The 56902-nt window shown below is 73.9% G+C and carries 50 protein-coding genes (1 of these 50 cut by a window edge); 34 read left to right on the plus strand and 16 right to left on the minus strand.

Annotated features, from left to right (window positions below):
• Positions 1-93: 93 nt before the first annotated feature.
• The 4 genes from pafA to AL2_RS26115 all read left to right on the plus strand — a co-directional run bounded on the left by pafA (position 94) and on the right by AL2_RS26115 (position 3747).
• Positions 94-1452 carry a Pup--protein ligase gene (gene pafA / locus AL2_RS26100; RefSeq protein WP_067638019.1) on the plus strand — a complete coding sequence of 453 codons (1359 nt, stop codon included), beginning with the start codon at positions 94-96 and terminating at the stop codon, positions 1450-1452.
• 139 nt (positions 1453-1591) lie between these two features.
• Entirely contained in the window at positions 1592-2500 is a 909-nt protein-coding gene (locus AL2_RS26105; protein WP_168444878.1) for an FKBP-type peptidyl-prolyl cis-trans isomerase, read from the plus strand.
• A gap of 44 nt (positions 2501-2544) precedes the next feature.
• Complete coding sequence (locus tag AL2_RS26110) at positions 2545-3192, plus strand: helix-turn-helix transcriptional regulator (RefSeq protein ID WP_067638023.1); 648 nt, start codon at positions 2545-2547, stop codon at positions 3190-3192.
• A 33-nt stretch (positions 3193-3225) separates the two neighbouring features.
• Positions 3226-3747 carry a DUF3291 domain-containing protein gene (locus AL2_RS26115; RefSeq protein WP_067638025.1) on the plus strand — a complete coding sequence of 174 codons (522 nt, stop codon included), beginning with the start codon at positions 3226-3228 and terminating at the stop codon, positions 3745-3747.
• Here AL2_RS26115 and AL2_RS26120 read toward each other — a convergent pair.
• Complete coding sequence (locus AL2_RS26120) at positions 3744-4826, minus strand: DUF3866 family protein (RefSeq protein ID WP_245666940.1); 1083 nt, start codon at positions 4824-4826, stop codon at positions 3744-3746. The genes AL2_RS26115 and AL2_RS26120 overlap by 4 nt on opposite strands.
• 106 nt (positions 4827-4932) lie before the next feature.
• Here AL2_RS26120 and AL2_RS26125 point away from each other — a divergent pair, with 106 nt between their 5' ends.
• From AL2_RS26125 to AL2_RS26150, 6 genes are all read left to right on the plus strand, one after another.
• Entirely contained in the window at positions 4933-5961 is a 1029-nt protein-coding gene (locus AL2_RS26125) for a helix-turn-helix transcriptional regulator (protein WP_067638027.1), read from the plus strand.
• Positions 5958-6950, plus strand: coding sequence for a helix-turn-helix transcriptional regulator (locus tag AL2_RS26130; RefSeq protein ID WP_067638028.1), 993 nt, complete (start codon positions 5958-5960; stop codon positions 6948-6950). The genes AL2_RS26125 and AL2_RS26130 overlap by 4 nt, the downstream gene beginning before the upstream one ends.
• 13 nt (positions 6951-6963) lie before the next feature.
• The gene (locus AL2_RS26135) at positions 6964-7194 is read left to right on the plus strand and encodes a hypothetical protein (protein WP_245666942.1); all 231 of its coding nucleotides are present in this window, start codon (positions 6964-6966) and stop codon (positions 7192-7194) included.
• Positions 7195-7220: 26 nt separating this feature from the next.
• A complete protein-coding gene (tatA, locus tag AL2_RS26140) occupies positions 7221-7586 on the plus strand; it encodes a Sec-independent protein translocase subunit TatA (RefSeq protein WP_067638030.1) in 366 nt (121 codons plus the stop codon).
• 56 nt (positions 7587-7642) lie between these two features.
• Positions 7643-8509, plus strand: coding sequence for a twin-arginine translocase subunit TatC (gene tatC / locus AL2_RS26145; RefSeq protein WP_083946929.1), 867 nt, complete (start codon positions 7643-7645; stop codon positions 8507-8509).
• A 97-nt stretch (positions 8510-8606) separates the two neighbouring features.
• The gene (locus AL2_RS26150) at positions 8607-11375 is read left to right on the plus strand and encodes a DEAD/DEAH box helicase (protein ID WP_067638034.1); all 2769 of its coding nucleotides are present in this window, start codon (positions 8607-8609) and stop codon (positions 11373-11375) included.
• Here the strand turns inward: AL2_RS26150 and AL2_RS26155 are convergent.
• Entirely contained in the window at positions 11372-12226 is an 855-nt protein-coding gene (locus AL2_RS26155; RefSeq protein WP_083946930.1) for an oxygenase MpaB family protein, read from the minus strand. The two genes, AL2_RS26150 and AL2_RS26155, sit on opposite strands and share 4 nt — an antisense overlap.
• A gap of 215 nt (positions 12227-12441) precedes the next feature.
• Between AL2_RS26155 and AL2_RS26160 the strand changes: the two genes are divergently transcribed.
• From AL2_RS26160 to AL2_RS26185, 6 genes are all read left to right on the plus strand, one after another.
• Entirely contained in the window at positions 12442-12804 is a 363-nt protein-coding gene (locus AL2_RS26160; protein ID WP_067638036.1) for a hypothetical protein, read from the plus strand.
• Positions 12805-13010: 206 nt separating this feature from the next.
• Positions 13011-13997 carry an ABC transporter ATP-binding protein gene (locus AL2_RS26165; protein WP_067638038.1) on the plus strand — a complete coding sequence of 329 codons (987 nt, stop codon included), beginning with the start codon at positions 13011-13013 and terminating at the stop codon, positions 13995-13997.
• Complete coding sequence (locus AL2_RS26170) at positions 13994-14827, plus strand: ABC transporter permease (RefSeq protein WP_067638040.1); 834 nt, start codon at positions 13994-13996, stop codon at positions 14825-14827. The genes AL2_RS26165 and AL2_RS26170 overlap by 4 nt, the downstream gene beginning before the upstream one ends.
• 335 nt (positions 14828-15162) lie before the next feature.
• Positions 15163-15849, plus strand: coding sequence for a TetR/AcrR family transcriptional regulator (locus AL2_RS26175; protein ID WP_067638041.1), 687 nt, complete (start codon positions 15163-15165; stop codon positions 15847-15849).
• Entirely contained in the window at positions 15830-16597 is a 768-nt protein-coding gene (locus AL2_RS26180) for an ABC transporter ATP-binding protein (protein WP_083946919.1), read from the plus strand. Before AL2_RS26175 ends, AL2_RS26180 begins: the two co-directional genes overlap by 20 nt.
• Before the next feature lie 20 nt (positions 16598-16617).
• Positions 16618-18999 carry an ABC transporter permease gene (locus AL2_RS26185; RefSeq protein WP_067638043.1) on the plus strand — a complete coding sequence of 794 codons (2382 nt, stop codon included), beginning with the start codon at positions 16618-16620 and terminating at the stop codon, positions 18997-18999.
• A gap of 54 nt (positions 19000-19053) precedes the next feature.
• On the opposite strand, the gene AL2_RS26190 is transcribed toward AL2_RS26185, so the two are convergent.
• A complete protein-coding gene (locus AL2_RS26190) occupies positions 19054-19791 on the minus strand; it encodes an SRPBCC family protein (protein ID WP_067638045.1) in 738 nt (245 codons plus the stop codon).
• 17 nt (positions 19792-19808) lie between these two features.
• Complete coding sequence (locus tag AL2_RS26195) at positions 19809-20444, minus strand: ArsR/SmtB family transcription factor (protein WP_067638047.1); 636 nt, start codon at positions 20442-20444, stop codon at positions 19809-19811.
• A 100-nt stretch (positions 20445-20544) separates the two neighbouring features.
• Here AL2_RS26195 and AL2_RS26200 point away from each other — a divergent pair, with 100 nt between their 5' ends.
• From AL2_RS26200 to AL2_RS26215, 4 genes are all read left to right on the plus strand, one after another.
• Complete coding sequence (locus AL2_RS26200; protein WP_067638049.1) at positions 20545-22347, plus strand: glycoside hydrolase family 15 protein; 1803 nt, start codon at positions 20545-20547, stop codon at positions 22345-22347.
• A gap of 43 nt (positions 22348-22390) precedes the next feature.
• Positions 22391-25447: an FAD-binding and (Fe-S)-binding domain-containing protein gene (locus AL2_RS26205; RefSeq protein WP_083946931.1), complete on the plus strand. Its 3057-nt coding sequence runs from the start codon at positions 22391-22393 to the stop codon at positions 25445-25447.
• A gap of 64 nt (positions 25448-25511) precedes the next feature.
• Entirely contained in the window at positions 25512-25991 is a 480-nt protein-coding gene (locus tag AL2_RS26210) for a MarR family winged helix-turn-helix transcriptional regulator (protein ID WP_067638051.1), read from the plus strand.
• 91 nt (positions 25992-26082) lie between these two features.
• Positions 26083-26796, plus strand: coding sequence for a DUF4142 domain-containing protein (locus AL2_RS26215; protein ID WP_067638053.1), 714 nt, complete (start codon positions 26083-26085; stop codon positions 26794-26796).
• 6 nt (positions 26797-26802) lie between these two features.
• Here AL2_RS26215 and AL2_RS26220 read toward each other — a convergent pair whose 3' ends face one another.
• Positions 26803-27666, minus strand: a complete 864-nt coding sequence (locus AL2_RS26220; protein WP_245666944.1) for an NAD-dependent protein deacetylase — start codon at positions 27664-27666, stop codon at positions 26803-26805.
• A gap of 191 nt (positions 27667-27857) precedes the next feature.
• Between AL2_RS26220 and AL2_RS26225 the strand changes: the two genes are divergently transcribed.
• On the plus strand, positions 27858-29189 hold the full coding sequence (locus tag AL2_RS26225; protein WP_083946920.1) for a beta-ketoacyl-[acyl-carrier-protein] synthase family protein: 1332 nt from the start codon (positions 27858-27860) through the stop codon (positions 29187-29189).
• Here the strand turns inward: AL2_RS26225 and pgfA are convergent.
• Positions 29176-30198: a cell envelope lipid trafficking protein PgfA gene (pgfA, locus tag AL2_RS26230; RefSeq protein ID WP_067638058.1), complete on the minus strand. Its 1023-nt coding sequence runs from the start codon at positions 30196-30198 to the stop codon at positions 29176-29178. The two genes, AL2_RS26225 and pgfA, sit on opposite strands and share 14 nt — an antisense overlap.
• 235 nt (positions 30199-30433) lie before the next feature.
• On the opposite strand from pgfA, the gene nirB reads away from it, so the two are divergent.
• The 5 genes from nirB (at position 30434) to AL2_RS26255 (ending at position 36086) form a co-directional block, all read left to right on the plus strand.
• Positions 30434-32947, plus strand: coding sequence for a nitrite reductase large subunit NirB (nirB, locus tag AL2_RS26235; protein ID WP_067638060.1), 2514 nt, complete (start codon positions 30434-30436; stop codon positions 32945-32947).
• The gene (locus tag AL2_RS26240; RefSeq protein ID WP_067638062.1) at positions 32944-34416 is read left to right on the plus strand and encodes an FAD-dependent oxidoreductase; all 1473 of its coding nucleotides are present in this window, start codon (positions 32944-32946) and stop codon (positions 34414-34416) included. The genes nirB and AL2_RS26240 overlap by 4 nt, the downstream gene beginning before the upstream one ends.
• A gap of 86 nt (positions 34417-34502) precedes the next feature.
• Positions 34503-35360 (plus strand): amidohydrolase family protein, encoded by an 858-nt coding sequence (locus AL2_RS26245; protein WP_067638064.1) that lies wholly within the window; start codon positions 34503-34505, stop codon positions 35358-35360.
• 42 nt (positions 35361-35402) lie between these two features.
• Positions 35403-35696, plus strand: a complete 294-nt coding sequence (locus tag AL2_RS26250) for a DUF2470 domain-containing protein (protein ID WP_067638066.1) — start codon at positions 35403-35405, stop codon at positions 35694-35696.
• A 204-nt stretch (positions 35697-35900) separates the two neighbouring features.
• Positions 35901-36086: a hypothetical protein gene (locus AL2_RS26255; protein ID WP_067638068.1), complete on the plus strand. Its 186-nt coding sequence runs from the start codon at positions 35901-35903 to the stop codon at positions 36084-36086.
• Between the two features lie 4 nt (positions 36087-36090).
• Here the strand turns inward: AL2_RS26255 and AL2_RS26260 are convergent, their stop codons facing one another.
• From AL2_RS26260 to AL2_RS26270, 3 genes are all read right to left on the minus strand, one after another.
• Positions 36091-37524 (minus strand): RNB domain-containing ribonuclease, encoded by a 1434-nt coding sequence (locus AL2_RS26260; protein ID WP_067638070.1) that lies wholly within the window; start codon positions 37522-37524, stop codon positions 36091-36093.
• 80 nt (positions 37525-37604) lie between these two features.
• Positions 37605-38330 carry a Crp/Fnr family transcriptional regulator gene (locus tag AL2_RS26265; RefSeq protein WP_067638072.1) on the minus strand — a complete coding sequence of 242 codons (726 nt, stop codon included), beginning with the start codon at positions 38328-38330 and terminating at the stop codon, positions 37605-37607.
• Between the two features lie 216 nt (positions 38331-38546).
• The gene (locus tag AL2_RS26270; protein ID WP_067638074.1) at positions 38547-39467 is read right to left on the minus strand and encodes a 5'-3' exonuclease; all 921 of its coding nucleotides are present in this window, start codon (positions 39465-39467) and stop codon (positions 38547-38549) included.
• A gap of 99 nt (positions 39468-39566) precedes the next feature.
• Here AL2_RS26270 and AL2_RS26275 point away from each other — a divergent pair, with 99 nt between their 5' ends.
• From AL2_RS26275 to AL2_RS26295, 5 genes are all read left to right on the plus strand, one after another.
• On the plus strand, positions 39567-40676 hold the full coding sequence (locus AL2_RS26275) for a M24 family metallopeptidase (RefSeq protein ID WP_245666946.1): 1110 nt from the start codon (positions 39567-39569) through the stop codon (positions 40674-40676).
• A gap of 285 nt (positions 40677-40961) precedes the next feature.
• Complete coding sequence (locus tag AL2_RS26280; protein ID WP_067638079.1) at positions 40962-42191, plus strand: ABC transporter ATP-binding protein; 1230 nt, start codon at positions 40962-40964, stop codon at positions 42189-42191.
• A complete protein-coding gene (locus AL2_RS26285; protein WP_067638081.1) occupies positions 42188-43510 on the plus strand; it encodes an ABC transporter substrate-binding protein in 1323 nt (440 codons plus the stop codon). Before AL2_RS26280 ends, AL2_RS26285 begins: the two co-directional genes overlap by 4 nt.
• A gap of 30 nt (positions 43511-43540) precedes the next feature.
• Positions 43541-44926 (plus strand): ABC transporter permease, encoded by a 1386-nt coding sequence (locus tag AL2_RS26290; protein ID WP_067638083.1) that lies wholly within the window; start codon positions 43541-43543, stop codon positions 44924-44926.
• Positions 44923-45861, plus strand: coding sequence for a carbohydrate ABC transporter permease (locus AL2_RS26295; protein ID WP_067638085.1), 939 nt, complete (start codon positions 44923-44925; stop codon positions 45859-45861). Before AL2_RS26290 ends, AL2_RS26295 begins: the two co-directional genes overlap by 4 nt.
• Positions 45862-45945: 84 nt before the next feature.
• On the opposite strand, the gene AL2_RS26300 is transcribed toward AL2_RS26295, so the two are convergent.
• Positions 45946-47184: an ABC transporter ATP-binding protein gene (locus AL2_RS26300; RefSeq protein ID WP_067638087.1), complete on the minus strand. Its 1239-nt coding sequence runs from the start codon at positions 47182-47184 to the stop codon at positions 45946-45948.
• Between the two features lie 144 nt (positions 47185-47328).
• Here AL2_RS26300 and AL2_RS26305 point away from each other — a divergent pair, with 144 nt between their 5' ends.
• Positions 47329-48348 (plus strand): LacI family DNA-binding transcriptional regulator, encoded by a 1020-nt coding sequence (locus tag AL2_RS26305; protein WP_067638089.1) that lies wholly within the window; start codon positions 47329-47331, stop codon positions 48346-48348.
• An 83-nt stretch (positions 48349-48431) separates the two neighbouring features.
• Positions 48432-48872 carry an Lrp/AsnC family transcriptional regulator gene (locus AL2_RS26310; RefSeq protein WP_083946922.1) on the plus strand — a complete coding sequence of 147 codons (441 nt, stop codon included), beginning with the start codon at positions 48432-48434 and terminating at the stop codon, positions 48870-48872.
• On the opposite strand, the gene AL2_RS26315 is transcribed toward AL2_RS26310, so the two are convergent.
• The 6 genes from AL2_RS26315 to AL2_RS26340 all read right to left on the minus strand — a co-directional run bounded on the left by AL2_RS26315 (position 48869) and on the right by AL2_RS26340 (position 55734).
• Positions 48869-49771 (minus strand): TIGR03619 family F420-dependent LLM class oxidoreductase, encoded by a 903-nt coding sequence (locus AL2_RS26315; protein ID WP_067638167.1) that lies wholly within the window; start codon positions 49769-49771, stop codon positions 48869-48871. The two genes, AL2_RS26310 and AL2_RS26315, sit on opposite strands and share 4 nt — an antisense overlap.
• Before the next feature lie 199 nt (positions 49772-49970).
• Positions 49971-50510, minus strand: coding sequence for an FHA domain-containing protein (locus AL2_RS26320; RefSeq protein ID WP_067638091.1), 540 nt, complete (start codon positions 50508-50510; stop codon positions 49971-49973).
• A 151-nt stretch (positions 50511-50661) separates the two neighbouring features.
• Positions 50662-51867 carry an acyl-CoA dehydrogenase family protein gene (locus AL2_RS26325; protein ID WP_067638093.1) on the minus strand — a complete coding sequence of 402 codons (1206 nt, stop codon included), beginning with the start codon at positions 51865-51867 and terminating at the stop codon, positions 50662-50664.
• Between the two features lie 97 nt (positions 51868-51964).
• Positions 51965-53032, minus strand: a complete 1068-nt coding sequence (locus tag AL2_RS26330; protein WP_067638095.1) for a DUF3616 domain-containing protein — start codon at positions 53030-53032, stop codon at positions 51965-51967.
• Positions 53033-53093: 61 nt separating this feature from the next.
• Complete coding sequence (locus AL2_RS26335; protein WP_067638097.1) at positions 53094-54248, minus strand: cytochrome P450; 1155 nt, start codon at positions 54246-54248, stop codon at positions 53094-53096.
• Positions 54249-54309: 61 nt separating this feature from the next.
• A complete protein-coding gene (locus AL2_RS26340) occupies positions 54310-55734 on the minus strand; it encodes a KamA family radical SAM protein (protein ID WP_083946923.1) in 1425 nt (474 codons plus the stop codon).
• Positions 55735-55876: 142 nt separating this feature from the next.
• On the opposite strand from AL2_RS26340, the gene kdd reads away from it, so the two are divergent.
• On the plus strand, positions 55877-56902 hold the 5' portion of the coding sequence (kdd, locus tag AL2_RS26345; RefSeq protein ID WP_067638099.1) for an L-erythro-3,5-diaminohexanoate dehydrogenase. 48 nt of this gene lie beyond the right edge of the window; only the first 1026 of its 1074 coding nucleotides appear in the window; the start codon lies at positions 55877-55879; its stop codon lies beyond the right edge, outside the window.

Below are 56902 nucleotides of genomic sequence, written 5' to 3' on the forward strand. Positions count from 1 at the left end.
CGGGCCCGCCGTGTCGCGGGCGGTGCGGGGTTCGCGGGAAACGGTGGGGTCGAGAGACTGCCAAGTGGGGGTCGCGCCGCATAGGGTCTTGGTGTGGACAGGCGCATCTTCGGGCTTGAGAACGAGTACGGCGTCACGTGTACGTTCCGCGGGCAGCGGCGGTTGTCACCGGACGAGGTGGCGCGCTATCTGTTCCGGAGGGTGGTGTCGTGGGGTCGTAGCAGCAACGTGTTCCTGCGGAACGGGGCGCGGCTCTATCTGGACGTGGGGAGTCACCCGGAGTACGCGACGCCGGAGTGCGACAGCGTCGTGGATCTGGTGACGCATGACAAGGCGGGGGAGCGGATCCTGGAGGGTCTGCTGGTGGACGCCGAGCGGCGGCTCCGTGAGGAGGGCATCGCCGGTGACATCTACCTGTTCAAGAACAACACGGACTCGGCGGGGAACTCGTACGGCTGTCACGAGAACTATCTGGTGGGGCGGCACGGGGAGTTCGGGCGGCTGGCCGACGTCCTGATCCCGTACCTCGTCACGCGGCAGATCATCTGCGGGGCGGGGAAGGTGCTGCAGACGCCGCGGGGTGCGGTGTACTGCGTGTCGCAGCGGGCGGAGCACATCTGGGAGGGCGTGTCGTCGGCGACGACGAGGTCGCGTCCGATCATCAATACGCGGGACGAGCCGCACGCGGACGCGGAGCGGTTCCGGCGGCTGCATGTGATCGTCGGTGACTCGAACATGAGTGAGACGACGATGCTGCTGAAGGTCGGGGCGACCGATCTGGTGCTGCGGATGATCGAGGCCGGGGTGGTGATGCGGGATCTGACGCTGGAGAACCCGATCCGGGCGATCCGCGAGGTGAGCCATGACATGACGGGCCGGCGGAAGGTGCGGCTGGCGAACGGCCGGGAGGCGAGTTCGCTGGAGATCCAGAAGGAGTATTTCGGGAAGGCGCGCGATTTCGTGGACGCGCGGGGCGGGGACGCGACGGCGAAGCGGGTGCTGGAGCTGTGGGAGCGGACGCTGCGCGCGGTGGAGACCGGTGATCTGGATCTGGTGTCGCGTGAGATCGACTGGGTGACGAAGTACAAGCTGATCGAGCGGTACCGGCGGAAGTACGATCTGCCGCTGTCGTCGCCGCGTGTGGCGCAGCTCGATCTGACGTACCACGATGTGCATCGCGACCGCGGCCTGTACTACCTGCTGGAGAAGCGGGGGTCGGTGGATCGGGTGGCCCGTGACCTCGACATTTTCGAGGCGAAGTCGGTTCCGCCGCAGACGACGCGGGCGCGGCTGCGGGGCGAGTTCATCCGGAAGGCGCAGGAGAAGCGGCGTGATTTCACGGTGGACTGGGTGCATCTGAAGCTGAACGATCAGGCGCAGCGGACGGTGCTGTGCAAGGATCCGTTCCGGTCGGTGGACGAGCGGGTCGACAAGCTGATCGCGGGGATGTAGCGGGCTGTGCGGCGGCCTCCGGCGCGACACGCGCGCCGGAGGCTACCGGCAGGTCACCTGGGCGGTAGGGTGAGCGCGCAGTAGCGGTCGTCACCCCTCGGAGGGCCCCCGTATGCGCCGTCGTTTCCGGTCGTTGTCCGTGGCCGTCGTGCTCGCCGCGCCGTTGGCGCTAGTGGCGGGGTGTTGGGGCGGCGATGGGGTGGATGTCACGGTGCGTGGCGATTTCGGGAAGTTGCCGGAGGTGAAGTTCCCGAAGGGCGCGCCGGGCGACTCTCTGGCGGTGGAGACGCTGAAGGAGGGGAAGGGGACGGCGGCCCGCAAGGGTGATCTGGTGGTGGCCGACTATGTGGGTTACCGGTGGAGCAAGAACGGGCGGAAGCTGCTGGCGAGCAGTTACTCGAAGGGGCAGCCGGGGGCGTTTCCGACGGGTCAGCTGGTGCCGGGGCTGGTGAAGGCGTTCGAGGGGGCGCGGGCGGGGTCGCGGGTGGTGGCGCGGATTCCGCCGGGGGACGGTTTCGGTGCGGAGGGTGATCCGAAGCATCAGGTGGGGGCGGGCGACACGCTGGTGTACGTGCTGGACGTGCGGGCGGTGTATTCGAAGACGGCGGGCCCGCACGGGAAGAAAGCGGCGCCGTTGACCGAGCCGGGGTTGCCGAGGGTGGCGGAGGCGCCGGCGGGGCGGGCGCCGGTGGTGACGATGCCGCGGTCGGCGCCGCCGAAGAAGCTGCAGGTGCGGGCGCTGGTGCAGGGGGACGGTCCGGCGGTGCGCAAGGAGCAGCTGGTGGTGCTGCAGTATGCGGGGTATTTCTGGCGGAACGGGCAGGTGTTCGATGCGTCGTGGTCGAAGGCGGGCCCGCGTGCGGTGCCGATCGGGACCGGCCAGGTGATGAAGGGCTGGGATCAGGGTCTCGTCGGGCAGCGGGTGGGGAGCCGGATGCTGCTGGTGGTGCCGCCGTCGCTGGGGTACGGGAAGAAGGGGCTGGCGCAGGCGGGGATCAAGGGGGACGACACGCTCGTCTTCGTGGTGGATCTGCTGGGTGCGAGCTGACCGGCGGCTCTAATCCGCATCCTCGTTGTTCTTAGAATGGCGGGGTGGAGGACATCGACGCGATCGCGCTGCTGCAGGATCCGGTGCGGCGGCGGCTGTACGAGTACGTGGCCGCGCAGGGGCGCGAGGTGGGGCGCAATGAGGCGGCGGAGGCGGCGGGTGTCGCGCGGACGCTGGCGGCGTTCCATCTGGACAAGCTCGCGGACGCGGGGTTGCTGGAGGCGGGGAGCCGGCGGCTGACGGGCCGGTCGGGGCCGGGTGCGGGGCGTCCGGCGAAGGTGTACCGGCGGTCGGCGGGGGAGCGGGGCGTGTCGGTGCCGGCGCGGGATTACCGGACGGCGGCGGGTCTGCTGGCGGAGGCGGCCGAGTCGGCGGGTCTGGACATGGAGTTGCAGGACGCGGCGCGCCGGCGGGGGAGGGCGCTGCGGGGGTGGTGCGGCGGCATCGGTGACCTGGCGGGGGTGCTGGCCGAGCGCGGCTATGAGCCTGTCCTGGATGGGGACGGCGGTGTGCTCCGGATGCGGAACTGCCCGTTCCATACGGTGGCGGAGGCGTTTCCGCCGCTGGTGTGCGGGATGAATCTGGCGTTGCTGGAGGGGTTGACGGAGGGGTCGGCGGTCCGGGTGCGGATGGATCCGCGTCCGGGGTGGTGCTGTGTGGCGGCCGAACCTTCTAAAAACAATCAGGATTGACATAGAAGCGGGCGCCGTGGTGGGCTGGGGATCATGACCGAAGGCACCCGGTACCACCTCGCCCAGTTCAACGTCGCCGCGCTCCGCTTCCCGCTGGACGACCCGCGCGCGGAGGACTTCGTCGCGCTGCTGGACCCGGTGAACGCCCTCGCCGACGCGGCGCCGGGTTTCGTGTGGCGGCTGGTGGAGGAGGGGCGGCCCGACGCCACCGGCATGCGTCCGGCGGGCGACGACGTGATCGTCAATTTCTCGGTGTGGGAGTCGGCGGAGGCGCTGTGGGACTTCGTCTACCGCAGCCCCCATCTGGAGACGATGCGCCGCCGCCGCGAGTGGTTCCGGCGGCACGGTGAGGCGCACCTCGTCCTGTGGTGGATCCCGGCGGGCCGCGTCCCGACGGTGGCGGAGGCCATGGAGCGCCTCGCGCTGCTCCGCGCGCAGGGCCCGTCCGCCCGCGCGTTCACGTTCAGTTCGGCCTACACGGCCGCGGAGGCCGAGGAGGCCGCAGCCGCTGCGGAGGCCGCGGACGCAGAGCCCGCGGCCTCGTCGGCCGGTTAGCCGAGCAGGGTGGCGGTGTGGCGGCCGGCGGCGGCGGCGGTGAGGAAGTAGGGGAGGTCCTCGTCGAGGCTGCGGCCCATGGTGGACAGGCGGACGCCCCAGTTCTTCTCGGCGGCCCTGAGGGCGTCGTGGAGGCCGTCGACGGGGACGGGGACGAGGCGGTGCCGGTCGCCGAGGGGGGCGGCCTCGGCGGCGACGCGGGCGCCGAACGCGCCGCCGAGTTCGGGGACGGGGACGTCGGCCGCGGCGAGCGCGACGCGGCCGTAGGCGGTGAGGGAGTGGTGGGAGACGCCGATGTGGCGTTCCCGCCTGTCGCCCTCGCTGACGCGCAGGGAGGCGACCGGCCGGCCGCCGAGGACCGACGCCGCGTTGACGGCCTCGCCGGCCGAGACGCCGGAGAAGCCCCACTTCGTCCCGGTCCCGAGGTTGCCGGGCCCCTGGGCGAGGACGGCGACCTCGGCGTCCAGGACGAGCCGGGCGGCGAGGAGACCGGTGTGGACGGTGACGGCTTCGAGGTCGCCGCCGTACGCCTGCCCGGCGGTGACGGTGGCGGTGAGGGCCCCGGCGTCCTTCAGCCGCGCGATGGACATGGAGAACCAGGACGGCAGCGCGGCGCCGTCCGGCATGACGTACACGACGCGCGTGGACGGCCGGGAGTCCAGTAGCGCGGCGAGGATGGGCGGCAGCGCGGAGTGCAGGTCGGCGACGATGACGGGCATGCCGTCGAGGGAGTCGGCGTCGCGGAGCAGGTCGTGGTGGGGGGAGTCCTGCTCGTCGGCGCCGAGGACGGTGGCCTGCAGGGGGGTGTAGCGGGCCTTGACGAGGTGGCCGGGGCCGGTGGGGTCGGGCGGGAGCCGGTCGGGGACCGCGACGACCATCGCGTAGCCGCCGGTGCCGAGGCCCATCGCCAAGGCCGTAGTGTTGAGCAGGACGGTATCGCCCGGTTCGGGCCGGCCCACCAGGGCGGGATAGGCCAGTGCGCGGTGCGTGCCGTCGTCCCCGATCGAGACGTTCAGCTCGACCGCCCCCGGCCATTCGTGGCGGATGTCCTCAACTGTGCCTTTGCGCCATCGGATCACACCGGGAAACGGTAGCGTCCTGCGGGACGGCTCGCGGGGGCGATGGGCACACCCGGCGGGGGCGGGGCCCATACGGGGAACACGGAGGGAACGAGGTGGTGGCGGAGTGTCGCGGCGCAAGACCGAGCGCCTGCTGAATCTGGTGGTCTGCCTGCTCGCGACCCGGCGCTATCTGACGGCCGAGCAGATCCGCCGGGCGGTGCCCGGCTACCCGGACTCCGACGAGGCGTTCAAGCGCATGTTCGAGCGGGACAAGGAGGAGCTGCGCGAGCTCGGCGTCCCGCTGGAGGTCGGCAGCGACCTGCAGGGCGGCGGCGGCGAGGAGATCGGGTACCGGATCCCGCCGCAGGCCTACGAGCTGCCCGACATCCACCTGACGCCGGACGAGGCGGCGGTGCTGGGCCTCGCGGCGCGGGTATGGCAGCGGGCGAGCATGGCCGAGGCGGCGTCGGGGGCGCTGCTGAAGCTGCGCGCGGCCGGAGTGGAGGCGGACGCGGCGCCCGCGGTGGGCATCGAGCCGCGGCTGAACACCCACGAGCCGGCGTTCGCGGCGCTGTGGGAGGCGGTGCGGGACGCCCGCCCGGTGGCGTTCGACTACCAGGGCATCGGGCGGACGTCGGTGGCGCGGCGGCATCTGGAGCCGTGGGGCGTGGTGAGCCGGCGGGGCCGCTGGTACGTGGTGGGGTTCGACCGCGACCGCGACGAGCAGCGGGTGTTCCGGCTGAGCCGGGTCGTGGGCGAGGTCGCGGCGGACGGCCCGGCCGGGTCGGTGACGGTCCCGGACGGGGTGGACGTGCGGCGCATCGCGTTCGACTGGGGCGACCCGGTGAGCGAGCCGCGGCCGGCGACGGTGCGGCTGCGGCGCGGCGCGGCGCAGGGCCCGCGGCGGTGGGCGCGCGACGTGCGGCCCGCGGCGGGCGAGGCGGGCGAGGCGGGCGAGGCGGGCGGCGGCGACTGGGACGAGGCGACTCTGACGTTCCGCGACGCGGACCGGTTCGCGCCGTACCTGGCGCGGTTCGCCGACGATGTGGTGGTGCTCGACCCGCCGGATCTGCGGGAGGCGGTGATCCAGCACCTGAAGTCGGTGCTGGCGGGCGCCGGTGGGCACCCGGCGGGGGAGGAGAGGGTCCGATGAGCGGCAGGACCGCGGCGACGACGTCGACCGGCCGGCTGGGGCGGCTGCTGGCGCTCGTCCCCTATGTGGTGAACCGCGACTCGGTGGCGCTCGGCGAGGCGGCGGCCGCGTTCGGGGTGACCGAGAAGCAGCTGATCGACGACCTGAACCTGCTGTGGTGCGTGGAGCTGCGCGCGCCCGACCCGTACTGCCCGATCGACCTGTCCTACGAGGGCGGGGAGATCACGGTGGCGGAGGCGGAGTCGATCGCGCGGCCGCTGCGGCTGAAGGTGGACGAGGCGTCGGCGCTGCTGGTGGCGCTGCGGATGCTGGCGGGGATCCCGGATCTGGACGACCGGGACGCGCTCAGCCGGGTGATCGCGAAGCTGGAGAGCGCGGCGGGGGAGGCCGCGGCGGTGTCCAGCCAGGTCTCGGTGGAGGTGGACGCCTACGGCGGGACGGCCGATCCGGCCCGCACCGCCGTCGGGGTGCTGCGGGACGCGATCGCGGCGCGCCGCAGGGTGCACCTCACCTACTACGTGCCGGCGCGGGACGAGAACACCGAGCGGGACGTCGACCCGATGCGGCTGCTGGTCGTGGAGGGCAACACCTACCTGGAGGGGTGGTGCCGGCGGGCGGAGGCGGTGCGGCTGTTCAAGCTGGACCGGATCGCCGACCTGGCGGTGCTGGACGTGCCCGCGCAGGTGCCGGACGAGGCCGAGCCGATCGACGTGGACGCGGGCCTGTTCCGGCCGTCGCCGCAGGACGAGGCGGTCACGCTGGAGCTGACGGCGCGCGGCCGGTGGGTGGCCGACTACTACCCGTGCGAGAGCGTGGAGGAGCTGGGGGAGGGACGGCTGCGGGTCGTCCTGCGGACCCCGGACGCGCGGTGGGTGCGGGGCCTGGCGCTGCGGCTCGGCGACCAGGGCCGCGTGGTGGCGCCCGAGGGCGTCGCCGCCGGGGTCCGCGAGGACGCGGCTCGCGCACTGGCGCGGTACGGCTTGGCGTGACGGATCGGATAGCGTGGCGGGCGTGATGTGGGTCGCGGTGTCGGTGTCGCTGGGCTTCGCCGGCCTGGCCGTGCTCGCGTGGTGCGCCTTCAGGGTGTGGCTGGGCGTGCGGCGCTTCGGCCGTGAACTGGAACGCACCCGGCGGCGGCTGGAGCCGAAACAGTCGGCGCTGCGCGATGAACTCTCCCGTCTCCCCGAGCCTCGGCCGTCACAAACGCCGGATGAGGGCGTACGATCGGCCTGAGTGCCATTCTGCTGAAGAGGATTGTCATGCCGAACATCGGGACTCCCGAACTGCTCATCATCCTGCTGGTCGTCGTGCTGATCTTCGGGTCGGCGAAGCTTCCGCAGCTCGCGCGGTCGCTGGGCAAGTCGGCGCGGATCCTGAAGGCCGAGACCAAGGGCCTGCGCGAGGACGATGACGACGCGCCCGCGGACCGGCCCGCGCAGGCGGCCCCGGCGGCGCAGAGCGAGGACCCGAGGGAGAAGGCGGCGCGGCTCCGCGAGGAGGCGGCGCGGCTGGACCGCGAGGCGGCGGCGGGCGAGGCGGGCCAGCGGCCGCGCGGCGCGATCGGCTCCGGTGAGCCGATCCAGGGCGTGCCGGTGTCGGACCCCGGCAAGCTGCGCCAGGGCTGACGGCCCCCGCCCGCCGCGACGATTCCCTCGCCGACCCCCGAGCCTGAATGCCGACGATGAAGCTGAGCAGGCACGATGCCGCCGCCCCCGACGGCCGCATGCCCCTCATGGACCATCTCCGTGAGTTGCGCAACCGGTTGATCAAGGCGATCCTGGCCTTCGTGGTCGGCGCGATCGTCGGCTGGCTGCTGTTCGACCCGGTGTGGGACTTCCTGAAGCAGCCGTACTGCTCGCTGCCGCAGTCCCACGTGGTCGACAAGGACGAGTGCTCCCTGTTCGTCAACGGGATCTTCTCCTCGTTCTTCCTGAAGCTGAAGATCTCCTGCATCATCGGCGGGGTCATCTCCGCGCCGGTCTGGCTGTACCAGCTGTGGGCGTTCATCGCGCCGGGCCTGTACAGCCGGGAGCGGCGCTGGACGTACGTGTTCCTGGGCGCGGCGGTCCCGCTGTTCTTCGTCGGCACGGCGCTGGCGTACGTGACCGTCGACAAGGGCCTGGCGATCTTCCTGGGGTTCGTCGCCGACGACGTCAAACCGCTGATCACCGTCGACAGCTATCTCAGTTACGTGCTGACGATGCTGCTGGTGTTCGGGCTGACGTTCGAGCTCCCGCTGTTCGTGGTGGTCCTGAACCTGGCGGGGGTGCTGAGCTCGGCGCGGATCCGCCGGATGCAGCGGATGATCCTGTTCGGCATCTTCGTGTTCGCGGCGGTCGCCACGCCGAGCGCCGACCCGTTCACGATGCTGGCGCTGGCGCTGCCGACCGTGCTGCTGTTCGAGATCGCGGCGCTGCTGGCGTTCCTGAACGACCGCCGCCGCGCCCGCCGCCCCGACCCGTACGCGGGCCTGGCGGACGACGAGGCGTCCCCGCTGGACCTGGAGGCGATCGACGCCGAGCTGGAGAAGGGCGACGCGCCCCGCTGACCGCCCCCCGCTGACCGCCGTCCGCGATCACGGCGCCCGCGGAGCGCGGCGCCCGTGAATTGGGTATCGGGCCGGTCGAAACCGTAGGCTCGAAGGTATGACCACCCCCGACACCACGTCGGCCGGCGAGACCCCGGCCCAGCGGTACGCCGCCTACCGCAGGCGCACCGCCGGGAACGGCCCGGCCCTGCTGGACTTCCGCACCCTGTACGACTTCGAGCTGGACCCGTTCCAGCTGGAGGCGTGCCGGGCGCTGGAGGACGGCAGCGGCGTGCTGGTCGCCGCGCCCACCGGATCCGGGAAGACGGTGGTGGGGGAGTTCGCCGTCCACCTGGCGCTGACCACCGGCACCAAGTGCTTCTACACCACGCCGATCAAGGCGCTGTCGAACCAGAAGTACGCCGACCTCGTCCGCCGGTACGGGCCGGAGAAGGTGGGGCTGCTCACCGGCGACAACAGCGTGAACGGCGAGGCGCCGATCGTCGTGATGACGACCGAGGTGCTGCGGAACATGCTGTACGCGGGGTCGCAGACCCTCGCGGGGCTGGCGTTCGTCGTGATGGACGAGGTGCATTACCTCGCCGACCGGTTCCGCGGCGCCGTGTGGGAAGAGGTGATCATCCACGTTCCGGACTCGGTGCGGATCGTGGCGCTGTCGGCGACGGTGTCGAACGCCGAGGAGTTCGGCGAGTGGCTGCACGAGGTCCGCGGCGACACGGCCGTGATCGTGGACGAGCACCGTCCCGTCCCGCTGTTCCAGCACATGCTCGTCGGCACCCGCCTGTACGACCTCTTCGTCGACACGGGCAAGGGCAAGGACCGGCAGGCGCGGCTGAACCCGCAGCTGACGCGGATGGCGGTGGAGGAGGTCCGCCGCGCCAAGGTCAACCAGGGCCGCCGCACCGGCCGCCGCCGCGCGCCGCGCCCGCAGCGGTTCCGGCCCCCGGCGCGGCCGGACGTGATCGAGCGGCTGGAGCGCGCCGGGCTGCTCCCGGCGATCACGTTCATCTTCTCCCGCGCGGGCTGCGACGCCGCCGTCCTGCAGTGCCTGCACGCGGGGATCCGGCTGACGTCGAAGGAGGAGTCGGAGGAGATCCGCGCGCACGCCGAGCTGCGCACCGCCGACATCGCGCCGGAGGACCTGCGGATCCTCGGCTACGGCGACTTCCTGGAGGGCCTGTCGCGCGGTGTCGCCGCCCACCACGCCGGGATGCTGCCGACGTTCAAGGAGATCGTCGAGGAGCTGTTCACCCGCGGGATGATCAAGGCGGTGTTCGCGACGGAGACGCTGGCGCTCGGCATCAACATGCCGGCCCGCACCGTCGTGATCGAGAAGCTCGACAAGTGGAACGGGGAGGCGCACGTCGACCTGACCCCGGGCGAGTACACGCAGCTGACCGGCCGCGCCGGGCGGCGCGGCATCGACGTGGAGGGCCACGCCGTCGTGGTGTGGGGCCCGAGCGTGGAGCCGGCGTCGGTCGCCGGGCTCGCCGGCACCCGCACCTACCCGCTGAACTCCAGTTTCCGGCCGTCGTACAACATGGCGGTGAACCTCGTCGGCGCCGTCGGGAACGAGCGGGCCCGGACGCTGCTGGAGGAGTCGTTCGCGCAGTTCCAGGCCGACCGCGCGGTGGTGGGGCTGGCCCGGCAGGTCCACAAGAACGAGGAGGCCCTGGAGGGGTACGCCAAGGCCGCGCAGTGCCACCTCGGCGACTTCATGGAGTACGCGGCGATGCGGCGGCGGCTGTCGGACCGGGAGTCCGAGCTGTCCCGGGAGCGCGCCGGGGCCCGCCGCGCCGAGGCGGCGAAGTCGCTGGAGCGCCTGCGGCCCGGCGACGTGATCATCGTGCCGTCGGGGCGGCGCACCGGCCTCGCCGTCGTCCTCGACCCCGGGGTGGGGCGCCGCTCGGACGGGCCCGCGCCGCTGGTGCTGACGATCAACCGGTCGGTGCAGCGGCTGTCGATCCAGGACTTCCCGCGCGCGGTGGAGCCGGTCGACCGGATCCGGATCCCGAAGTCGTTCAGCCCCCGCAACCCGCAGGACCGCCGCGACCTGGCGTCCACGCTGCGCAACCGGGTGCCCGACGACGTCCGCGACCGCAAGCGGGCCCGGGCCGACTCGGCCGCCGCCGAGGACGCCGAGGTCGCCCGGTTGCGCGCCGATCTGCGCCGCCACCCGGTGCACGGCTGCGACCAGCGCGAGGACCACGCCCGCTGGGCGGAGCGGTACCACCGCCTCGACCGGGAGACCGAGCAGCTGCGCCGCCGCGTCGAGGGCCGCTCCCAGGTGATCGCCCGCACGTTCGACCGGGTCTGCGGGGTGCTGGAGCAGCTCGGCTACCTCGACGGCGACTCGGTCACCGACGAGGGCCGCCGCCTTGGCCGCATCTACAACGAGCTGGACCTGCTGACCGCCGAGAGCCTCCGCGAGGGGCTGTGGGAGAAGCTCGGCCACGCCGAGCTGGCCGCGTGCGTGTCGGCGCTGGTGTACGAGTCGCGGCAGCCCGACGACGCCACCCCGCCCCGCACCCCGGCGGGCGCCGCGCAGGACGCCCTCGCCGCGATGGTGCGGCTGTGGGGGCAGCTGGACGCCGTCGAGCGCGACAACCGGGTGTCGTTCCTGCGGGAGCCCGACCTGGGGTTCGCGTGGACGGCGTACCGGTGGGCGAAGGGCGACGACCTCGACGAGGTGCTGCTGGAGAGCGACCTGACCGCGGGCGACTTCGTCCGCGCGGTCAAGCAGCTGCTGGACCTGCTCGGCCAGATCGTCGACGCGGCCCCGCCGAACAGCCACATCCGCAAGACCGCCCGCCGCGCGATGGACGCGATGCGCCGCGGCGTCGTCGCGTACTCGTCCGTCGGCTAGGGGCGCTCGTCGCGGCGGCGGGCGCGGCGCGCGGACAGCGTGCGGTTCACGCGGTGGCTCGCCAGCCGGACCAGGAGGGGCTGCGGCGGGCGCCGCAGGAACCGGGGCGTCACCCGGTGGCCGGCGGAGGCGCTCCACAGCAGCAGCGCGGCGGCGCGGCGGCGGGCCGGCGTCCACGCCAGCCCGTACTCCTCGCGCAGCCGCTCGGGCAGCAGCGCGGCGGTGACCAGCCGGAACACGACGAGGCCGGGGAGCAGGACGCGGAGCTTGCGCGGCCACAGGACGGCGCCGGCGACCTCGCGGGCCTCGCCGGTGACCTCCAGCGCGGCGAGCGTGTCGGCCATGTAGGCGCGGAACGCCGCCAGGTCGGGCGGCTGCGCCTCCAGCGGGCAGCCGAGGACCTCGGCGACGATCCGGGCCTGCCGGTAGTACTCCTCCGGGTCGGTGTCGCCGGGCCGCATCAGCGTCTCGTGGATGTACAGGGCCGAGTCGATGAGCGTCGCGTTGACCCACATCTGGAGGGCGGGGTCGTTGCCGGAGTAGCCCTCGCCGCGGACCGTCGTGTGGATGCCGCGGACCTTCGCCGCGATCCGCGCGACCTGCTCCGGCGTCCCGAACGTGGTGATGAGCAGGAAGTCGAGGGTGCCGAACAGACGGGCGAGGGGCCGGTCGGCGAAGTCGCTGTGCTCGGCGACGCCGCGGGCGACGCCCGGGTGGGCGAGCTGCATGAGCAGCGCCCGCCCGGCGGCGAGGCCGACGAGGGGTTCGGCGGCCAGCGTGCGCAGGACGTCGCGGTCGGCGAGCCGCTCCGCCAGCCGGTCGGGGGCGGGGATCGGGGCTGCGGCGGGCAAGCGGGCCTCCCGGCGGTCGGTCGGATCCTGGCGGCCATCCTCGCCCACTATTGACGGGTGGTCAATAAGGTTGGCGGCGCGGGCGGCCTGAACGGGCCAAAGAGAAGAAAACGGTAGGAGCCGGGGGTGATCGATGACACAATCGGTCCGCCCGATGACCAGACGTTTCGCGGGAGTCGGGCCCCCCACTTGGAATTACGAGAAAGGTCCCGACCGTGGCCATCCGCGACAAGATGCGCGCCAACGCGGCCCACGTCCTGCAGCCGGGCGAGAACATCCAGGCGGTGTTCGGCGCCCAGACCGTCAGCCAGTACTTCGCGCTGCTCACCTACTGGATCATCATCTTCGCCAACGCCTACCGCGTCGTCGTCGTCACCGACCGGCGCATCCTGGTGTGCCGGTCCGGGCGGATCCGCACGACCCCCGTCGGCGAGGTCCTGTTCGAACTGCCCCGCCAGACCCGGATCGGCCCGCCGAGCGGCCTGTGGTGGCGCTGCGAGACCCTCGGCGAGAAGCTGTACGTCCACAGGCGGTTCCACAAGGACGTCAACGCCGCCGACGGCGTCAACGCCGCCTGATACGGAAACGCGCGATACGGATCGCGCGAGGGCGCCCTCCCGGCCTCGGGAGGGCGCCTCGACGCATCCGGGCCGGTGGAGCGCGGGGCGCGGCCCCCTACCCAGGTCGGAGGCGGGTCCGCATTGCGGAGGATCCGGGCACCGCGCGGGGCGCGCTAGTGTGATCACGATCACCGGAACACCGCCGACCAGCCCGGGAAGTGCGAATGATCGAGGCGGAGAACCTCACCAAGCGCTACGGCGACAAGACCGCCGTGGACGACCTGTCGTTCACGGTCGCCCCCGGCCGGGTGACCGGGTTCCTCGGCCCGAACGGGGCCGGGAAGTCGACCACCATGCGGCTGCTGCTCGGCCTGGACCGGCCCGACCGCGGCGACGCCCGCATCCACGGCCGCCACTACCGCGACCTGGACGCGCCGCTGCGCGTCGTCGGCGCGCTGCTGGAGGCGCGCGCCGTGCACACCGGCCGCAGCGCCTACAACCACCTGCTGTGCCTGGCGCAGACGCAGGGCATCGGCAAGCGGCGCGTCGACGAGGTCGTCGACCTCGTCGGGCTCACCGAAGCCGCCCGCAAGCGCGCCGGCGGGTTCTCCCTCGGCATGGGGCAGCGGCTCGGCATCGCCGCGGCGCTGCTCGGCGACCCGTCCGTGCTGATCCTGGACGAGCCCGTCAACGGCCTCGACCCCGAGGGCATCGTGTGGGTCCGCACCCTCATACAGCGGCTGGCCGCCGAGGGGCGGACCGTGTTCGTCTCCAGCCACCTCATGAACGAGATGGCCGTCACGGCCGAGCACCTCATCGTCATCGGGCGCGGCCGGCTGATCGCCGACTGCTCCACCGAGGAGTTCATCGAGCGCAGCACCGAGAAGACGGTGACGGTGCGCAGCCCCGGCGCCGCGCGCCTCGCCGACATCGTCGCCGCCGAGGGCGGCAAGGCCGCCCCGGGGGGCGACGGCCTGATCACGGTCACCGGCATGGAGGCGCCCCGCGTCGGGGAACTGGCCGCCGCCGAGGGGATCGTCCTGCACGAGCTGGCCCCGAGCCGCGGCTCGCTGGAGTCGGCGTTCATGGAACTGACCCGCGACAGCGTCGAGTACGGCACCGCCGCCGGAGCCGTCCCCGGAGCCGTCCCCGGACCCGTGCCGGGCGCGGTGCCCGGAGCCGTCCCCGGCCAGGAGGGGGAGACCCGATGACCACGGCCACCGCCACACCCGACGCAGGCCCGGCCGCGCACGGCCGGCCCGGCTTCGGGCGGCTGATGCTCGCCGAATGGACGAAGATCCGCACGGTCCGGTCCACGCTGTGGTCGCTGATCCTGCTGGTCGTCCTCGACCTCGGGTTCACCGCGCTGTTCGTCGGCCTGACGATGTCGCAGTGGGACAACACCGACGCCGGCGACCGCGCCCAGATCTCCGCCGACCCGGTCAGCTTCATCCTCGGCAGCGGGTTCTTCCTCAGCCAGCTGACCGTCTGCGTCCTCGGCGTCCTGGTGATCGGCTCCGAGTACTCCACCGGCATGATCCGCGCCAGCCTGCTCGCGGTGCCGCGGCGGCTCCCGATGCTGTGGGCCAAGTCCCTGGTGTTCGCGCTGGTCGTCCTCGTCCTCGGCGTCGCGGTGTCGTTCGCGTCGTTCTTCATCGGCGCGGGGATCATCGGGGACCGGATGGAGGTGTCGCTCGGCGACGAGGGCGTGCTGCGCGCCGTCATCGGCGGCGGTCTGTACCTGGCGATGCTCGGCCTGTTCGCGCTCGCGATCGGCGCGATCGTGCGGCACACCGCCGGCGGCATCACCGGCGTCATCGGGTTCGTGCTGGTGCTCGCGCCGCTCGCCATGCTGCTGCCCGGCAGCATCGGCGAGCACGTCCACGCCTACCTGCCGTCGGAGGCGGGCCAGCTGATCTCCAGAGCCCACCAGGGCCCCGACGACCTGCTCACCCCCTGGCAGGGCTACGGCGTCTTCGCGCTCTGGACGGCCGCGCTCCTCGCCCTCGCCGCGTTCCTCCTCAAGCGCAGGGACGCCTGAGCGACGCCCGGCGCCCCCGCGCCGCGAGCCCGGCGCGGGGGCGCTCCGGCGCGGTCCGCCCGGCCGCCACCACGCCGTAGCCGGCGCGGCCGGGGCCCGCCGTCCGCCACGCACATGCCGCACGCCCCCGGCGGGGCGATGCCGGCCCTTGAGACTCAGCCGCACCGCCCGGCCGTAGGCGGAATCCGCCGCCGGATGCCGCCTGGCCAGCCCGAGCCGCAGCTCGGACGGCGCGCCGCTCCTTCTCCGCCGCCCCTTCTCCGCGCGCCCTCCCACCTTGACCTTTGCATGGTGCAAAGGTTCGGGCTAGGGTGTTGGGCAGTTGCTTAAAGCGAATGACCAAGAGGCGGGGGACGATGGCGAAGGGCGAGGTGCCCACGCGGATCCGGCTGCTGGAGGCGGCCGTCGCGGTGATGGCCGAGAGCGGCTGGGCCGCGGTGACGTCGCGGGCCGTGGCCGACCGGGCCAAGGCCAACAACGCGCTCGTGCACTACTACTTCGGGTCCGTGGACGCCCTGCGGCGCGCCGCGGTCATGCACGCCGTGGAGAAGGAACTGGAAGCCCCCGTCGAGGCGATCCTGCAGGCCGAGGACGCCCTCGCCGGCGTCGTCGAAGCCGTCCGCGGGCTCATGGAGCGCGGCTCCGGCACCGCCGAGCAGCGGGTGGTCATCGAGGCGATGCTGAGCGGCCTGCGCGACGACGAGCTGCGCGCCGAGAGCGAGCGGCAGATCCGGATGTTCCGCGACCTGCTCACCGCCCGGCTCGCCGAGAACCGGGCGGCGGGGCTGCTGCGCCCCGACGCCGACCCCCGCGGCATGGCGGTGGTGCTCGCCGCGCTGATCGACGGGCTGCTCCTGCACGTGCTGATCGACCCGGGAACCGAGGCCGGCGACGCGACGGCCGGGCTGCTCGCCCTGCTGCGCCCGTCCGGGCACGCGGGCGAAGACGAAGCCGGTGAAGACGAAGCCGACGAGGAAGACGAGGAAGACGGAGGAGACGGCGATGACGCGACACGGAAGTGAGCCGGCACCCGTCCGGCAGGACGGGACCGCCCCCGGAGACGCCCCGCCGGCGGTGCTGCTGCGCGGGGCCGGCAAGACCTACGGGACGGGCCACGCCCAGGTCCGCGCGCTGCGCGAGGTGGACCTGGAGGTGCGGCAGGGTGAGTTCGTCGTGCTGCTCGGCCCGTCCGGGTCCGGCAAGACGACCCTGCTCAACCTGATCGGCGGGATCGAGCCCGCCACCGAGGGCGAGGTGATCGCCGGCGGCCGCGACATCTCCGGGCTCGGCGAGGACGCCCGCACCGCCTACCGGCGCGACACCGTCGGGTTCGTGTTCCAGTTCTTCAACCTCGTCCCGTCGCTGACCGCGCTGGAGAACGTCCGGCTGGTCGCCGAGCTGACCGGCCGCGGCGACCGCGAGCGGTCGGCGGCGGCGCTCGCCGCCGTCGGGCTCGCCGAGCGCGGCGGCCACTTCCCGGCGCAGCTGTCGGGCGGCGAGCAGCAGCGCGTCGCGATCGCCCGCGCCATCGCCAAGGACCCGGCGCTGCTGCTGTGCGACGAGCCGACCGGCGCCCTCGACCTGGAGACCGGGCGCGGCGTCCTGCACGTCCTGCAGGACCTCAACCGCGAGGGCCGGACGGTCCTGGTCGTCACCCACAACGCCGCGATCGCCGCCATCGCGCACCGCGTGGTGCGGATGCGGTCGGGCCGCGTCGTCGAGGTCACAGCCAACGCCGAACCGGCCGGCGCCGACGAGGTGACCTGGTGAGCGGCAGGAGGAGCGGCAGGGTGAGCGGCAGGGGGAGCGTCCTCAACGTCAAGCTCCGCCGCGACCTGCGGCGCCGCCCCGCGCAGCTGGTGTCGGTGGTGGTGCTGGTGATGCTCGGCGTCGCGCTGTTCGGCGCGTCCTACGACGCCTACAAGAACCTCGACGCCGGCTACCAGGCGGCGTTCCACAAGTACCGGTTCGCCGACCTGACGCTGACGGGCGGCGACACCGCCGCCATCGCGGAGGAGGCGTCGGCGCGGCCCGGGGTGGCGGCGGTCGCCGTCCGCACGGTCGCGGACGTCCCGCTGCGCATGCCGGGCGGCGGCACCCTCGTCGGCCGCGTCGTCGGATTCCCCGCCGGATCGCAGCCCGCGGTGAACCGGGTGAAGATCCTCGACGGCGCCTACCTCGACCCGGCCGCGCCGCAGGGCGTCCTCGCCGAGCGGCACATCGCCGACCACGCGGGACTGAAGCCGGGCGACCAGGTGTCGGCGTGGGACGGGAAGGCCTGGCAGCCCCTGTCCGTGCGCGGCACCGCGTCCTCGCCCGAGTACCTGTGGCCCGCCGCCAGCCGCCAGAACGTGCTGCCCGCGCCCGGATCGTTCGGCGTCCTGTTCGTCCCCGAGCCGCTCGCCCGCCGGCTCGCCGGGCCCGAGGCGCCCGCCCAGGTCGCCGTCTACTACACCGCCGCCGGACGCGAGCACGCCGCGGACCTCGACGCGGCCCTCACCGGCGCCGCGCGGGGGCACGGCGCGGGCGCGGCGATCACCCGCGCCGAGCAGCCCTCCAACGCCACCCTCGCCGAGGACATCAAGGGGTTCTCCGAGCTGGCCGTCATGTTCCCGCTGCTGTTCCTCGCCGCCGCCGGAGTCGCCGTCTACGTCGTGCTGACCCGCCGCGTCGCCCGCGACCGCGTGATCATCGGCACGCTGCGCGCGTCCGGGTTCCGCCGCCGCACGGTCGTCGCCCACTACCTGGCGACCGGCGTCGCGGTCGGGCTCGCCGGGTCCGTCCTCGGCGTCGCCGCCGGGCTGCTGCTGGCCGGGACCGTGACCCGGCTGTACGGGGACGCGATCGGGCTGCCGGAGACGCTGGTGTCGGTCCGCGCGTCCACCGTCCTCGCCGGGCTGGCGTTCGGGGTCGTCGCGGGCGCCCTCGCCGCGCTCGCGCCCGCCGTGTCGGCGTCGCGCGTCCCGCCCGCCGAGGCGATGCGCGGCGTCGTCCCGGCGACCCGGGGAGGCGGGCTGCTCGCCCGGCTGGAACGGTCGGTGCCCGCCGCGGGGCGGCTCCCCGCCGGGGCGTGGCTGGTGCTGCGCGGCCCCACCCGCCAGTTCCGCCGCACCCTCTACACCATGGCGGGCGTCGTCCTCGCGCTCGTCCTGATCCTGGTCTCGTGGGGGATGCTCGACTCCTCGCAGGCGACCGTCTCCCGCCAGTTCGACCAGATCCAGCGGCAGGACGCCGAGCTCACCCTCGGGCGCCCCCTCGACGGCGGCACGCTCAAGGCCCTGGCCGGGACGGACGGGGTGCGGGCCGCGGAGCCGTCCGCGCACGTCCCCGTCACCCTCACCAGCGGGGAAGAGGGCTACGCCACCACCGTCGTCGGGCTCCCCGCCGGGACCCGCATGCACCGGTTCCTCACCCCCGGCGGCGGCGCGCGGACGCTCCCCGAGCACGGCGCGCTGATCGGCGCCGCCCTCCGCGAGAAGCTCGGCGTGGACGCCGGCGACCGCATCGGGCTGCGCCTCGGCGACGGCCGCACCGTCACCACGACCGTCGCCGGGTTCGTGGACGAGCCGCTCGGCACCTACGCCTACGCCACCCTCGGCCAGCTCGCCGCGTGGGCCCCGGACGCGCGGCCCGACTCGGTGCTCGTGACGTTCGACCCCGGCGCCGACCGCGGCGCCGTCGAGCGGGCCCTCGCCGCGCAGCCCGGCGTGGTCGCCTACACCGACGCGCACGCGCTGAAGAAGACCATGGACGAGTACATGAACCTGTTCTACGTGTTCGTCGCCGTCATGCTCGTGTTCGGCGGGCTGCTGGCGTTCACCGTCCTGTTCGCCACCCTCTCGGTCAACCTCGCCGAACGCGGCACCGAACTGGCGACCCTGCGCGCCTCCGGCGTCGGGCGGCGCCGGCTCGGCCGCCTCGTCACCGCCGAGAACCTGCTCGTGGTGGCCGCCGGCGCGGTCCCCGGCCTGATCCTCGGGCGGCTCGCCACCGGCGCGTTCCTCGGCGCGTTCAACAGCGACCTGATGTCCTTCCACACCGAGATCCGGCCCGCCACGTTCGCCTGGTCGGCGCTCGCGGTGCTCGCCGTCGCGTGGGCGGCGCAGCGCCCCGGCCTGCGCGGCCTCGCCCGCATGGACCTCGGCGCGCTCGTCCGGGAACGGGCGGGCTGACCCCCGGCACGGCGCGGCGCCCGCACGGGATCCGTGCGGGCGCCGCCGTCGCGGTCAGGAGTAGAGGCCGTTCAGCCACTCCTGCCAGGTCTTCTGCGCCTGCCCGGCGGACGCGGCGGCGTCCGGCGCGAACCGGTGCAGCGCGATGCCGACCGGCCCGCCCCACGCGTCCCGCCCGAAGAACCGGTACATCGCGTCGCCGGTGCGCAGCCCGATGAAGTGCTCGTTGCGGTAGTCGAGGACCGCGTCGGCCGGGCCCGCGTCCGGCAGGTCGACCCGCACCGTGTCGCCCTCGGCGGCGCCGCCCAGCCCCAGCGCGCGGCCCACCGCCGCGAACGAGCCCTTCCGCATGGACGCCTCCGGCCCCTGCACGTCCGAGTGCGCGGCCGGCAGCCCGGTGAAGTGCGCCAGGTACTGGCGCAGCGTGTGCAGGTAGAAGTCGGTGTGCCGGCCCGCGCCGTCGTACTGGTCGTCCCAGTCGCCGGTGAAGATGCCGCTGTGCACGTACCGGACCCAGGAGCCGCCGCCCTCGCGCGGCTCGATCCGGTGGTCCAGCACGTTCAGCGTCTGCGGCATGCCCCCGATGCCGTCCGGGTCCTCCGCGCGGCTGGTCAGCCGGTGCGGCGGGTCCCAGGCGGTGATGACGCCCATACCGCTGGCCGAGCCGCCCTCGCGGGGCTCGAACTCCATCGGCCACAGCCACCCGCCGGTGCCGGTGGTGACGGCCTCCCACACCTGCTCGGGGGCCGCTTCCGTCTCGTATTCGCGGACGATCTCGAATGCCTTGCCCATGATGCTCTCCTCGCCTGTCAGGCTTCGATCCGCCCGGGGACGTCCGGCCGGTCCTCCGGCGGCGTTCCGGGCGCGGTCTTCAGGGACGGGTGGACGGCGATGACGACGCGGTGCGCGCGGCCGCCCTCCGCCGTCCCGCCGTGGTACTTGCGGACGAGCGCGCTCACCCCGGTGGTCAGCTCTTCGATGAACGCGGCCCGGTCCGCCGCCGAGGCGAACACGACCTCCCCGTCCAGCGCGTAGGTGGCCAGCCGCTTGTCGGCGCGCGCCGCCCCGGTGATCAGCGCCCCCACGTCGCGGACCAGCCGCGCCGCGATCGCCAGCAGCCAGCGCGCCGACAGCGCGTCGCGGTGCCGGTCCGGGTCGGGCTGCAGCGTCGCGAGCGCGAGCGGGGAGATGACGTAGGACGCCGCCGTCGCCCGCATGAGCCGCTCGGTCATGTTGCCCTTGCGGCGCTCGCCGACCAGCTCCACCAGGCCGTGCCGCTCCAGCGTCCGCAGGTGGTAGTTGACCTTCTGCCGGGGCAGCCCCACCCGGGCGGCGAGGGTCGCCGCCGACATGGGCTCGCCCAGCTCGGCGAGCAGCCGCGCCCGCATGGGGTCCAGGGAGGCCGCCGCGGCCTCCGCGTCCTCGATCACCGTCACGTCCAGCATGCCTCCATCATGGCCGCCGACAAATAGATTTGTCAAGACAGGATTCATGGTCGGTGGTCGTGGCCCGGATCATCGGCCGCTTCCCGGGTAGTGGGACGGCATGCCGAACGACCCGGGAGCGCGGTACTCCATGCCGAAGGCCCTGCGCGACTACGCCTTCATCGCGGACGGCGAGCGCGGCGTCCTCGTCGGCCCGCACGGCGAGTACGCCTGGATGTGCTTCCCGCACTGGGACTCCGACCCGGCCTTCGCGAGCCTGCTCGGCGGGCCCGGCGGTTACGTCGTCCAGCCCGTGTGCGAGCGGTTCGTCTGGGGCGGCTACTACGAGGACCGGGGGCTCATCTGGCGCAGCCGGTGGGTGACCGGCGAGGGGTCCATCGTCGAGTGCCGCGAGGCGCTGGCCCGCCCCGCCCGCCGCGACCGCGCCGTCCTGCTGCGCCGGTGCCGGGCGGTGCGCGGTCCCGCCCGGCTGCGCGCCCTGCTGGACGTGCGCGCCGGCGGCCCGCGGATGCGCGGCGCGCACCACCACGACCCGGACTGGACGGCCCGCAGCGGCGGCACCCGGATCCGCTGGCGCGGCGCCGACGAGGCGGTCGTGCGGGAGGGCCCGGACGGCGGCGCGGTCCTCGCCGCGACGTTCGACCTCGCCGAGGGCGAGACCCGCGACCTCGTGCTGGAACTCGTCGCCGAGACCGGCTCCGGGAACGGCTCCGAGACCGGCGCGGGCGCCGCCGCGGAGCCCGCGGCGCTGACCGCGGACGCGCTGTGGGAGGCCACCGAACGGGACTGGGAGCAGGCCGTCCCCTCCTGCGACGACACCGTCGCGCCGCGCGACGCCCGGCTCGCCTACGCGGTGCTGACCGGGCTGACCAGCCGCGCCGGAGGCATGGTCGCCGCCGCGACGACCGCGCTGCCCGAGCGCGCCGACGAGGGCCGCAACTTCGACTACCGCTACGCCTGGATCCGCGACCAGTGCTTCGCCGGGCACGCCGTGGCCGCCCACGGCGGGCCCCCGCACGTGCTGCGCAGCGCCGCCGGGTTCGTCACCGCCCGCATCCTGGCCGACGGCGACCGGCTGCGCCCCGCCTACACCGTCACCGGGGACCCGGTGCCGCGCCAGCGGGCCAGCGCCCTGCCCGGCTACCCCGGCGCCGCCGTCGTCACCGGCAACCAGGCGAGCGAGCAGTGGCAGCTCGACGCGCTCGGCGAGTCGCTGCTGCTGCTCGCCACCGCCGCCGAGCACGACCGCGCCGACCGCGACGCCCGCGAGGCCGCCCGCGTCGCCGCCGAGGTGGTCGGCCGCCGCTGGCACGACCCCGGCGCCGGCATCTGGGAGACCGAGGACCGGCTGTGGACCCACTCCCGGCTGATCTGCGCCGCCGGGCTGCGGCAGGCCGCCCGCGTCCTCGGCACCCCCGCCCAGGCCGCCGCCTGGAACTCCCTCGCCGACGCGATCCTCGACGAGACCGCGCGGACGGCCCTCACCGCGGGCGGCCGGTGGAAGCGCGCCGCCGACGACGACCGCGTCGACGCCGCGCTGCTCATCCCGCCGCTGCGCGGCGCCCTGCCCGCCGACGACCCGCGCAGCGTCGCGACGCTCGAGGCCGTCCGCGAGGACCTCGTCCAGGAGGGCTTCGTCTACCGGTACCGGGTCGGCGGCGAGCCGCTCGGCGTCGCCGAGGGCTCCTTCACCCTCTGCGGCTTCTTCCTCGCGCTCGCCGAGCACCGGCAGGGCGAGACCGCCCCCGCCGCCGGCACGTTCGAGCGGACCCGGTCCGGCAGCGCGACCAGCGGCCTGTTCTCCGAGGAGTACGACGTCAGGCAGCGGCAGCTGCGCGGCAACATCCCGCAGGCGTTCGTGCACGCCCTCCTGCTGGAGACCGCGACCCGGCTGGCAGGCTGACCCCGGCCGTATTGACAGCCCATCTCCGGGTATGCGTCCGGTCATGGCGATTTCGGCTGAGGACACGAGGCGGGACGAGAGGCGGACGGCGGAGACGGCCCGCGAGCGGGAGGCGCTGCGGCGCGCCCTCGCCGGGCGGGTGGACGGCGAGGTCCGGTTCGACCCGGGGTCGCGCGCCGCGTACGCGCACGACTCCTCCAACTACCAGCAGCCGCCCATCGGGGTGGTCGTGCCGCGCACCGTCGACGCCGGCGCCGAGGCCGTCCGCGTCTGCGCCGAGCACGGCGTCCCGGTCCTGTCGCGCGGCGGCGGGACGAGCCTCGCCGGGCAGTGCGTCAACACCGCGATCGTCATCGACTGGTCGAAGTACTGCCGGAACCTCGTGTCCCTCGACGCCGGCGCGCGCCGCGCCGTCGTGGAGCCCGGCGCGTGCCTGGACGACCTCAACGACGAGCTGTCCGGGCACGCGCTGATGGTCGGGCCCAAGCCGTCCACGCACGACACCTGCACGATCGGCGGGATGATCGGCAACAACTCGTGCGGCGCGTCCGCGCAGGCGTACGGGAAGATGGTCGACTCCGTCGTCCGGCTGGAGGTCCTCACCTACGACGGCCTGCGGATGTGGGTGGGGGAGACCTCCGACGAGGAGTACGAGCGGATCCTCGCCGAGGGCGGGCGGCGCGCCGAGATCTACCGGGCGCTGCGCGACCTGCGCGACGACGGGATGGAGCTGATCCGCACCCGCTACCCCGACATCCCGCGCCGCGTGTCCGGCTACAACCTCGACTCGCTGCTGCCGGAGAAGAGCTTCGACGTCGCCCGCGCCCTCGTCGGCTCGGAGTCCACGCTGGTCACCGTCCTGCACGCCGAGATCGACCTCGTGCCCGTCCCTGCCTATGAGTCGCTCGCCGTCCTCGGCTACGACGACATCCCCGCAGCCGGGGACGCCGTGCAGCGCGTCCTGCCGTTCAAGCCCCTCGCCCTGGAGGGCATGGACGAGCGGCTCCTCGACCTCGCCAAGCAGCACCACCTCGCCGGGCCCCGCGTCGTCGAGGACATGCCGGACGGCGCCGGCTGGCTGATGATCCGGTTCGGCGGCGACACCAAGGACGAGGCCGACCGGCGGGCCCGCGAGCTCATCGAGCACATGGAGAACGCGCCGAACCCGCCCCGGCACACCTTCGTCCACGACCCGGGCGAGGAGGAGCTGCTCTGGGGCGTCCGCGAGGCCGGGCTCGGCGCCACCGCCTACCCGTCCGGACGCCCCGACACCCACGAAGGGTGGGAGGACGCCGCCGTCCCGCCCGAGCGGCTCGGCGACTACCTGCGCGACTTCCGCGCCCTCATCCGCGAGTTCGGCTACGGGCCCGTCTCCCTCTACGGGCACTTCGGGCAGGGCTGCGTGCACACCCGCATCCCGTTCGACCTGGAGGACGCGAAGGGCACCGGGAACTACCGCCGCTTCATCGAGCGCGCCGCCCGCCTCGTCGCCGGCTACGGCGGGTCGCTGTCGGGCGAGCACGGCGACGGCCAGTCCCGCGGCGAGCTGCTGCCGATCATGTTCGGCGACGAGGTGATCCGGCTGTTCGAGCGGTACAAGGCGATCTTCGACCCGGGCAACCGGATGAACCCCGGCAAGATCGTGCACCCGTACCGGCTGGACGAGAACCTCGACCACCTCTCCTACGACCCCGCCGAACCCGGGACGCACTTCTCCTTCCCCGACGACCACCACCGGTTCACCCACGCCGCCGCCCGCTGCGTGGGCATCGGCAAGTGCCGCGCCTCCTCCGGCGGCGTCATGTGCCCCAGCTACCGGGCCACGGGGGAGGAGGAGCACTCCACCCGCGGCCGGGCCCGCATCCTGATGGAGATGATGCGCGGCATGCCGGGCGCCGGGCAGCCCAACCCGGAGGTTCCCGGCCCCGGCGGCGCCGCCGTCATCACCGACGGATGGCGGTCCAAGGACGTCCACGACGCCCTCGACCTGTGCCTGGCGTGCAAGGGATGCCGCAGCGACTGCCCGGTCAACGTCGACATGGCCACGTACAAGGCCGAGTTCCTCGCCCACCACTACAAGGGGCGCGTCCGCCCGGCGGCGCACTACACGATGGGCTGGCTGCCGCTGTGGGCGCGGCTCGCCGCGTTCGCGCCCGGCGCCGCCAACACCGCCCTGCACCTGCCCGGCCTGAGCGGCGCCGCCAAGCGGATCGGCGGCATCGCCCCCCAGCGCGACATGCCGGAGTTCGCGCCCGAGCGGTTCACCGACTGGTTCAAGCGCCGCCCCGCGCCCGCCGAGGGGGGCGGCAAGCGGGTCGTGCTGTGGCCGGACACCTTCACCAACAACTTTCATCCCCACATCGGCAAGGCCGCCGTCCGCGTCCTGGAGGCGTCCGGGTACCGGGTCGAGGTGCCGCCGGTCGCGCTGTGCTGCGGGCTGACCTGGATCTCCACCGGCCAGCTCGGCGTCGCCGCCCGCGTGCTGCGCCGCACCGTCCGCGCGCTGGCGCCCCGGCTGCGCGACGGCGTCCCGGTGATCGGGCTGGAGCCGTCCTGCACCGCCGTGTTCCGCGCGGACGCGCCCGAGCTCATGGAGGGCGGCGCCGCCCGTGACCCGCGGACGTGGGACGACGTCCAGCGCCTCCGCGACCAGACCCGGACGCTGGCCGAGCTGCTCGACGAGCGCCAGGAGGAGGCCGGCGGCGCCTCGCCCCTCGCGGCACACGACACGGTCGCCGGGCTGGACACCCCGAAGGTCCGCGCGATCGCGCAGCCGCACTGCCACCAGCACGCCATCATGGGGTTCGGCGCCGACCAGCGCGTCCTGTCCCGCGCCGGCGTCGACGTGGAGACCCTCGACGTCGGCTGCTGCGGACTCGCCGGCAACTTCGGGTTCGAGCGCGGCCACTACGAGGTGTCCACCAAGATCGCCGAGCAGGGCGTGTGGCCCGCCGTCGAGGACGCCGGGCCCGGCACGGCCGTCCTCGCCGACGGGTTCTCCTGCCGGACGCAGATCGAGGCCGGCACCGGCGCCCGGCCCCGCCACCTGGCCGAGCTGCTCGCCGGCCTGCTCCCCGGGCGCGAGGACGCGGAGCCGTGAGCGGGGGCCGGACCGCTCCGGGGCGCGTTGGCGCACCCGGGCCCCGGCCCTGTAGAAATCTGTCATGAGCGAAGACGGGGACGCCGGAGTCGACGAGGTCACCTCGGCGATGCTGACCGCCTCCCGGCTGCTGGTCGCGATCTCGGCCCGCTCCCTCGGCGCGGTCCAGGACGCCGTCACGCTGCCGCAGTTCCGGCTGCTCGTCGTGCTGTCCTCGCAGGGGCCGTCCAAGCTCGTGACGCTCGCCGGGCTGCTGGAGGTCAACCCGTCCACCGCCATGCGGATGGTGGACCGGCTCGCCACCGCCGGGCTCGTGCGCCGCGAGGCCAGCCCGCAGAGCGGCCGCGAGGTCCGCATCCAGGTCACCGACGCCGGGCGGCGCATCGTCGACGACGTCACCGCCCGCCGCCGCGCCGAGATCGCCGGGGTCGTCTCCCGGATGCCGGCCGGGCAGCGGCACGCCCTCGTCGCCGCCCTGCGCGCCTTCACCGAGGCCGGCGGCGAACCCCCGGTCAGCACCGTCGCGCGGCTCGGCTGGACCTGACGGAACCGGCCGGCCGCGCGTCGAACCGCGCCGCCCGGACGCGCGTACTGCTGCCGTGACGCCCTTCACCCCGACCGAGAGGCGGTGCCGGATGCCCCGACCCCGACCGGCCGCCGCGGCGGCCGCGGCGCTGGCGGCCGGCCTGCTGCTGGGCGCCTGCCAGCCGGCCGGCCGGCAGGCCACCGACGGCGGCGCGGTGGCGCCGCAGGTCAACGACGAGGCCGCCGCCCAGTCGACCGTCACCACCGAATGGGGGCCGCTCGGCCCCGCCGACCGCGACGTCATCGTCCAGATCCGGCAGGCCGCGCTGTGGGAGATCCCCGTCGCCCGGCAGGCCCAGCGCCGCGCCGCCCGGCCCGCGACCCGCCGCGCGCTCGCCGAGGTCGCCCGCCGGCACGCCGGGCTGGACCAGCTGAACCGCCAGGCCGCCGGGCGGCTGAACGTGCCGCTGCCGAACCAGCCGAGCCCGGAGCAGCAGAGCTGGATGTCGGAGATCACCGGCAGGTCCGGCAACGACTACGACAAGACCGCCGTCGCGCGGATGCGGATGGCGCAGGGCCTCCTCTACGCCGAGCTCGGCGCCGTCCGCGCCAGCACGCGCAACACGCTCGTGCGGCGGTTCGCCGAGCAGGCGCAGCCGCTCGTCACCGAGCAGATGAAGCAGCTGGAGACCACCGGGTTCGTCACCGGCGACACGCTGCCCGACCCGCCCGCGGTCACCGAGCCGCCGCCGCCCGCGCCGCCCGGTTCCCGGCGGTCCCCGGCGCCCGCCGCGACCTCGCTGCTGTCCGGCGGCGGAAGGTGACGGGCGCTACCGTCCCAGCTCGTCGAGGAGGGCGGTCAGCGTCGCGCCGAGCGGCGCGTCCACCGTGACCAGCGCGTGCTCGTCGCCGCGCGTCGCGCCCCGGTTCACGATCGCGACGGGCACGCCGTGCCGGGCCGCGTGCCGGACGAACCGGTACCCCGACAGCACCGTCAGCGACGACCCGAGCACCAGCAGCGCGCCCGCGCCCTCGGTGAGCGCGTAGCAGTCCCGGACCCGGGCGGGCGGCACGTTCTCCCCGAAGAAGATCACATCGGGCTTGAGCACGCCGCCGCACCGCTCGCAGGCCACGACCCGGAACGCGGCGGCCGCCGCGGCGGTGACCACCGCGTCGCCGTCGGGGTTGATCGCGTCCGCCCGCGCCTCGAAGCCGGGGTTCGCCGCGCGCAGCCGCGCGTCCAGCCGCCCGCGCGGCGTCCGCTCCCCGCACGCCAGGCACACGACCCGGTCCAGGGCCCCGTGCAGCTCGATGACGCCGTCCGCGCCGGCCGCCTGCTGGAGCCCGTCGACGTTCTGCGTGATGATCCCCGCGAGCAGGCCGCGCCGCTGCAGCTCCGCCACCGCCCGGTGCCCCGCGTTCGGGCGGGCCGCCGCGATGTGCCGCCAGCCGAGATGGCTGCGCGCCCAGTACCGGCGCCGCGCCGCCTCGCTCCCGGTGAACGCCTGGTACGTCATCGGCTCCGCGCGCCGCAGGCGCCCCGTCTCACCCCGGTAGTCCGGGATGCCCGACTCGGTGGACAGCCCGGCGCCGCTCAGCACCACCACCTCGCCGTCCGAGACGAGATCGGCCAGCAGCGGCACCCCGCCCGCCCGCGCCCCGGTTCCCGCCGTGCTCTCCACTACCCGCGTCACCCCTCCATGGTGCACGACCAGGACCAGTGAGGGACGAAACACCCGATACCGGTGTGGCGCGTGTCACCACGGTGACAAAAAGCGCCCGGAGAATGTGCACGGGCTGGCAAGTTCCGACGAACGCCGCCGCGCTAGCTTTCCGAAGCCCCGCGTCTCCTCCGCGGGGTCCCCCCATACCGCGAGGTGAGCGGATGACCGCTGAGCACCGTGCCCAGGAATCCCGTGCCCCGGAATCCCGGGCCCGGCGATCCCGGGCCGAGGAACACCGCGGCGGACACTTCCGGGCCGACGGGACGCCCCGCGTCGTGGTGACCGGGTTCGGGGTGAAGAGCCCGGCGGGCGGCACGCCCGCGGAGGTCTTCGCGACCGTCCTCGCGGGCAAGTCGCAGGCCGTCCACGTCCCCGAGCTGCTGGAGGCCGGGACCGCGGTGTCGTTCGGCTGCCCCGCCCAGCCGCTGGACGAGGAGCGCTACTTCGGCAAGCCCGAGCGGCGCCGCCTCGACCGGATGACCAAACTCGGCGTCGCCGCCGCGGACGACGCCGTCGCCGACGCAGGGCCCGGCTACGGCGGCGCCCCCGCCCGCCGCGGCGTCTACGTGGGGACGGCCGCCGCCGGGCTCGCCTCCGCCGTCGCGCTCGGCGGCCACGAGCACGCCGGGACGCTGGACCGGCTGCCGGTCCCCGCCGTCCCGAAGATCATGCCGAACGCGACCGCCGCGAACGTGTCCATCCGGCACGGCTGCGAGGGGCCCTGCCTCACCTACTCCACCGGCTGCGCCAGCGGCGCCACCGCGATCGGCGAGGCCGTCCTCGCCATCCGCGCCGGCCGGATCGACACGGCCGTCGCCGGCGGCGTCGACGCGATCCTCACCCCGTTCGTGATGGCCGCGTTCGCCCGCATCGGCACGCTCGCCCGCCGCGACCCCACCCCGCACACGGCCGGGCGCCCCTTCGACGCCGACCGCGACGGGTTCGTGGTCGGGGAGGCCGCCGCCTTCCTCACGCTGGAGCGCGCCGACCACGCCGCCGCGCGCGGAGCCCGCGTGTACGGGGAGGTCGCCGGGTACGGGGCCGCGTCCGACGCCGCCCACCTCGTCCAGCCCCGCCCGGACGGCGAGGTCGCCGCCCGCTGCATGGCCGCCGCGCTGGCCGACGCCGGGCTCGCCGCGTCCGCCGTCGGGCACATCAGCGCGCACGCCACCGGCACCCGCGGCAACGACGGCGCCGAGGCGCTCGCGATCGGCCGCTGCTTCGGCCGCCGCACCCCGCCCGTCACCGCCACCAAGGGCGTCACCGGGCACATCCTCGGCGCCGGCGGCGCGCTGCAGGCGATGGTCGCGCTGCTCGGCGCGGCCGGCGGCCTCGTCCCGCCCACCGCCAACTTCGCCGCCCCCGGCGCCGACACCGCCCACCTCGACGTCGTGCACGGCGAGGCCCGGACGATCGCGCCCGCCGCGCCCGCCCTGTCGAACTCGTTCGGGTTCGGCGGGCACGACGCGACGCTCGTCCTCACCCCCGCTTGAACGGCGGCCCGTGCGGCTCAGCGGCCACCGGAGCGGCCGGGGCCGCCGGGTCCGCCGGAGCCGCCGGGGCGCGGCGGCGCCGGCCGGGGCGGCCGCCGCGGCCGGCGAGCAGCACCCCGGCCGCGACGAGCAGGACGCCGGCGCCGGCGCAGCAGAGCGGGACGACGGTCTTCAGCAGCCGGATCTGCCCGGCGCCGTCGCCCGACAGCGCCCGCAGCGCCCGCTGCGACTCGGGCGTCATCGCGAGGGTGAAGTCGGCGACCACGAGCCGCCCCGGCCCCTCCTTGGGGCGCAGCGTCGACAGGACCCGCCGCCGCTGGTCGATCGGCGCGCCCGTCCGGGGATCCACCCAGTACGTCGCATCGGCCTGGTAGTAGCGGTCCACGGGCACGGCGGGGGAGCCCTCGGGGCGGCCGAGCAGCTCGCCCGGCACGTCCGGCAGGTCGCCCGCGACCCTGGTCTCCGGGACGCGCTGGACGAAGCGGTAGGCGAGCACGCCGCCGACGCGCTCCTCGCCGTCGAAGGCCACCGGCCAGGCGCGCAGGGTCGCGGTGTCGAACAGCTCCAGGCCCTTCTTGCGGACCTCCACCGGCCAGAACAGGCCCACCCCGGACAGCCGGACGGAGCTGTCGCCGTCGATCGCCGCGCCGCAGCAGTTCCGCAGCTCACCGGTGCGGCGGTCGAACGCGTACCGCTGCTTCTGGATCTCGATCGTGGTGCCGCGCCCCCCGTCCTGCACCATCGTCGTCGAGTCCCACACCGCGACGCCGTCGTGGGTCGAGGCCGGATCGCCGCGGACGGTGTTGGTCGCCACGATCGTCGCGCCCGTCCGCGGCGTCGCCTTGGCCGCGTCGAAGTAGGACGCGTTCTCGGCCCGCAGCCGCGTCACCTGGTACACGTCCGTCGGCGCGCCGATCAGCGACGGGGCGACGTAGAAGCGGACGAGGACGCCGGCGGCCAGCAGGAACGCGCCGAGTCCGATGAGGGACGCACCGATGATCCGTCGCACTGCCGCCTCCCGGCCCACGGTCGGAATCGCGCTCAAGCTCGATCTTTCATCTTTCCGAGTGTCGCGCATCACACTCGCAAAGGAAACGGATCCGCGCGCGAACCTGCGGCGGGTGCCCGGCCGCCGGCCGGCGCGGCGGCCCGCCGCGGGGCCGGCCGGGCGGTGAGGTCCAGTTAACGCGCGGGTGACGCGGGTGATCCATCCGGGAAATACGGGCCGCCCAGCATCAGGGTTCATGGGAGCCGACAGCACAACGGACCGGCGGCTGGTCGTGGCCGGGCACGGACCGGCCGCGCACCGCCTCGTGGAGGCGCTGCGCGCGCGAGACGCCGCCGGGACCTGGACCATCACCGTCATCGGCGAGGAGCCCCGGACCGCCTACGACCGGGTGGCGCTGACCACCCACCTGGAGGGCGCCGACCTCGCCTACCCGGCGCACGGCGGCGAGGTCGCCGTCCGGACCGGCGAGCGCGTCACCGGGATCGACCGCGCCGCCCGGACGGTCGCCACCTCGGCGGGGCGCACCGTCCCCTACGACGCGCTCGTCCTCGCCACCGGGTCGGCGCCGTTCGTCCCGCCGGTCGAGGGCGCGGACCTGCCCGGCGTGTTCGCCTACCGCACGACCGCCGACCTGGACGCGATCCGCGAGTACGCGCGCGGCCGCGCCACCGGCGCCGTCGTCGGCGGCGGCCTGCTCGGCCTGGAGGCGGCCCGCGCCCTGCAGGGCCTCGGGCTGCGCAGCGGCGTCATCGAGGTCGCGCCGTGGCTGATGCCGCGCCAGCTCGACGAGGGCGGCGGCGCGATGCTGCGCCGGCACATCGAGGGCCTCGGCATGGCCGTGCACGCCGGCGTCCCGATGCGCGCCCTGGAGGCCGGGGACGGCGGAGCCGTCCGCCGCGTCGTCCTCGGCGACGGGCAGGTGATCGACGCGGAGGTCGTGGTGTTCTCCGCCGGCATCCGCCCGCGCGACGAGCTGGCCCGCGGCTGCGGCCTGCCGGTGGGGGAGCGCGGCGGCGTCGTGGTGGACGAGGCGTGCCGCACCGAGGACCCCGCCATCTGGGCGATCGGGGAGTGCGCCTGCGTCGGTGGCGCGGTGGGCGGCACGGTCTACGGGCTGGTCGGGCCGTGCTTCTCCATGGCCGAGGTCGTCGCCGACCGGCTCCTGTCGGACGCGAGCACCGCCGTGTTCGAAGGCGCCGACATGTCGACCAAGCTCAAGCTCATGGGCGTGGACGTCGCCAGCTTCGGCGACCCGTTCGCCGGCCCCGATCAGGGCGCCCTCGGCGTCACCTACACCGACCCCGTCGCCGGCGTCTACAAGAGGCTCGTCGTCAGCGACGACGCCCAGACCCTCCTCGGCGGCGTCCTCGTCGGCGACGCCGAGTCCTACGGGACGCTGCGCGCCCACGTCGGGCGCAGCCTCCCCGGCGCCCCCGAGCAGATGCTGTTCGGCGGCACCGAGACGGCGGGCGGCGACCTGCCCGGCGCGACCGTCATCTGCTCCTGCAACAACGTCACCGCCGAGGGCATCCGCTGCGCCATCGGAGAGCACTCCCTCACCGACGTGGCCGGCGTGAAGGAGTGCACCCGCGCCGGGACGAGCTGCGGAAGCTGCGTCCCCCTGGTGAAGCGCATCCTGGACGCCGAGCTGACCGCCGCCGGGATCGAGGTCGGCACGGCCATCTGCGAGCACTTCCCCTACAGCCGCGCCGAGCTGTTCGACATCGTCCGCGCCGGGGAGGTCACCAGCTTCACCCGGCTCGTCGAGGAGCACGGGACGGGCCGTGGCTGCGACATCTGCAGGCCCGCCGTCGCCTCCATCCTGGCCAGCCTCGGCAACGGCCACATCCTGGAGGGCGAGCAGGCCGCGCTGCAGGACACCAACGACCACTTCCTCGCCAACCTGCAGAAGAACGGCACCTACTCGGTCGTGCCGCGCGTCCCCGGCGGCGAGATCACCCCCGAGAAGCTCATCGTCATCGGCGAGGTCGCCCGCGACTTCGGCCTCTACACCAAGATCACCGGTGGGCAGCGGATCGACCTGTTCGGCGCCCGCGTCGAGCAGCTCCCGGAGATCTGGCGGCGGCTCGTCGAGGCCGGGTTCGAGTCCGGCCACGCCTACGGCAAGGCGCTGCGCACGGTGAAGTCGTGCGTCGGGTCCACCTGGTGCCGCTACGGCGTCCAGGACTCGGCCGCGATGGCGATCCGGCTGGAGTTGCGGTACCGGGGGCTGCGCGCCCCGCACAAGCTGAAGTCGGCCGTGTCCGGCTGCGCCCGCGAGTGCGCCGAGGCGCAGAGCAAGGACTTCGGCGTCATCGCCACCGAGAACGGCTGGAACCTCTACCTCGCCGGCAACGGCGGCATGCGGCCGAGGCACGCCGACCTGTTCGCCACCGACCTCACCGACGACGAGCTGATCCGCTGCATCGACAGGTTCCTGATGTTCTACATCCGCACCGCCGACCGGCTGCAGCGCACCGCGAGCTGGCTGGAGTCCCTCGACGGCGGCCTGGACTACCTCCGCGAGGTCATCGTGGACGACCGGCTCGGCATCTGCGCCGACCTCGACGCCGCCATGGAGCGCCACGTCGCGTCCTACTCCGACGAATGGCGCGACACCCTCGGCGACCCCGAGCGGCTCCGCCGGTTCGTCTCCTTCGTCAACGCCCCGCGCACCCCCGACCCGAGCATCGCGTTCGAGGTCGAGCGCGACCAGATCAAGCCCCTGCCGCTGGAGGTGAAGCGATGAGCCCCGGACGCGAGGCGGGCATCGTCGTCGTCGGGAACGGCATGGCCGGGTCGCGGTTCGTGGGCGAACTGCGCGACCGCGACACCGCGACACCGGTCACGGTGTTCGGTGCCGAGACGCAGCGCCCCTACAACCGGGTGCTGCTGTCCAACGTCCTCGCCGGTGTGACGCGGCCCGACCACATCAGCCTGGTCGACGCCGCCTGGTACGCCTCCCACGGCGTCGACGCCCGCCTCGGCGTCGAGGTCACCCGCATCGACCGCGCCGCGAAGACCGTGCACGCCTCCGACGGGACCGCCACCCCCTACGAGACGCTCGTCCTCGCGACGGGCAGCACCGCCTTCATCCCGCCGATGCCGGGCCTGCGCCACGGCCTCCCCGAGGGCGCGCTGGTGTTCCGCACGCTGGACGACTGCGGCCGCATCACCGAGCTGGCCGCGTCCGCGCGCCGCGCCATCGTCGTCGGCGGCGGCCTGCTCGGCATCGAGGCGGCCCGCGGGCTGATGGGCCGCGGCCTGGACGTCACCGTCCTGCACCTGGCCGGGCACCTCATGGAACGCCAGCTCGACCCGGCCGCCGGGAAGGTCCTGGCCCGGACCCTCGCGGCCCTCGGCATCGGGACGCGGCTGGAGGCCGACGTCGCCGGCCTGCGCACCGCGGGCGGCGCCGTCACGGGCGTCGAGCTGGCGCTCCCCGCCGGCGGGACCGAGACCATCGACGCCGACCTCGTCATCCTGTCCTGCGGCGTGCGGCCCGAGGTGGCGCTCGCCCGCGACGCCGGCCTGGCGGTCGGCCGCGCCGTGATCGTCGACGACGAGCTGCGGTCGGTCACCGACCCGTCCGTCCGCGCCATCGGCGAGTGCTCCGAGCACCGCGACGAGGTGTACGGGCTCGTCGCGCCCGCGTGGGAGCAGGCGGGGGTCCTCGCCGGGCTGCTGGCCGGCACCGACCCCGCCGCCCGCTTCACCGGCGCCCGGCAGATCACCCGGCTCAAGGCCGCCGGGATCGAGCTGGCCTCGATGGGCGAGACGCACTTCGGCGATGACGACGAGGACGTCGAGGTCGTCCGGTTCACCGACGCCGCGCGCGGCACCTACAAGAAGGCGGTGATCCGGGACGGGCGGCTGATCGGCGCGATCCTGCTCGGCGAGACGGCCGCCGCCGGGACGCTCACCCAGCTCTACGACCGGGCCGCGCCGCTGCCCGCCGAGCGCCTCGGCCTGCTGTTCCCCGGCATGGGCCGCGCGGCGGAGGCCGAGTCGCCGGTGCGGATGCCGGACGCCGCGACCGTCTGCCAGTGCAACAACGTCAGCAAGGGCGAGATCCGCGCCTGCTGGCAGGCCGGCGCCCGCACCGCCGACGGCGTCGCCCGCGAGACCCGCGCCGGCACCGGCTGCGGCGGCTGCCGCGGCGCCGTCGAGGGCATCGTCGCCTGGCTGGAGGACCAGGACTCCGCCGACGTCGCCTGAACCCCGCCCGCCGTCCTGCCCGCCGTCCTGCCCGCCGCCCCTCCTCCCGGGCGCGGCGGGCACGGGCGGTGGGTAGGCTCCGCCCCATGCTCGACGGACGTCCGCTGATCGACGCGCACGTGCACACCGCCCGGCTGCCGACCCTGCCCCCGGCATGGCGGCAGTGGGCCGAGGAGTTCGGCGCGTCCCACCCCTGGCAGGACCTCTACGACGCGGACGGCGCCCTCGTCCCCGGGCGGGTCGACGCCTACTTCGCGGGCGAGGGCGTCGACATCGCCCTGCTGCTCTGCGAGTACAGCCCGAAGACGACCGGCACGCAGCCCATCGAGGACCTCCAGCCGCTCCTGAAGCACAACCCGCGCCGCTTCAGGCCGATCGCCAACGTCAACCCGCACCTTCACTACCCGATCGGCGCCGAGGTCGCGCGGCAGCTGGAGTTCGGCGCCGCCGCCCTGAAACTGCACCCCGTGCACGGCGGGTTCAGCGTCGCGGACCCCGAGCTGTATCCCGCCTACCAGGTGTGCCGCGACGCGGGCGTCCCCGTCGTCGTGCACTGCGGCACGAGCTCCTTCCCAGGGTCGGCCAACAAGTACGCCGACCCGGCGCCCATCGACGACGTCCTGCGGCTCTTCCCCGGCCTGACGTTCGTCCTCGCGCACGGCGGGCGCGGCTGGTGGTACGACGCCGCCGCGTTCCTCGCCCTGTCCCGCGAGGAGGTCTGGATCGAGCTGTCCGGGCTGCCGCCGCGCCGGCTCCCCGAGTACTACGCGCGGCACGACCTGCGCCGCCTCGCCCGCAAGTTCATTTTCGGCACCGACTGGCCCGGCGTCCCCGGCATCGCCCGCAACGCCCGCGCCATCGCCGGTCTCGGGCTCGACGAGGAGACGCTCTCCCTCGTCCTCGGCGGCAACGCCCTCCGCGTCTACAGGGGCCTGTCCCTCTGACCCGTCCGTTTCACCCCCCGCCCGCGGGAAAGGACTGCTCCCATGACCGACCCCGGTCCGTTCACCGAGGACGCCGTGCGGCAGATCATGCGGCACATGAACGACGACCACGCCGCCGACTGCCTCATCATCTGCCGTGCCCTCGGCGGCCGCCCCGGCGCGACCGCCGCCCGGATGACCGGCCTGGACGCCGGCGGCATCGAGTTCGCCGTCAGCGACGGCGGCACCGAGCACCCCGTCCGGATCCCCTTCTCCGCGCGGCTCACGGAACGCCCGCAGGTGCGGCGGGAGGTCGTCCGGATGACGGAAGAGGCCCGAGCCGCGCTCAGCGGCTGACCCCCCGGGGACTGCGAGGACCCGCTGCCGCCGGCACCGCCGAGCTCGGCGAGCGCTTCCGTGCCAGCGCCGCCTGACACCCCCGCTCGGCCGGGTTTCGGTCCGGCCGAAACCCGGATGCGGTTTGCCTCGCGGGCCTGCGGAGATCCATTAGGCAGCCGAGGGGCCCGCCACGGGCCCCCCGACCCCCACCGGAGGCCCGACATGCTCGCGATCGTCGCCGCGATCGTCTTCGCCCTAGCCCTGCTCTTCGACCTGGCCGACGTGTCCTCGGACGCCATCAACAACGGGACGCTGACCGTCCTCGGCCTGCTGCTCGTCGCCCTGCACCTCGCCGGTGTCGGCACGTCCACGAACTGGCGGCCCCGCCGCCACAGCCGCCGCCGCTGACCGCTCACGCCGCACGGGAGAAGCGGACCCGGCGCCGCGCCGGGTCCGCCTCCTCCAGCCGCACCTTGACCTGCTCGCCGAGCGGGAGGCCCGCACCCTCGCAGCGCCCGAACACCGGCGGCGCCACCAGCTGGACGCGCCCGCCGGTGCGGTCGCCGTTCACGTCCACCACCACCGCGTCGAAGACGTCCCCGACGTGGTCGCGCAGCAGCAGCGCCTCGACGAGGTCGACGCAGGCGTGGTCGACGTCGGCGGCCCGGCGCAGCGCCCGCTGCATCGTCTCGGGCAGCTCCGGCAGCGCCTCCCGCGCCCACCCCGGCACGGCACGCCCCGCCGCGAGGGCCAGGCACACCTCCGTCGCGTACCGGTCGGCCAGCCGCCGGATCGGCGCGGTGACGTGCGCGTACGGCGCGGCGACGGCGGCGTGCTCCGGCTGCTCCGGCCGCGACCCGTCGAACGCGGTGTAGCCCGCGCCGCGCATCAGCCCCGCCGCGTCGTGCAGGAACGCCGCGTGCCGCGGCAGGGCCGGGTCGAGGGCGCGGACGATGTCGCCGTAGGACGCGTCCGCCGGCCAGGCGACGCCGAGCGCGCGGGCCGCCAGCCGCAGCCGCCTCTCCGCCTCGGCGGGCGCGGGCGGCATCGTGCGCAGCAGCCCCACCCCGCCGTCCAGCATCAGCCGGGCCGCCGCCCGCCCGGCCAGCAGCGAGATCTGCGCGTTCCACGCCTCGGTCGCGAGGTCGCCGCGCAGCTTCAGCGCCCAGCCGCCGCCGGCGTGCACGACCTCCTGCTCGGGCAGCGGCAGGCTGACCCCGCCGCGCGCCGCCTCCGCCGCGATGAGCCGCTCGCCGATCTCGCCGAGCAGCGCGATCCGCGGATCGCCGCCGCGGCGGCCGGCGCGGTCGTGCCGCGCGGTGGCGTAGTCGAGGCGGTCGCGGCTGCGGACGACGGCGCGGCGCACGTCCACGCCGGTGATCCGCCCGGCATCGTCGATGTCGATCGTCCACACGACGGCCGGGCGCTCCACGCCCGGCAGCAGGCTCGCGGTGCCCTCCGACAGCCGCCGCGGATGCAGCGGGGAGCTCGCGTCCGGGAGGTAGAGGGTGACGCCGCGCGCGCGTGCCTCGGCGTCGACCGCGCCGCCGGGCCGCACGAACCCGGCCACGTCCGCGATCGCGTACCGGACCCGGTGCCCCGGCCCGCGCCGCTCCAGCTGCATCGCCTGGTCCAGGTCCATCGAGCCGGGCGGGTCGAGGGTGAAGAACGGGACGTCGCGCAGGTCGGCCCGGCCGTCGCCGGCGGCGGCGGCCTCCGCGGCCTCGGCGAGGACGGCGGGCGGGAACGGGCCGGGCACCGAGAACTCGGCGCGGATCCGGTGCAGTCCGGCGCGGACCTCGGCGTCGGCCTCGGCGGTACGCAGTCGCAGCGGTCGGCGCGGCACAGCACCGAGCGTACGGGACGAAACCCCCGAACCGATCGGAATCTACAATGTAAAGGCGAGGGCCGGTTCAGCCGTCCCGATCAGCCGTCCGGGCTCGCCGCGAACGCCCGCAGCCCCCCGGGATCCACCACGGTGATCCGCCGCCGGCCGGTGCGCACGAGGCCCTCGTCCCGCAGCACGGCCAGGGCCCGCGCGACCGTCTCCCGGGAGGCGTCCATCCAGCTGCCGAGCTCCTCCTGCGACAGCGGCGGCCCGATCTCGATCTCGCCGCCGGGGCCCGCCGGAACCCGCCGGGCCGACCGGTCGGCGAGCCCCGCCAGCAGGATCGCCAGCCGCCGCGCGCCCTGCGCCGACACGTGCGCCTGCACCCGGTGCCCCGCGTCGTCCAGCCGCCGCACGAACGTGCCGCTGACCAGCATCCACACCCGCGGATGCGCGTCCAGGAAGGCGGTGAACCGCCGCGCCGGCACGAGCAGCGCCCGGATCTCGTCGAGCGCCTGCACCGTCGCCGACCGCTCCCGCCGGCCGAGCACCGCGCTCTCGCACACCAGGTCGCCGGGACCGCGCACGGCGAGCACCACCGAGTGCCCGCCCGCGCTGGACGCGACGACCTTCGCCCAGCCCGACTCGATGACGATGATGTGGTCGGAGTCGTCGCCCTGGTAGCACAGCGGCGCCCGCGGCCGGTAGGTCCGCGGCCGGCCCGCGTCACGGAGCGCCGCGCGCTCCCGGCCGTCCAGCGCGTCCCAGAACCCTCCGCCGGGCGCAGCGGCGAGACGGCCGCTCGATGTGGTCGGCTCGCTCACCGCAGGTCCGTTCCGTTCCGGGATCGGGTGAACCGGCACCCGCGGCAGTTGGGGGGAGTGGGGCGGTGAGGCCCAGTGCCGCGGGTACCGGTCGTCTGCACGCGTCTCTGCACGCTTCCAGGAGAACCCGTCACCGCCTCGGATGCTGCTCGCCGGAGAACGTGCTGTCTGCGTCTTATGACACTTTTGGCGAAAATTGCACTGAAATTGCGGTATTCAGCGCGAAAGGGCATTGAGGAGGCGGTTGACCGGGCTGCCGAGATTCCAGCGGTCGGCCAGCTCCACCAGCGCCTCGGCGTCGCGCGGTTCGGCGGGCAGCCGGTCGTCCAGCTCCGCCAGCTCCGGCGCGTCGATGCCGGTCACCACCCGCACCACCGTCTCGGCGGCGGCCAGGTACTCCCGCGCGGCCTCCATCCGGCGGCGGGCGCCCGCCGGGAACCCCTCGTCGGTGCCCGCGTCCAGCGCCGCGAGGATGCCGTCGACCGACCCGAACCGGGTGACCAGCGCCGCGGCCGTCTTGTCGCCGACGCCGGGCACGCCCGGCAGGCCGTCGCTCGGGTCGCCGCGCAGCGTCGCGTAGTCGCCGTAGCCGCGGCCCGGGATGCCGTACTTGGCCGCGATCTCCCGCTCGCCCATGACCTGCAGGTTCCGGATGCCGCGCGCCGTGTACAGGACGGCGACCGGGGCGCGGTCGTCGACGAGCTGGAACAGGTCGCGGTCGCCGGTCACGATGTCGACCGGCCCCTCGGCGGCGCCGCGCACCGCGAGCGTCCCGATCACGTCGTCGGCCTCGTACCCGGGCACGCCGGCGCGCGCCAGCCCGACCGCGTCCAGCACGCGGTCGATGACCGGGAGCTGCGCCTCCAGCGCGTCCGGGGTCTGGTCGCCGCCGTCCTCGGCCACCCGGTGCGCCTTGTAGGACGGCAGCGCCGCCACCCGGAACGCGGGCCGCCAGTCGGCGTCCATGCAGCAGACGAGGCGGTCCGGCGACCGGTCCTGGACGAGCCGCGCGATCATGTCGATGAGCCCGCGCACCGCGTTCACCGGCGTCCCGTCGGGCGCCGTCACCGACTCGGGCACCCCGTAGAAGGCGCGGAAGTACAGCGACGGAGTGTCCAGCAGCATCAACCCGCTCATGGGAGGACATGCTCCCACGCGGGTCCGACGCCGCGCCGCTGCGCCGCTCCTGGGATCCTGGTGTCGGCCATCGGACAGGACCCACGAATGGAGACGGGTGTGACAACGGAGTTGTATCCGCCTGAGCGCCTCGGGCGGGCGCGGGAGGCGGCGGCGAAGGCGGGCCTCGGCGCGGTGCTGCTGACGCCCGGCCCGGACCTGCGCTACGTCACCGGCTACGACGCGAAGGAGCTGGAGCGGCTCACCTGCCTGGCGGTGCCCGCGGACGGGGAGCCGTTCCTGGTCGTCCCGCGGCTGGAGCTGCCCGCCGCGCGGGAGTCGCCGGCCGGGGCGCTCGGCATCGAGCTGGTGCCGTGGGACGAGACCGACGACCCGTTCGCGCTCACCGCCGCCCGGCTCCCGGCCGGCCTGGCGAGGGTCGGCGTCGCCGACCGGATGTGGGCGGTCATGGCGCTGCGGTTCCGCGCCGCGCTGCCGGGCGCCGAGCAGGTCGCCGCCGGGCCGGTGCTGCGCGAGCTGCGGATGCGCAAGTCCGCCGCCGAGGTCGCGGCCCTGCGCGAGGCGGGCGCGGCGATCGACCGCGTGCACCGCCGCGTCCCGGACCTCCTCCGGGCCGGCCGCACCGAGCGGGAGGTCGGCCGCGACATCGCCGACGCGATCACCGCCGAGGGCCACGCCCGGGTCGACTTCGTCATCGTCGGGTCCGGCCCGAACGGCGCGAGCCCGCACGCCGAGCCGTCGGACCGCGTCATCCGGCCCGGCGACCCCGTCGTGGTCGACATCGGCGGGACGATGCCGAGCGGCTACTGCTCCGACTCGACCCGCAACTACTGCGTGGGCGAGCCGCCCGCCGAGTACCGCGCCTACTACGCCGTGCTGGAGGAGGCGCAGCGCGCGTCGTGCGAGGCCGTCCGGCCGGGCGCGACGCCCGAGGCCGTGGACGCGGCCGGGCGCGGCGTCATCGCCGCCGCCGGGTACGGCGAGCACTTCTTCCACCGCACCGGCCACGGCATCGGCCTGGAGTCGCACGAGGACCCCTACATCGTCGCCGGGAACCGGGAGCCGCTGGAGCCGGGGATGGCGTTCTCCATCGAGCCGGGCATCTACCCGGGCCCTCACGGCGCCCGCATCGAGGACATCGTCGTGTGCACCGAGGACGGCTTCGAGTCGATGAACCTCACCGGGCGCGGCCTCGTGGTGGTGGACTGAGCCACTGGGGCGAGGAGCCGGCGCGAGGGCGTGGGACGGGATTTCCGGCCACGCCCTCACGCCATTTCGGGCAGCACAAATTAGGGCGGAAACGGGTCGGTAACGATCTCTGCACCAAATGTGTCAGCGGGCACTGTGCGAGTTGCGGTTCGGCCGGTCGGCCATGTACCACCTAGATGCATTGTTACGCGGGGGTAAGTCGGCTTCTTCCGCACGGCGGATCCACCGCTGTGCCGGAGCGAACCGCGCCCTGCCCGAGCCGTGCCGTGCAGAAGAGGAGACGCCGTGGCAGAGGTCGACCTGACCAGCGTCGGGAAGGTCTATCCCGACGGCACGCGGGCCGTGACCGACCTGAACCTCCACATCGAGGACGGAGAGTTCCTCGTCCTCGTCGGCCCCTCGGGCTGCGGCAAGACGACCGCGCTGCGGATGGTCGCGGGGCTGGAGGACATCTCCGAGGGCGAGGTCACCATCGGCGGCCGCGTCGTCAACCGGGTTCCGGCCCGCGACCGCGACGTCGCGATGGTGTTCCAGAGCTACGCCCTCTACCCGCACCTGTCAGTGCGCGACAACATCGGCTTCGGCCTGTCGCTGCGCAAGCTGCCGAAGGCCGAGATCCGGGAGAAGGTGGACCGCGCCGCGGAGATCCTCGGCCTCACCGACCACCTGTCCCGCAAGCCCCGCAACTTGTCGGGCGGCCAGCGGCAGCGCGTCGCGATGGGCCGCGCGATCGTCCGGGAGCCGCAGGCGTTCCTGATGGACGAGCCGCTGTCCAACCTCGACGCCAAGCTCCGCGTCCAGATGCGCGCCGAGATCGCCCGCATCCAGCGCGACCTCGGCGTCACCACGATCTACGTCACCCACGACCAGACCGAGGCGATGACGCTCGGCGACCGGGTCGCGGTGATGAAGAAGGGCGAACTGCAGCAGGTCGCGCCGCCGCAGGAGCTCTACGACCGGCCGGCCAACCTGTTCGTCGCCGGATTCATCGGCTCACCGGCCATGAACCTGATCCAGGGCACGCTTTCCGGGGACGCGGCGAACCCGCGCCTGGAGATCGGCGGCCAGACCCTGGCGCTGCCGGCCGAGGTGCTGACCGAGCGCCCGGCCCTGGCGTCCCGCCTCGGGGGCGACGTCGTCGTCGGCATCCGCCCCGAGGACATGGAGGACTCCGAGCTCGTGGAGGCGCCCGAGGGGTCCGGGCTGAACTCCACCGCCGACCTCGTGGAGGCGATGGGCTCGGACGTGCTGGTCCATTTCGCGATCGAGGCGTCCCAGGTGGTCACCGAGGACACCAGGGAACTCGCCCGCGACGCGGGGACCGACGTGCTGGGGAGCCTGGAGAGTCCCCGCACGGACCTGGTCGCGCGGTTCAGCCCGCGCACCCGCGTGAAGGTGGGCGACCCGGTGACGATCCGTGTCGACACCGGCCGCCTGCACTTCTTCGATATCGAGACCGGCGCGGCGATCTGGGGATCGGACGCCGCCGGTTCGTCCAGGGAGGATGAAGAATGAGGGTCAGCAGGCTGATGGGAGCCGCCGTAGCGGCGGGACTGCTCCTGTCCTCGGCCGCCGCGTGCGGCGGGGACGACGACAGCGGGAGCGACGGCTCGACGCCCGCCGGCGGGGGAGCGCTGAAGGGCACCACGATCGAGGTCGCGGCCAAGTGGACCGGCCAGGAGGAGACGAACTTCCGCAAGGTCCTGCAGGCGTTCGAGCAGAAGACCGGCGCGAAGGTCAACTACGCCTCCACCGGTGAGAACACCGACGCCTACCTCGGCCCGCGCCTCGAGGCCGGGAACCCGCCGGACGTGGCGATCCTGCCGCAGCCCGGCCTGATGCAGCAGTACGCGCAGAAGGGCTCGCTCAAGCCGCTCGGCGACGACGTCGTCTCGCAGGTCGGCCAGAACTTCTCGCCATACTGGAAGGAGCTCGGCTCCTCCGGCGGCAAGGCCTACGGCGTGATCGTCAAGGCCGCCTACAAGTCGATCCTGTGGTACCGGCCGGACGCGTTCTCCGAGGCCGGCGTGCAGCCGCCCGCGGCGTGGGCCGACCTGGTCAAGGCGTCCGGCACGCTGCAGGACGCGGGCACCACCCCGTTCACCCTCGCCGCCGGGCCGCAGGACTCCTGGACGCTGACCGACTGGTTCGAGAACGTCTACCTGTCGCAGGCGGGCCCGGAGAACTACGACAAGCTCGCCAAGCACGAGATCAAGTGGACCGACCCGACGGTCGGCAAGGCGCTGGAGACCCTCGCCCAGGTCTGGGGCAAGGCCGACTACCTGAACGGCGGCGTCGCCACCGCGACCAAGACCAAGTTCGACGAGTCGGTCACCCAGGTCTTCGGCCAGCAGAAGGCCGCCATGGTCTACGGCGGCGACTTCGCCGCCGCGAACATCTCCACCACCAAGGCCAAGGTCGGCACCGACGCCAAGGTCTTCGCCTTCCCGAAGGCCGGCGACACCGCCCCGGCGATCCTCGGCGGCGACGTCGCGGTCGCGATGAAGGACGGCAAGGGCGCGCAGGAGCTGATGAAGTACCTCGCCTCCCCGGAGGCGGGCAAGGTCTGGGCCGGGCTCGGCGGCTACCTGACGCCGAACAAGAACGTCCCGCCGGACGCCTACTCCGACCCGATCGCCAAGCAGCTCATCGGCCAGCTGCAGCAGTCCGGTGACGCGGCCCGCTACGACATGTCCGACCTGGCGCCCGCCGCGTTCGGCGCGACGCCCGGCAAGGGCGAGTGGGAGGCGCTGCGCCAGTTCGTGCAGCACCCGTCCGACGTGAAGGGCACGCAGGCCAAGCTGGAGGCCGCGGCCGCCAAGGCCTACAAGTAGGGCGTACAAGGGCAAGTAGGGGATCCCTGAATGAAGGCTCCGAAGGAGGAGGCGCCGCCGGCCGTCACGGCCGGCGGCGCCGCCGCCCCCGCCGTGCCGGCCGCGAGTCCCGCCGGCCGCCGGGGGCGCGAGAGACTGACCCCGCCGTCGTGGCTCGCCACGACGTTCCTGCTGCCGGCGCTGCTGCTGCTCGGCTTCCTGGTGGTCTACCCGATCGTCTACTCGGTGATCCGCAGTTTCTTCGACGCCTCCGGCGACGCGTTCGTCGGCGTCGACAACTACACCGGGGTCTTCAAGGGACACGACAACCTCGTCGCGGTGCGCAACACCGCCATCTGGATCGTGGTGGCCCCGACCATCGTCACGATCGTCGGCCTGGTGTTCGCCGTCCTCACCGAGCGGATCCGGTGGGCGACGGTGTTCAAGCTCGTGGTGTTCATGCCGATGGCGATCTCGTTCCTCGCCTCCGGCGTGATCTTCCGGCTGGTGTACCAGATGGACCCGGACAAGGGCGTCGCGAACGCGGCGATGGTCGCGATCCACGACACCTTCGCCCAGGACACCACCTATCCGGGCGCCGGCCCGCGCAACGGCGGTGACGCGCTCGTCCGCGAGGACGGCGGCGCCGTCGTCACCGTGAACTCCGTCCGGCCCGGGCAGAGCGCGCTGGTCCCGCTGCTGAAGATCAAGCAGCAGTACCTGCCCCAGGATGCGAAACCCGCGGCGCAGCCGCCGTCCGCGAAGCCCGGCCAGCTGACCGGAGCGGTCTGGTTCGACTTCACCCGGGGCGGCGGCGGGCAGCAGAACGTCCCGAACGCGGGCGAGTCCGGCCTGCCCGGCATCAAGGTCGAGGCGGTGAAGGACGGCAAGGTCGTCGCCGAGGCCACCACCGGGGCCGACGGCACCTTCACGATGAAGAAGGTCCCGGACGGGACGTACACGGTCCGGCTGCCCAAGGACAACTTCACCGCCGCCTACCGCGGCGCGGAGTGGCTCGGCAGCACGCTGATCACCCCGGCGATCATCGGGTCGTACCTGTGGGTGTGGTCCGGGTTCGCGATGGTGCTGATCGCCGCCGGGCTCGCCGCCATCCCGCGCGACGCGCTGGAGGCGGCCCGCGTGGACGGCGCCACCGAGTGGCAGGTGTTCCGGCGGGTGACGATCCCGCTGCTCATGCCCGTCCTCACGGTGGTGCTGGTGACGCTGGTCATCAACGTCATGAAGGTCTTCGACCTCGTCTTCATCATCGGCGGCGGCGATCCGAACGCCAACGTGCTGGCGCTGCAGATGTGGACGGAGGCGTTCGGCGGCGGCAACGACCAGGGCGCGGGCAGCGCCATCGCCGTGCTGCTGTTCGTCCTCGTGCTGCCCGCCATGCTGTTCAACATCCGGCGAATTCGGCAGGAGCGGAAATGAGCACCGCGGAGAAGGCCGCCGAGGCACCGGCTCCGGAGGACGGCGGCAACGGCGCCGCGGGCGCGCCGCGGCGCGGCGTCGCGGCCCGGATCGTCGGGCGGATGGGCGGCGGCGCCGCGCAGGCGCTGCTGGTGCTGATCGCGCTGTTCTGGCTCGTCCCGACGCTGGGCTTGCTGGTGGCGTCGCTGCGCTCCAACGAGGACAACAACGCCGACGGCTGGTGGAACGTGTTCGCCAAGCCGGCGCAGCTGACGATGGAGTCCTACAGCTCCCTGCTGGGCAAGGGCGACTTCGTCGATTCGTTCTGGAACACCGTGCTGATCACCGTCCCCGCCACCGTGCTGGTCGTGGTGATCGCCTCGATGGCCGCGTACGCGTTCGCGTGGATGGAGTTCCCCGGGCGGGACTGGCTGTTCCTGCTCGTGGTGGCGCTGCTGGTGGTGCCCGTCCAGGTCGCGCTGATCCCGGTCGCCAAGCTGTACGGCAAGATCGAGTTCGGCGGGTTCCAGATGTTCGGGTCGGTCACCGGCGTGGTGCTGTTCCACGTCGCGTTCGGCCTGCCGTTCGCCATCTTCCTGCTCCGCAACTTCTTCGCGGCGATCCCCCGGGACCTGCTGGAGGCGGCGCGGATGGACGGCGGCTCGGAGTGGACGATCTTCCGCCGGGTGATCTTCCCGCTGGGCGGCCCGGCGATCGCCTCGCTCGGCATCTTCCAGTTCCTGTGGGTGTGGAACGACCTGCTGGTCGCGCTGGTGTTCGCCGACACCGAGTCGCAGCCGATGACCAAGTGGCTGCAGTCCCAGATGCGGCAGTTCACCGGCAACATCGACATCCTCGCGCCGGGCGCGTTCCTGTCGCTGATCGTCCCGCTGGCCGTGTTCTTCGCCTTCCAGCGCTACTTCGTCCAGGGCGTCCTGGCGGGCTCGGTGAAGTAGCCGCCGCAGGGACCCTTCTGTGAAGGCGACGATGCCCCCCGGCCCGCGCGGGCCGGGGGGCATCGCCGTGCTCGGCGCCGGGTGTTACTTGCGCAGGCCGGCGGCGCCGTGCCGGGCCGCGGCGCCGGGGTGGCCGATGGCCAGGCCGCTGGTGGGGTCGAAGAAGTGCAGCCGGCGGGTGTCGACGGCGAGCTGCACGTTCTGGCCCGGGCGCACGTGCGAGCGGGAGTTGACGCGGGCCGTCCACAGCGCCTTGTTCTCGGCCAGCGGGATCGCCATGTCGCCGTCGCCGTCGGCGTCCTCGGCGAGCGCGACGGTGTCCTTGTGCTCGACCGGCGGGGCGTCGATCGTGAAGATCACGTTGATCTCGCTGCCCAGCTCCTCGGTGACGCTGCTGCGGACCGCCATCGGCGCCCACTCGGGGTTGGCGTGCGCCCCGTCCTCGAAGTCGGAGGGGCGGATGCCGAGGATGACCTTGCGGCCGAGGTAGTCCTGCAGGCCGGGCTTGTCGCCGAGCGTCGCGGCCGGCACCGGCAGCGTGTACCCGGCGAAGGAGATCTGCGCGCCGCCCTCTCCGGCGGTCAGGTCGGCGAGGACGAAGTTCATCGCCGGCGACCCGATGAACCCGGCGACGAACAGGTTGACCGGGTTGTCGAACAGCCGCTGCGGGGTGTCGACCTGCTGCAGGACGCCGTCGCGCAGCACGCACACCCGCGACCCGAGCGTCATGGCCTCGACCTGGTCGTGGGTGACGTACACGGTGGTGACGCCGAGCCGCTCGTGCAGCTGGCTCAGCGAGGCGCGCATGGACACGCGGAGCTTGGCGTCCAGGTTCGACAGCGGCTCGTCCATCAGGAACGCCTGCGGCTCCCGGACGATCGCGCGGCCCATCGCGACGCGCTGCCGCTGGCCGCCCGACAGCGCGGCGGGCTTGCGGGACAGGTACTGCTCCAGGCCCAGCATCTTGGCCGCCTCGCGGACCTTGGCCTTGATCTCCGGCTTCGGCGTGCCGCGCAGCTTGAGGCCGAACGCGAGGTTCTGCTCGACCGTCATGTGCGGGTAGAGGGCGTAGTTCTGGAAGACCATCGCGATGTCGCGGTCCTTGGGCGCGAGGTCGTTGACGACCTGGTCGCCGATGGAGATCTTCCCGCCGCTGATCTCCTCCAGCCCGGCGATCATGCGCAGCGCGGTCGACTTGCCGCAGCCGGACGGGCCGACCAGCACCATGAACTCGCCGTCGCGGATCTCCAGGTCGAGGCCGTCCACGGCCTTCACGCCGCCGCTGTACACCTTGTCGACCCGATCCAGCACGATCTTGGCCATCCGAACCCCTTTGGAAACGTTTCCATTACCCCCTGCCGAGCAGGGGCTTTGCATCACTGTGTGGAGTAAACATCATGGAATCGTTTCCATGGGAGCGCTCCGCCGGATAAGATCATCGAAAACGGGCGAAACGGGAGGTCGCGGGTGGCGCAGCGGCGGTCGGCGACGATCAAGGACGTGGCCGCGGCGGCGGGCGTCGGCATCGCCACCGTGTCCCGGGTGTTCTCCGGGGGCTCGGTCAGCGCGGCCACCCGCGAGCGCGTGCTGGCCGTCGCGCGCGAGCTCGACTACCGCCCGAGCGCCCTCGGCCGCGGCCTCAAGCTGCGCCGCAGCGGCGGCATCGGGCTGATCGTCCCCGACGTCACCGACCCGTTCCGCGCCGAGCTGGTCGCGGGCGTGCTCTCCTGCGCCCGCAGCCTCGGCGAGCACGTCATCGTCGACGCCGCGCACGGCGACCCCGCCCGCGAGGCCGAGATCGTCGAGCGGCTCCTCGAGCAGCGGGTGGACGGCATCATCGCCGTGCCCGCCGGCACGGAGGCCGACTGGCGGGCCGCCGCCCGGGTCTGCTCCAGCGTCGTGTTCGCCGACCGGATGCTGCCCGGCATGCCGGACGTCCCGGCCGTGCTCGCCGACGACACCGGCGGCGTCCGGTCCCTCACCGAGTACCTCGCCGGGCTCGGGCACCGCCGCATCGGCTTCCTCGGCGGCGTCCCCGGCACCCCCGCCGGGGTGCGCGAGCGCGCGTTCCGCGACTCCCTCGCCCAGCTCGGCGTCCCCGTGGAGGAGGACCTCGTCGTCGCCGCCCGTCCGGCCCGCGACGCGGCCTACGCCGCCGCCGCGGGGCTCCTGCAGCGCCGCGCCGACGTCACCGCGATCCTGGCCGCCGGCCACCTGCTCGGCGAGGCGGCCGTGCTGGTCGCCCGCGAGCTGGACCTGCGCGTCCCCGCCGACGTGTCGATCGCGATGGTGGACGACGTGCCGTGGGCGGAGCTGTGCGACCCGCCGCTGACCGCCGTCGCCCGCTCCGGGCACGACATCGGGTACCGCGCCTGCGAGCTGCTGCTGCGCGAGCCCGCCCGGCGGGGGAGGGGCGGCCCGGTGCTGCTGCCGACCGAGCTGGTCGTGCGCGGCAGCTGCGGCCCGCTGCGCCCCTCCCGCCGCTGATCCGGACGGCCGAAATCCGCCGATGGCGCCCGATCCGTGATCTATGGGCGCACGCACCGCCCCCGGCACGCTAGATTTCCCGCGTGGAGGAGATCGATCGTCAGATCCTTGCGCTGCTCGCCGCCGACGGGCGCATGAGTTTCACCGACCTGGCCAAGGAGACGGGGCTGTCGGTGTCGGCCGTGCACCAGCGCGTCCGGCGGCTGCAGAAGCGCGGGGTGATCAAGGGGTTCGCCGCCCAGCTCGACAGCCGGGAGATCGGGCTGCCGCTGACCGCGTTCGTGTCGATCAAGCCGATCGATCCGGCCGCGCCCGACGACGCCCCCGACCGGCTGGCGCACCTCCAGGCGATCGAGGCGTGCCACTCGGTCGCCGGCGACGAGAGCTACATCCTGAAGGTGCGGGTCGCGTCCCCGAACGAGCTGGAGGAGCTGCTCCAGCAGATCCGCGCCGCCGCGAACGTCGCGACCCGGACCACCGTCGTCCTCAGCACCCCCTGGGAGTCGCGCCGCCCGCCGCTCTAGCGCGGGGCGAACGCGTCCAGGGCCTCCAGCGCGCGGTCCAGGGACGCGCCCGGGCCGGCGTCCGGACCGGTGATCTCCGGGTCGAAGTTCAGGTCGATGAACGCCTCGGTGACGCCCTGCCCGGCGAGCGCCTCCAGGTCGCCGCGGACCTCCTCGAACGAGCCGGTGAGCGGGCGCCGGTCCGCCCGCCCGCCGGGGCGGACGCGGACCGCGCCCCGGCACACGAACCGCAGCGCGGACGCGTCCCGCCCGGCCCGCTCGGCGGCGTCCCGGACGACGCCGATCGAGCGGCCGATCACGGTGGGGTCAGCGCGGCTTGAGCTGACCCAGCCGTCCGCGAGCCGCCCGGCGCGCCGCAGCGCCGGCTCGGACGCGCCGCCCAGCAGGACCGGCAGCGGAGCCTGCACCGGCGGCGGCTCCATCACCACCGGCGGGAAGTCGTAGAACTCCCCGTGGAACTCGGTCGCGCCACCGCTCCACAGGCCGCGCAGCACGGCGAGGAACTCCTCCGCGCGCGCCCCGCGCCGCTCCATCGGCGCCCCGGCGGCGGCGAACTCCTCGCGCATCCAGCCGAGCCCGAGCCCGAGATCGAGCCGCCCGCCGCTGACGCGGTCCAGCGTGGCGGCCTGCTTGGCGAGGATCGCCGGCGCCACGAACGGCAGGTTGACGATCGCGACGCCGAGCCGCACCCGGCGGGTCCGCCCGGCGAGGTAGGCGAGCGTGATGAGCGGGTCGGGGACGCCCCGGTAGGTCCGGTCGTCCGAGCCGGCGGGGTTGAGGACGCGCTGCAGCGTCCACACGGAGTGGTAGCCCAGCTCCTCGGCCCGCCGCGCGACCCGTACCTGGTTGTCCGGGGTGGCCCAGGCCCCTGCCCCCGGAACGGCGAACCCGATCAGCACGGCCACTCCCTCCCACCCGGACCTTACTTTGTCAAGGACCGGTCCCGTGTGCATGTATTCCCTGTGTGCATGTATTCACGCAATCCCAGAGCGCCCGCTGGAGCGCCCCGGCGAGGACCGGGTTGCCCTCGACGGCGCTGAGCCGCACCTCGGGGCGCGGGATGGTCAGGCTGTGCAGGTGCTGCCGGGGTGCCGCGGGTCAGGGCGCGGCGGCGACGAAGCAGGAGTTGCCGAAGCCGACCTCGTCGCCGGGCCGCAGCCGGACCGGGCCGGTCAGCCGCCACCCGTTCACCCGGGTCCCGTTCATCGACCCGAGGTCGGAGATCATCCAGCCGTCGCCGGCCAGGTAGATCTCGGCGTGGAACCGGGAGACGGTGAGGTCGGGGAGGATGAACTGGCACGCCGGGGCGCGGCCGACGACGATCCGCTTCAGGTCGGCCGGCGGCAGCATGAACCGGGGCAGCCGCGGCGCCCGCCAGGCCGCCTCGATCCGCGCGGTCGCCTGCGACACCGACGAGACGAGCCCGGTCAGCCGGCCGATCACGCGGTTCTGCGGCGGCAGGTCGTGCACGATGCCGGCCAGCTCCGCCCGGCTGCGCGCCCGCAGCACCTGGTCCACACGGCGCTCGAACGTGTCGTTCGACATCCGGCCCTCGGCCACGCGGTCGCTGAGGACGCGCAGTGCCCGGTCCCGCTCCGTGTCGGACGCTCTCACCGGGAAGGGGGGCTGACCGTCCATGGCTGTGAGTATCCAGTCCCCATCGTCGGCTGTCCAGAAATGGTCTTCGCCGAGAGGCGGGTGACAGCTCTCACCCGCCCCCCACCATTTCGATGGGCCGTCCCGCGCGAAAGTTCGCGCGGGACGGTGCCTTTCCGGAGCGTCCGCCCGGTCAGCGGGACAGCAGGTCGCGCGCGATGTGCGTCACCTGGATCTCGTCGGTGCCGGCGTAGATCTGGAACGACTTGGCGTCGCGGGCGAGCTGCTCGACGCGGTACTCGCTCATGTAGCCGTTGCCGCCGAACAGCTGCACCGCCTCCTGCGCGACCTCGCTCGCGGCCTGCGCCGCGTACAGCTTCATCGCCGACGCCTCGGCGAGCGTCGGGGCGCGGCCGGCGCGCTGCATCTCGATGTGCCGGAACACCAGGTTCTGGACGTTGAGCCGCGCGACCTCCATCTTGGCCAGCTTCAGCTGGATGAGCTGGAAGTCGCCGATCCGCTGACCCCACAGCTCGCGCGTCTTGGCGTACTCGACCGACAGCTTCAGGCACTCCTCGATGACGCCGAGCGCCATCGCGGCGACGCCGGCGCGCTCGGTGACGAAGTTCTGCTTCGCCGACTCCTTGCCGCCCTGCGACCCGGACGACAGGAGCCGGTCGGCGCCGGCGCGGACGTCGTTGAGGAACAGCTCGCCGGTGGGGGAGGAGTGCAGGCCCATCTTGCGCAGCGGCCTGCTCTGCTCCAGCCCGGCCATGCCCCGGTCGAGGACGAACGTGAGGATCTCGCGGTCGCGGGGGGCGCGCCCGTCGTCGAGCTTGCAGTAGAAGACGATCGTGTCGGCGTAGGGGCCGTTGGTGATGAAGGTCTTGCCGCCGTTGATGACGTACTCGTCGCCGATCTTCTTCGCGGTGGCCTGCATGCCGCCGAAGGCGTCCGACCCGGAGTTCGGCTCGGTGATGGCCCACGCGCCGACCTTCTCCATGGTCAGCAGCGGCAGCGCCCAGCGCTCCTTCTGCTCGGGCGTGCCGCGCTTCATGATCGTCCCGGCGGCGAGGCCGAGCCCGACGCCCATCGCCGACACCAGGCCGGGCGCGACCTTGCACAGCTCGATGATCGGCAGCATCGTCATCGTCGCGTTCCCGCCGCCGGAGCGCTCCTCGCCCTCCCCGGACTCGCCCTTCCTCTCCCTGGCGATCCGGGACTGGAAGGACGAGCGGGCCATCTCGTCCATCCCGAACGTCTTGTAGAGGCCGCGGAGCAGGTCGTAGGGCGGGAGTTCGCCCGACTCCAGCGCGTCCAGGTTGGGCCGGACCTCGGCGTCGATCCAGCCGCGCACCGCGTCCCGGATCATCAGGTCTTCCTCGGACCACTCGATCATGCTCTGTCCTGCCCCTTCGCGTTCCGCCGGTTGCCGGGGCCCATACAAGCAGAAGATGAAAGCGAGCGCTTATTCGGGTGCCGCCGGCGGGCTCCGCTCAGCCGACGTCCACGATGTCCGCCAGCACGCCGCCGCCGTCCGTGAGCCGGCCGGCGGACGGGCTGTCGTAGACGACCAGCAGCCGGGTGCCCGGCTCGTCCAGCACCGCGATGCCCTCGGCGTGGTCGTCGCCGTCGCCGTAGGGCAGGTCGCACAGCGTCTCCAGTTCGTCGGCGGTGACGATCTCGGCGGCGTCCAGCCGGACCGCGTCCCGCCACCGGACGACGCGCACCGGGCCGTCCAGGTCCATGCTCGGGCCGGTGAGGACGAGCAGGTCGTCGCCGTGCGGGCACAGGTCCCGGATGCCGAGGCCGCCGAGGTCGAGGAAGTGCGTGCGGTAGCGGTCCTTGCCGTCCCCGACGGGCAGCAGCCGCAGCCGCCGCGGGTCGTCCGGGTCGGTCTCGGGGCGGATCTCCACCAGCACCGCCCAGCCGCGCAGCACCGGCCCGCGCAGGCCGATGTAGAGGCGGTCGCCGTGCGCGGCGATGCCCTCGATGTCGATGCCGTTGTCCTTGCTCGGGATGGACAGGAACGGCGCGAGGTGCGGGTCGTCCGCCAGCAGGTCGGTGACGGAGTCCTTGTCGAGGCCGAGGACGGCTGCGGTGCGGTCCCCGTCCTCGCGGACGACGGCGGGCAGCCCGTCCTCGCCGGTGGCCAGGGGGAGCCGGACGAGGATGAAGCGGTTGTCCTCGCGCACGACGGTGGCGAGCCGCTTGCGCGACTTCGCCGCGCTCTGCCCCGGCTTGATCTTCTTGCGCTTGAGGCTGTGCGACCCGATCGCCCACAGCCAGCCGTTGGCGCGCGCGAGGCCCTCGATGTCGGCCTCCTCGTCGGGGCCGGCCGGCAGCGGGACGAGGTCGGCGAGCGCGACCGTGGCCTGCGCGTCGTAGCCGGTGACGCGCCCGTCGCCGTCGAGCACGGCGGTGAGCCGCTCGATGGTGGCCGTCTCGTCGCCCGCCACCCAGAGGCAGCGGCCGTCCTGGCGGACGGCGGACAGGTTGGTGTGCGTCTCGGCTTCCCGGCTCTGCAGCCCGAAGCGCAGTTCGACTCGGCGTTCCACGATCATTGCGCCATATTCCCATATCCGGCGTGCCCGTATGGCCGCGACATGGGGCCTGAACTGGCCTTTAGCGGTCCCATCGGACGTCCAGGCGCGGCGGCTTGCGGAAGACCAGCCCGTGCGGGCGCGCCGGGCGGTCCGGGTCGAGCCGCAGTCCGGGGAGCCGGTCGAGCAGTGCGGTGAGCGCCATGCGGGTCTCCAGGCGGGCCAGCTGGGAGCCGAAGCAGAAGTGCGGGCCGTGCGCGAACGCCAGGTGCTCGGCGGCGTTGTGCCGCCGGACGTCGAAGCGGTCGGGGTCGGGGAAGACCGCCGGATCGCGGTTGGCGCCGGCGATCGACACCCGCACCAGGTCGCCCGCGCGGATCCGGGCGTCGCCGAGCGCGACGTCGCGGGTGGCGTACCGGTCGACGACCGATGCCGACGGCTCCAGCCGCAGCGACTCCTCGATCGCGGCGGGGAGCAGGCCCCGGTCGGCCAGGACGAGCCGCAGCTGGCCGGGATGCCCGAGCAGGTGCAGCACGGCGTTGGCGATCATGCCCTCGGTGGTGTCGATGCCGCCGAACATCAGGATCGCGGAGTTCGCGACGATCTCGGCGGTGGTCAGCCCCGCCTCGTCCCGGGCGGCCCCGGCCAGCAGCGACCCGGGGCGGGACGCGGTGATCGCCTCCTCGACGGCCGCGGTGAGCAGCTCGTACGCCTCGGACGCGCCGAGCGGAGCGGCGCCGCCCGCGGTGATCGCGGAGACCGCCTCGACGAACGCGCCGTACCAGGACCGGACGGTCGCGGCGTCGACGCCGTCCAGGCCCAGCGCCTCGGTGACGACCGCGACGGCCAGCGGACCGGCGAGCCCGCCGCGCAGCTCCGCCCGGCCGGCGGGCGCGAGCCCGTCCACGAGCCGGGCGGCCTCCGCCTCGACGAACGCGGTGAACCGCTCGCGGGTCCGCGCGGGACGGAACGGGCGCGCGAACGGGTCGCGGTGCCGGGTGTGGGCGGGGCCGTCCAGCGACAGCATGCTCGGCCCGACGACCTGGGCGGTGGAGAAGCGCGGGTCGTCCACGGTGAAGGCGTCCGCGTCGCGCATCACCCGCAGTGCCAGGCCGCGGGAGGTGACCAGCCAGCCGCCCAGCTCGGGGAGCCGGGCGGCCGGGGCGTGCCGCCGCAGCCGCGCGAGGTGCGGGTGCGGGTCGTCGGCCAGGTCGGCGGCGGTGGGCTCGGGTGTCATCCGGCCGAGGATAGGCCGCCCCGTTTCTGATCTACAACGTAAAGGCACCGGGCCGGTAGCATCACACGGCCTCGGAACGGTCCCGCCACCAGTTCCGGCCCTCCTCCGGCAGCGTGTAGATCGGGTCGTGGTACTCGTAGCGCCGGGTCAGCGCCTCCGGGTCGGACAGCTCCAGGCCGGTGCGGTAGTTCTTCGTCCAGTAGGAGATGCCGCGCTCGCGGTCGTACTCGGCGAGCTGGTGCACCCAGCGCTTGCCGACGTAGGGGACGTCGCAGACGATGCGCGGGGTGGCGAAGCCGGGCAGGTAGCCCATGATCGCGTGCTGCAGCTCCTGCGCCTCCCAGACCGCGAGCCGCCAGTGCTCGCTGTTCGGGATCATGTCGCACATGTACAGGTAGTACGGCAGGATCCCGGCCTCGTCGAGCAGCGCGAACGACAGGTCGAGCAGCGCGTCCGGGGTGTCGTTGACGCCGCGCAGCAGCACGCCCTGGTTGCGGACGTCGCGGATGCCGGTGTCGAGCATCGCGCGGGCGGCCTTGGCGACGAGCGGGGTCACCGACTGGGCGGCGTTGACGTGGGTGTGGATCGCGATCTGCGCGCCGCGGCCGTGCGCCTTCGCGGCGAGGCGCTCCATGCCGGCGCGGACGTCGTCCTGCAGCCAGTGCTGCGGCAGGCCCATGAGCGCCTTGCTGGCGAGGCGGATGTCGCGGATGTTGTCGATGTCCAGCAGCGAGTCGACGAACGACTCCAGTCGCGCCCACGGCATGTTGGCGACGTCGCCGCCGGAGACGACCACGTCGCGGACGCCGGGGGTGCGGCGCAGGTAGTCGAGCATGGCGCCGAGCCGGTCCGGCGGCTTGATGGTGAACTTGTGCTTGTCCACGTTCGGGGTGGAGTTGCCGACCAGGTCCATGCGGGTGCAGTGGCCGCAGTACTGCGGGCACGTGGGCAGGAGCTCGGCCAGCACCTTGGTGGGGTAGCGGTGGGTGAGGCCCTCGACGGCCCACATCTCGGCCTCGTGGAGCGAGTCGCGGGAGGCGTGCGGGTGGGACGGCCAGTCGGTGCGCCGGTCGCTGAAGACGGGGAGCATGTAGCGCCGCACGGGGTCGGCGTGGAAGGCGCCGGTGGACGAGGAGTCCATCGTATTGAGCATCTGCGGCGGCACCAGCATCGACATCGTGGCGCGCTCGGCCTGGTCGCGTTCCAGGTCGGCGTAGAACGAATCGTCCAGCCGGTCGCCCATCACCTGGCGGAGCTGGCGCAGGTTCTTCACGCAGTGGGCGCGCTGCCACTGCGCCGACTCCCATTCGTCCCGCGTGACGTCACGCCATCCGGGCAGGCGCCGCCAGTCGGGCTCCTCCAGGGGCCGGCGCCGGTAGGCGTACGGCTGGCGTGCGGTCCCGTCGGACGCGTTGTCACCGGATACGGGGCCACCGGATACGGGGCCACCGGATACGGCTGCGTCCGGGTGCAGGGCAGTGGTCATCGTCGACCGCCTCCTAGCCTCACATTGATCGCGCAAAACTCTTGTCTGAGCCCGACGTTACGGGAAGACTTTCGATGAAACCAGTGGTGCCCTGTACATCTTGCGCTACACCGGCGGATTTCGGGAGAAAGGTGGGACGGCGATGACCGACGGCGGGACGAGGCCGGGCACTTCGGCGGGCACTTCGGCGGGCACGGAGGTGGGGCTTCACCGGGTGCTGGAGCCCGCGGGCGTGCTGCCGCAGGCTGCGCGGCGGCTGGACACCCGCCCGGAGATCCGGCCCGACGAGGTCCGCATCGCCATCGAGCGCCTCAACCTGGACGCCGCGTCCTACCGGCAGCTGCACACCGCGCACGGCGGCGACCCGGACGCGATCCGCGCCGAGGTGCTGCGGATCATCGGGGAGCGCGGCAAGATGCACAATCCCGTCACCGGGTCGGGCGGTATGCTCGTCGGCGTCGTCGAGGAGGCCGGGCCGGAGTCGCCGCTCGGCCTGAAGCCGGGCGACCGCGTCGCCACCCTGGTCTCCCTGACCCTCACCCCGCTGGCGGTCACCGACGGGCTGGCCGGCTGGGACGGGCTGTCGGAGCAGGTCCCGGCGCGCGGCCACGCGATCCTTTTCGCCCGCTCCATCGCCGCCGTCCTGCCCGCCGACATGCCGGTGCCGCTGGCCCTCGCCGTCATGGACGTGTGCGGCGCCCCCGCCCTCACCGCGCGCGTGGTCGCCTCCAAGACCGCTCCTTCCGTCGCGGTGCTGGGCGCCGCCGGCAAGTCCGGCTGCCTGTCGCTCGCCGCGGCCCGCCGCGCCGGCGCGTCCCGCGTGACCGGGCTCGTCCCCACCGCCGTGGAGGAGGAGCGCCTCACCGCGTCCGGCCTCGCGGACGCGGTCGTCCGCGCCGACGCCCGCGACCCCGTCGCCGTCGCCGCCGCGATCGGCGAGCCGGTGGACGTCACCGTCGTGTGCGTGGACGTGCCCGGCTGCGAGCACGGCGCCATCCTCGCCACCGCGCCCGGAGGCACCGTCGTGTTCTTCTCGATGGCGACCTCGTTCCCGGCCGCCGCCCTCGGCGCCGAGGGCCTCGCCGCCGACGTCACGATGCTCATCGGGAACGGCTACGTCCCGGGACACGCCGAGACCGCGCTCGACCTGGTGCGGTCGGAACCGGCC

The sequence above is a fragment of the Actinomadura latina NBRC 106108 genome (genome assembly GCF_001552195.1).
Taxonomy (GTDB): Bacteria; Actinomycetota; Actinomycetes; order Streptosporangiales; family Streptosporangiaceae; genus Spirillospora; species Spirillospora latina.

What these genes read in the sequence shown, in the direction of transcription:
- AL2_RS26335 (WP_067638097.1), bottom strand. Translation starts at nt 54,248, where the DNA reads ATGACACCCGAGCCCACCGCCGCCGACCTGGCCGACGACCCGCACCCG.
- AL2_RS26300 (WP_067638087.1), bottom strand. Translation starts at nt 47,184, where the DNA reads ATGGCCAAGATCGTGCTGGATCGGGTCGACAAGGTGTACAGCGGCGGC.
- AL2_RS26210 (WP_067638051.1), top strand. Translation starts at nt 25,512, where the DNA reads ATGAGCGAAGACGGGGACGCCGGAGTCGACGAGGTCACCTCGGCGATG.
- AL2_RS26170 (WP_067638040.1), top strand. Translation starts at nt 13,994, where the DNA reads ATGACCACGGCCACCGCCACACCCGACGCAGGCCCGGCCGCGCACGGC.
- AL2_RS26250 (WP_067638066.1), top strand. Translation starts at nt 35,403, where the DNA reads ATGACCGACCCCGGTCCGTTCACCGAGGACGCCGTGCGGCAGATCATG.
- AL2_RS26240 (WP_067638062.1), top strand. Translation starts at nt 32,944, where the DNA reads ATGAGCCCCGGACGCGAGGCGGGCATCGTCGTCGTCGGGAACGGCATG.
- tatC (WP_083946929.1), top strand. Translation starts at nt 7,643, where the DNA reads ATGAAGCTGAGCAGGCACGATGCCGCCGCCCCCGACGGCCGCATGCCC.
- AL2_RS26215 (WP_067638053.1), top strand. Translation starts at nt 26,083, where the DNA reads ATGCCCCGACCCCGACCGGCCGCCGCGGCGGCCGCGGCGCTGGCGGCC.
- AL2_RS26285 (WP_067638081.1), top strand. Translation starts at nt 42,188, where the DNA reads ATGAGGGTCAGCAGGCTGATGGGAGCCGCCGTAGCGGCGGGACTGCTC.
- AL2_RS26320 (WP_067638091.1), bottom strand. Translation starts at nt 50,510, where the DNA reads ATGGACGGTCAGCCCCCCTTCCCGGTGAGAGCGTCCGACACGGAGCGG.
- AL2_RS26245 (WP_067638064.1), top strand. Translation starts at nt 34,503, where the DNA reads ATGCTCGACGGACGTCCGCTGATCGACGCGCACGTGCACACCGCCCGG.
- AL2_RS26200 (WP_067638049.1), top strand. Translation starts at nt 20,545, where the DNA reads ATGCCGAACGACCCGGGAGCGCGGTACTCCATGCCGAAGGCCCTGCGC.
- AL2_RS26115 (WP_067638025.1), top strand. Translation starts at nt 3,226, where the DNA reads ATGACCGAAGGCACCCGGTACCACCTCGCCCAGTTCAACGTCGCCGCG.
- tatA (WP_067638030.1), top strand. Translation starts at nt 7,221, where the DNA reads ATGCCGAACATCGGGACTCCCGAACTGCTCATCATCCTGCTGGTCGTC.
- AL2_RS26270 (WP_067638074.1), bottom strand. Translation starts at nt 39,467, where the DNA reads ATGAGCGGGTTGATGCTGCTGGACACTCCGTCGCTGTACTTCCGCGCC.
- AL2_RS26330 (WP_067638095.1), bottom strand. Translation starts at nt 53,032, where the DNA reads ATGATCGTGGAACGCCGAGTCGAACTGCGCTTCGGGCTGCAGAGCCGG.
- AL2_RS26165 (WP_067638038.1), top strand. Translation starts at nt 13,011, where the DNA reads ATGATCGAGGCGGAGAACCTCACCAAGCGCTACGGCGACAAGACCGCC.
- AL2_RS26190 (WP_067638045.1), bottom strand. Translation starts at nt 19,791, where the DNA reads ATGGGCAAGGCATTCGAGATCGTCCGCGAATACGAGACGGAAGCGGCC.
- AL2_RS26180 (WP_083946919.1), top strand. Translation starts at nt 15,830, where the DNA reads ATGACGCGACACGGAAGTGAGCCGGCACCCGTCCGGCAGGACGGGACC.
- AL2_RS26255 (WP_067638068.1), top strand. Translation starts at nt 35,901, where the DNA reads ATGCTCGCGATCGTCGCCGCGATCGTCTTCGCCCTAGCCCTGCTCTTC.
- AL2_RS26150 (WP_067638034.1), top strand. Translation starts at nt 8,607, where the DNA reads ATGACCACCCCCGACACCACGTCGGCCGGCGAGACCCCGGCCCAGCGG.
- AL2_RS26195 (WP_067638047.1), bottom strand. Translation starts at nt 20,444, where the DNA reads ATGCTGGACGTGACGGTGATCGAGGACGCGGAGGCCGCGGCGGCCTCC.
- nirB (WP_067638060.1), top strand. Translation starts at nt 30,434, where the DNA reads ATGGGAGCCGACAGCACAACGGACCGGCGGCTGGTCGTGGCCGGGCAC.
- AL2_RS26130 (WP_067638028.1), top strand. Translation starts at nt 5,958, where the DNA reads ATGAGCGGCAGGACCGCGGCGACGACGTCGACCGGCCGGCTGGGGCGG.
- AL2_RS26295 (WP_067638085.1), top strand. Translation starts at nt 44,923, where the DNA reads ATGAGCACCGCGGAGAAGGCCGCCGAGGCACCGGCTCCGGAGGACGGC.
- AL2_RS26175 (WP_067638041.1), top strand. Translation starts at nt 15,163, where the DNA reads ATGACCAAGAGGCGGGGGACGATGGCGAAGGGCGAGGTGCCCACGCGG.
- AL2_RS26325 (WP_067638093.1), bottom strand. Translation starts at nt 51,867, where the DNA reads ATGATCGAGTGGTCCGAGGAAGACCTGATGATCCGGGACGCGGTGCGC.
- AL2_RS26205 (WP_083946931.1), top strand. Translation starts at nt 22,391, where the DNA reads ATGGCGATTTCGGCTGAGGACACGAGGCGGGACGAGAGGCGGACGGCG.
- AL2_RS26225 (WP_083946920.1), top strand. Translation starts at nt 27,858, where the DNA reads ATGACCGCTGAGCACCGTGCCCAGGAATCCCGTGCCCCGGAATCCCGG.
- AL2_RS26290 (WP_067638083.1), top strand. Translation starts at nt 43,541, where the DNA reads ATGAAGGCTCCGAAGGAGGAGGCGCCGCCGGCCGTCACGGCCGGCGGC.
- AL2_RS26340 (WP_083946923.1), bottom strand. Translation starts at nt 55,734, where the DNA reads ATGACCACTGCCCTGCACCCGGACGCAGCCGTATCCGGTGGCCCCGTA.